52 protein-coding genes (2 of these 52 only partly in view) are annotated in these 57671 nt (G+C 67.2%); 20 read left to right on the top strand and 32 right to left on the bottom strand.

Annotation, left to right across the window (positions count from 1 at the left end):
* Both kduD and kduI read right to left on the bottom strand, forming a co-directional pair.
* On the bottom strand, positions 1–635 hold the 5' portion of the coding sequence (gene kduD, locus WS61_RS22765) for a 2-dehydro-3-deoxy-D-gluconate 5-dehydrogenase KduD (protein WP_059503676.1). The gene continues 172 nt to the left of window position 1, outside the view; 635 of the gene's 807 nt are visible here — the first part of the coding sequence; the start codon lies at positions 633–635; its stop codon lies beyond the left edge, outside the window.
* 4 nt (positions 636–639) lie between these two features.
* A complete protein-coding gene (gene kduI / locus WS61_RS22760; protein ID WP_059503674.1) occupies positions 640–1476 on the bottom strand; it encodes a 5-dehydro-4-deoxy-D-glucuronate isomerase in 837 nt (278 codons plus the stop codon).
* A gap of 280 nt (positions 1477–1756) precedes the next feature.
* Here kduI and kdgT point away from each other — a divergent pair, with 280 nt between their 5' ends.
* A complete protein-coding gene (kdgT, locus tag WS61_RS22755) occupies positions 1757–2776 on the top strand; it encodes a 2-keto-3-deoxygluconate transporter (RefSeq protein WP_059503672.1) in 1020 nt (339 codons plus the stop codon).
* A 176-nt stretch (positions 2777–2952) separates the two neighbouring features.
* Here kdgT and WS61_RS22750 read toward each other — a convergent pair whose 3' ends face one another.
* Positions 2953–3327, bottom strand: coding sequence for a nuclear transport factor 2 family protein (locus WS61_RS22750; RefSeq protein ID WP_059503670.1), 375 nt, complete (start codon positions 3325–3327; stop codon positions 2953–2955).
* 100 nt (positions 3328–3427) lie between these two features.
* On the opposite strand from WS61_RS22750, the gene WS61_RS22745 reads away from it, so the two are divergent.
* The 4 genes from WS61_RS22745 to WS61_RS22730 all read left to right on the top strand — a co-directional run bounded on the left by WS61_RS22745 (position 3428) and on the right by WS61_RS22730 (position 8771).
* Positions 3428–4411 (top strand): LysR family transcriptional regulator, encoded by a 984-nt coding sequence (locus tag WS61_RS22745; protein ID WP_257127332.1) that lies wholly within the window; start codon positions 3428–3430, stop codon positions 4409–4411.
* A gap of 185 nt (positions 4412–4596) precedes the next feature.
* Positions 4597–6975: a DNA polymerase II gene (locus WS61_RS22740; RefSeq protein WP_059503668.1), complete on the top strand. Its 2379-nt coding sequence runs from the start codon at positions 4597–4599 to the stop codon at positions 6973–6975.
* Between the two features lie 210 nt (positions 6976–7185).
* Complete coding sequence (locus tag WS61_RS22735) at positions 7186–7563, top strand: DUF4148 domain-containing protein (RefSeq protein ID WP_059503666.1); 378 nt, start codon at positions 7186–7188, stop codon at positions 7561–7563.
* An 86-nt stretch (positions 7564–7649) separates the two neighbouring features.
* A complete protein-coding gene (locus WS61_RS22730; RefSeq protein WP_059503664.1) occupies positions 7650–8771 on the top strand; it encodes a J domain-containing protein in 1122 nt (373 codons plus the stop codon).
* Between the two features lie 33 nt (positions 8772–8804).
* Here the strand turns inward: WS61_RS22730 and WS61_RS22725 are convergent, their stop codons facing one another.
* The 6 genes from WS61_RS22725 to WS61_RS22700 all read right to left on the bottom strand — a co-directional run bounded on the left by WS61_RS22725 (position 8805) and on the right by WS61_RS22700 (position 14381).
* On the bottom strand, positions 8805–9710 hold the full coding sequence (locus tag WS61_RS22725; RefSeq protein ID WP_059503662.1) for a LysR family transcriptional regulator: 906 nt from the start codon (positions 9708–9710) through the stop codon (positions 8805–8807).
* 61 nt (positions 9711–9771) lie between these two features.
* Complete coding sequence (locus WS61_RS22720; RefSeq protein WP_059503661.1) at positions 9772–11016, bottom strand: acyl-CoA dehydrogenase family protein; 1245 nt, start codon at positions 11014–11016, stop codon at positions 9772–9774.
* Between the two features lie 39 nt (positions 11017–11055).
* Positions 11056–11814, bottom strand: a complete 759-nt coding sequence (locus WS61_RS22715; RefSeq protein ID WP_059503659.1) for an SDR family NAD(P)-dependent oxidoreductase — start codon at positions 11812–11814, stop codon at positions 11056–11058.
* Between the two features lie 7 nt (positions 11815–11821).
* On the bottom strand, positions 11822–12586 hold the full coding sequence (locus WS61_RS22710; protein WP_059503657.1) for an SDR family oxidoreductase: 765 nt from the start codon (positions 12584–12586) through the stop codon (positions 11822–11824).
* Positions 12587–12655: 69 nt separating this feature from the next.
* Positions 12656–13687, bottom strand: a complete 1032-nt coding sequence (locus WS61_RS22705; protein WP_059503654.1) for a phosphotransferase — start codon at positions 13685–13687, stop codon at positions 12656–12658.
* Positions 13688–13706: 19 nt separating this feature from the next.
* Positions 13707–14381, bottom strand: a complete 675-nt coding sequence (locus WS61_RS22700) for a histidine phosphatase family protein (RefSeq protein ID WP_059503651.1) — start codon at positions 14379–14381, stop codon at positions 13707–13709.
* Positions 14382–14584: 203 nt separating this feature from the next.
* Between WS61_RS22700 and WS61_RS34030 the strand changes: the two genes are divergently transcribed.
* A complete protein-coding gene (locus tag WS61_RS34030; RefSeq protein WP_095211810.1) occupies positions 14585–14740 on the top strand; it encodes a DUF3309 family protein in 156 nt (51 codons plus the stop codon).
* Between the two features lie 132 nt (positions 14741–14872).
* Here the strand turns inward: WS61_RS34030 and WS61_RS22695 are convergent, their stop codons facing one another.
* From WS61_RS22695 to WS61_RS22605, 19 genes are all read right to left on the bottom strand, one after another.
* Positions 14873–16162, bottom strand: coding sequence for an acyl-CoA dehydrogenase family protein (locus tag WS61_RS22695; protein WP_059503649.1), 1290 nt, complete (start codon positions 16160–16162; stop codon positions 14873–14875).
* 170 nt (positions 16163–16332) lie between these two features.
* Positions 16333–17007: a TetR/AcrR family transcriptional regulator gene (locus tag WS61_RS22690; RefSeq protein ID WP_179949326.1), complete on the bottom strand. Its 675-nt coding sequence runs from the start codon at positions 17005–17007 to the stop codon at positions 16333–16335.
* Between the two features lie 167 nt (positions 17008–17174).
* Positions 17175–18659, bottom strand: a complete 1485-nt coding sequence (locus WS61_RS22685; protein ID WP_059503646.1) for an FAD-binding oxidoreductase — start codon at positions 18657–18659, stop codon at positions 17175–17177.
* 11 nt (positions 18660–18670) lie between these two features.
* A complete protein-coding gene (locus WS61_RS22680) occupies positions 18671–19912 on the bottom strand; it encodes a thiolase family protein (protein WP_059503644.1) in 1242 nt (413 codons plus the stop codon).
* Between the two features lie 25 nt (positions 19913–19937).
* On the bottom strand, positions 19938–21491 hold the full coding sequence (locus WS61_RS22675) for an AMP-binding protein (protein ID WP_059503642.1): 1554 nt from the start codon (positions 21489–21491) through the stop codon (positions 19938–19940).
* Between the two features lie 42 nt (positions 21492–21533).
* Complete coding sequence (locus WS61_RS22670) at positions 21534–22664, bottom strand: trans-acting enoyl reductase family protein (protein ID WP_053524264.1); 1131 nt, start codon at positions 22662–22664, stop codon at positions 21534–21536.
* Between the two features lie 173 nt (positions 22665–22837).
* A complete protein-coding gene (locus tag WS61_RS22665) occupies positions 22838–23509 on the bottom strand; it encodes a c-type cytochrome (RefSeq protein ID WP_059503640.1) in 672 nt (223 codons plus the stop codon).
* Positions 23510–24988 carry an FAD-dependent oxidoreductase gene (locus tag WS61_RS22660; protein ID WP_059503637.1) on the bottom strand — a complete coding sequence of 493 codons (1479 nt, stop codon included), beginning with the start codon at positions 24986–24988 and terminating at the stop codon, positions 23510–23512.
* A gap of 43 nt (positions 24989–25031) precedes the next feature.
* On the bottom strand, positions 25032–26000 hold the full coding sequence (locus WS61_RS22655; RefSeq protein ID WP_059503636.1) for a YCF48-related protein: 969 nt from the start codon (positions 25998–26000) through the stop codon (positions 25032–25034).
* A 31-nt stretch (positions 26001–26031) separates the two neighbouring features.
* Complete coding sequence (locus WS61_RS22650) at positions 26032–26316, bottom strand: hypothetical protein (RefSeq protein WP_059503633.1); 285 nt, start codon at positions 26314–26316, stop codon at positions 26032–26034.
* Positions 26317–26347: 31 nt separating this feature from the next.
* Positions 26348–28708, bottom strand: a complete 2361-nt coding sequence (locus WS61_RS22645) for an RND family transporter (RefSeq protein ID WP_059503632.1) — start codon at positions 28706–28708, stop codon at positions 26348–26350.
* Between the two features lie 61 nt (positions 28709–28769).
* Positions 28770–30614, bottom strand: coding sequence for a DUF1302 domain-containing protein (locus WS61_RS22640; protein WP_059503630.1), 1845 nt, complete (start codon positions 30612–30614; stop codon positions 28770–28772).
* Between the two features lie 78 nt (positions 30615–30692).
* The gene (locus WS61_RS22635; RefSeq protein WP_059503628.1) at positions 30693–32060 is read right to left on the bottom strand and encodes a DUF1329 domain-containing protein; all 1368 of its coding nucleotides are present in this window, start codon (positions 32058–32060) and stop codon (positions 30693–30695) included.
* Between the two features lie 214 nt (positions 32061–32274).
* Complete coding sequence (locus WS61_RS22630) at positions 32275–32688, bottom strand: RidA family protein (RefSeq protein WP_006480052.1); 414 nt, start codon at positions 32686–32688, stop codon at positions 32275–32277.
* Positions 32689–32705: 17 nt separating this feature from the next.
* Positions 32706–33539 (bottom strand): phytanoyl-CoA dioxygenase family protein, encoded by an 834-nt coding sequence (locus WS61_RS22625; protein WP_059503626.1) that lies wholly within the window; start codon positions 33537–33539, stop codon positions 32706–32708.
* A 243-nt stretch (positions 33540–33782) separates the two neighbouring features.
* Positions 33783–34403 (bottom strand): TetR/AcrR family transcriptional regulator, encoded by a 621-nt coding sequence (locus WS61_RS22620; protein WP_059503624.1) that lies wholly within the window; start codon positions 34401–34403, stop codon positions 33783–33785.
* A gap of 73 nt (positions 34404–34476) precedes the next feature.
* A complete protein-coding gene (locus tag WS61_RS22615; RefSeq protein ID WP_059503622.1) occupies positions 34477–35151 on the bottom strand; it encodes a hypothetical protein in 675 nt (224 codons plus the stop codon).
* Between the two features lie 35 nt (positions 35152–35186).
* A complete protein-coding gene (locus WS61_RS22610; RefSeq protein WP_059503620.1) occupies positions 35187–35846 on the bottom strand; it encodes a c-type cytochrome in 660 nt (219 codons plus the stop codon).
* Between the two features lie 10 nt (positions 35847–35856).
* Positions 35857–37341: an FAD-dependent oxidoreductase gene (locus WS61_RS22605; RefSeq protein WP_059503618.1), complete on the bottom strand. Its 1485-nt coding sequence runs from the start codon at positions 37339–37341 to the stop codon at positions 35857–35859.
* A 443-nt stretch (positions 37342–37784) separates the two neighbouring features.
* Between WS61_RS22605 and WS61_RS22600 the strand changes: the two genes are divergently transcribed.
* Together WS61_RS22600 and WS61_RS22595 are read left to right on the top strand one after the other, a co-directional pair.
* Entirely contained in the window at positions 37785–38522 is a 738-nt protein-coding gene (locus WS61_RS22600; protein ID WP_059503617.1) for a response regulator, read from the top strand.
* Positions 38519–39604 (top strand): ATP-binding protein, encoded by a 1086-nt coding sequence (locus WS61_RS22595; protein WP_059503615.1) that lies wholly within the window; start codon positions 38519–38521, stop codon positions 39602–39604. Before WS61_RS22600 ends, WS61_RS22595 begins: the two co-directional genes overlap by 4 nt.
* A 17-nt stretch (positions 39605–39621) precedes the next feature.
* On the opposite strand, the gene WS61_RS22590 is transcribed toward WS61_RS22595, so the two are convergent.
* Positions 39622–40308, bottom strand: coding sequence for a hypothetical protein (locus WS61_RS22590; RefSeq protein WP_059503613.1), 687 nt, complete (start codon positions 40306–40308; stop codon positions 39622–39624).
* 283 nt (positions 40309–40591) lie between these two features.
* On the opposite strand from WS61_RS22590, the gene WS61_RS22585 reads away from it, so the two are divergent.
* The 11 genes from WS61_RS22585 (at position 40592) to WS61_RS22540 (ending at position 51229) form a co-directional block, all read left to right on the top strand.
* A complete protein-coding gene (locus WS61_RS22585; RefSeq protein ID WP_373557132.1) occupies positions 40592–41857 on the top strand; it encodes a sugar ABC transporter substrate-binding protein in 1266 nt (421 codons plus the stop codon).
* A complete protein-coding gene (locus WS61_RS22580) occupies positions 41841–42800 on the top strand; it encodes a carbohydrate ABC transporter permease (protein ID WP_257127331.1) in 960 nt (319 codons plus the stop codon). The genes WS61_RS22585 and WS61_RS22580 overlap by 17 nt, the downstream gene beginning before the upstream one ends.
* The gene (locus tag WS61_RS22575; protein WP_059503609.1) at positions 42788–43630 is read left to right on the top strand and encodes a carbohydrate ABC transporter permease; all 843 of its coding nucleotides are present in this window, start codon (positions 42788–42790) and stop codon (positions 43628–43630) included. Before WS61_RS22580 ends, WS61_RS22575 begins: the two co-directional genes overlap by 13 nt.
* A gap of 10 nt (positions 43631–43640) precedes the next feature.
* Positions 43641–44675 carry an NAD(P)-dependent alcohol dehydrogenase gene (locus WS61_RS22570; protein ID WP_059503607.1) on the top strand — a complete coding sequence of 345 codons (1035 nt, stop codon included), beginning with the start codon at positions 43641–43643 and terminating at the stop codon, positions 44673–44675.
* Positions 44676–44678: 3 nt separating this feature from the next.
* Positions 44679–45872, top strand: a complete 1194-nt coding sequence (locus tag WS61_RS22565; protein WP_059503605.1) for an ABC transporter ATP-binding protein — start codon at positions 44679–44681, stop codon at positions 45870–45872.
* A gap of 29 nt (positions 45873–45901) precedes the next feature.
* Positions 45902–46837, top strand: coding sequence for an AraC family transcriptional regulator (locus WS61_RS22560; RefSeq protein WP_059503602.1), 936 nt, complete (start codon positions 45902–45904; stop codon positions 46835–46837).
* Entirely contained in the window at positions 46834–48300 is a 1467-nt protein-coding gene (gene xylB / locus WS61_RS22555) for a xylulokinase (protein ID WP_059503600.1), read from the top strand. Before WS61_RS22560 ends, xylB begins: the two co-directional genes overlap by 4 nt.
* 119 nt (positions 48301–48419) lie before the next feature.
* Positions 48420–49502: a MerR family transcriptional regulator gene (locus WS61_RS22550; protein WP_059503598.1), complete on the top strand. Its 1083-nt coding sequence runs from the start codon at positions 48420–48422 to the stop codon at positions 49500–49502.
* The gene (locus WS61_RS34990) at positions 49502–49738 is read left to right on the top strand and encodes a hypothetical protein (protein ID WP_156440563.1); all 237 of its coding nucleotides are present in this window, start codon (positions 49502–49504) and stop codon (positions 49736–49738) included. Before WS61_RS22550 ends, WS61_RS34990 begins: the two co-directional genes overlap by 1 nt.
* Before the next feature lie 57 nt (positions 49739–49795).
* Positions 49796–50749 carry a hypothetical protein gene (locus WS61_RS22545; protein WP_059503597.1) on the top strand — a complete coding sequence of 318 codons (954 nt, stop codon included), beginning with the start codon at positions 49796–49798 and terminating at the stop codon, positions 50747–50749.
* A gap of 42 nt (positions 50750–50791) precedes the next feature.
* On the top strand, positions 50792–51229 hold the full coding sequence (locus WS61_RS22540; RefSeq protein ID WP_059503595.1) for an N-acetyltransferase: 438 nt from the start codon (positions 50792–50794) through the stop codon (positions 51227–51229).
* Between the two features lie 25 nt (positions 51230–51254).
* Here WS61_RS22540 and WS61_RS22535 read toward each other — a convergent pair whose 3' ends face one another.
* The 3 genes from WS61_RS22535 to WS61_RS22525 all read right to left on the bottom strand — a co-directional run bounded on the left by WS61_RS22535 (position 51255) and on the right by WS61_RS22525 (position 56050).
* Entirely contained in the window at positions 51255–52085 is an 831-nt protein-coding gene (locus WS61_RS22535; RefSeq protein WP_059503593.1) for a peptidyl-prolyl cis-trans isomerase, read from the bottom strand.
* A 269-nt stretch (positions 52086–52354) separates the two neighbouring features.
* The gene (locus tag WS61_RS22530) at positions 52355–54289 is read right to left on the bottom strand and encodes an SMP-30/gluconolactonase/LRE family protein (RefSeq protein WP_059503591.1); all 1935 of its coding nucleotides are present in this window, start codon (positions 54287–54289) and stop codon (positions 52355–52357) included.
* Positions 54290–54742: 453 nt separating this feature from the next.
* Positions 54743–56050 carry a dicarboxylate/amino acid:cation symporter gene (locus tag WS61_RS22525; RefSeq protein ID WP_059503589.1) on the bottom strand — a complete coding sequence of 436 codons (1308 nt, stop codon included), beginning with the start codon at positions 56048–56050 and terminating at the stop codon, positions 54743–54745.
* A 577-nt stretch (positions 56051–56627) separates the two neighbouring features.
* Here WS61_RS22525 and WS61_RS22520 point away from each other — a divergent pair.
* Positions 56628–57671: the 5' portion of a glycosyltransferase gene (locus tag WS61_RS22520; protein ID WP_059503587.1), read on the top strand. 111 nt of this gene lie beyond the right edge of the window; 1044 of the gene's 1155 nt are visible here — the first part of the coding sequence; the start codon lies at positions 56628–56630; the stop codon falls past the right edge of the window.

The following is a 57671-nucleotide window of genomic DNA, read 5'->3' as shown; positions in this document are numbered from 1 at the left end:
GCGGTGTTGTCGGTCGCCATGTAGCCGGGCGCGATCGCGTTCACGTTGATCCCGCGCGCGGCCCATTCGTTCGCGAGCAGCCGCGTGAGGCCCAGCACGCCGCTCTTCGACGCCGTGTACGACGCCACGCGAATGCCGCCCTGGAACGACAGCATCGACGCGACGTTCACGATCTTGCCGCCACGCCCTTGCCGCACCATCTGCCGCGCGACCGCCTGCGACAGGAAAAATACGCTCTTCAGGTTCACGTCGATCACCGCGTCCCAGTCGGCCTCGGTGAACTCGAGCGCATCGCAGCGGCGGATCATGCCCGCGTTGTTGACGAGGATGTCGACGTGGCCGAACGCGTCGAGCGCGCCGCCGACGATCCGCTCGACCGGCTCGAGCGTCGACAGATCCGCGCGCACGTCGACGAAACGCCGCCCCGCGGCCGTCACGCGCGCCGACGTTGCATCGGACGACGAACGGTTCGCGCCGACGATGTCGCACCCGGCCGACGCGAGCGCGACGGCCATCGCCGCGCCCAGCCCCGTGTTGCAGCCGGTGACGATCGCGACCTTGCCGGTCAGGTCGAACAGGCCGGCGAGCGCGGCATGCGCATCGGCGGCGGGAAGATCGGTCGTATCGCGTTTCATGATGTCAGCGCAGGTCGGCAACGGCGATGTGGTCCATGTCCTTGAACACCTGGTTCTCGCCGACCATCCCCCAGATGAACGTGTACGCCTTCGTGCCGACGCCGGAATGAATCGACCAGCTCGGCGAGATCACGGCCTGCTCGTTGTGCACCACCACGTGACGCGTCTCCTGCGGCTCGCCGAGCATGTGGAACACGGCCGCGTCGGCGGCGAGGTTGAAGTAGAAATACACTTCCATCCGCCGCTCGTGCGTATGGCACGGCATCGTGTTCCACAGGCTGCCGGGCTCGAGTTTCGTCATCCCCATCGACAACTGGCAGGTCGGCAATACGTCGGGCACGATGAACTTGTAGATCGTGCGGCGGTTGCTCGTGGCCGCGTCGCCGAGCGTTTCGGGCGATGCCTGCGCGAGCGTGATCGTACGGGTCGGATAAGCCGTGTGCGCGGGCGCGCAGTTCAGGTAGAACTTCGCGGGCTGCGCGCGATCGTCGCTGCCGAACACGACGGCCTGCCCGCCTTGCCCGACGTAGATCGCCTCCTCCGTGCCCACCGCATGACGCTGCCCGTCGACCTCGACCCAGCCGGCCCCGCCGATGTTGATCGCCCCGAGTTCGCGCCGCTCCAGCAGATGGCTCACGCCCATCGCGGCGCCGAGCGACGCCGGCACTTCGACCGGCCGCGTGGCGGGCCACGCGCCGCCGACGATGATGCGGTCGATATGGCTGTAGGTGAGCGACAGCGCGTCCGGCGCGAACACGTTCTCCACCAGGAAATGCCGGCGCAAGCCGGCGGTGTCGAGCGCCTTCGCGTGCTCGCTGTGAATGCCCTGCCGCACTTCCATGCCGGTTCTCCATGGGAAACGGACACGCCGCCGGCATCGTCGCCGCCGATCGCCTTGATGAAGATTGAAGCACACATTTCTTGAATTCGGAACGTCGATCCGGATTTTCGATCTCGCTTGGCAGGTCGATAAATTCCTTTCTTATCAATGCTGTTACGTATTACGGGTATACGACTACCGCCTAAATTCACAAAAACGGACCATCGTTCCGAATCATGTCCTATAGTCAGTCGGCAGACATCATTCGACAACGGGACGCATCGACGTCCACGGAGGAGACGTGAAGCTGAAACAGGCCATCGACCGCATTCCGGGCGGGCTCATGCTGGTCCCGATGCTGCTGGGCGCGTGCGTGCACACGTTCGCACCGAATGCCGGGAAATACTTCGGCTCGTTCACCAACGGCCTGATCGCGGGCACGGTGCCGATCCTCGCCGTCTGGTTCTTCTGCATGGGCGCGACGATCAACCTGCGCGCGACGGGCGTCGTGCTGCGCAAATCGGGCACGCTGCTCGCGACGAAGATCGTGGTCGCCTGGCTCGCGACGCTGATCGCCGCGCAGTTCATCCCCGACGACGGCATCCGCACGGGCCTCTTCGCGGGACTGTCGCTGCTCGCGATCACGACGTCGATGGACATGACCAACGGCGGCCTTTATGCGGCCGTGATGCAGCAGTACGGCAGCAAGGAAGAGGCCGGCGCGTTCGTGCTGATGTCGATCGAATCGGGGCCGCTCGTCAGCATGCTGATTCTCGGCGCGGCCGGCGTCGCGGTGTTCGAGACGCGGCTGTTCGTCGGCGCGGTGCTGCCGTTCCTGATCGGCTTCACGCTCGGCAACCTCGATGTGGAGCTGCGCGAATTGTTCGGACGCTGCGTGCATCCGCTGATTCCGTTCTTCGGGTTCGCACTCGGCAACGGCATCGATCTGAACGTGATCGCGAAGAGCGGGCTGCCGGGCATCGCGCTCGGGCTCGCGGTGATCGTCGTGACGGGCGTGCCGTTGATGCTCGCCGACAAGTTTCTGGGCGGCGGCAACGGGACGGCCGGGCTTGCCGCGTCGTCGACGGCGGGCGCCGCGGTCGCGAACCCGGCGATCATCGGCGAGATGATTCCGAAGTTCAAGCCGATGGTGCCGGCGGCGACCGCGATCGTCGCGACCGCGTGCCTCGTGACGGCGATACTCGTGCCGATTCTGACGGCGATGTGGGCGAAGCGGGCGGCGCGGGCTTCAGGGGCGCCGGTGAGGGTCGCGGCGCGGGTCGGGAATGGTGGGGCGATCGAGCATGAGGGGCATGTTTGAAGGGTGCCGATTCGAGTCGAGTCTCAGGCACCCGCCTCAAGTCGGTCAATGTTCAACGGCGTAAAAACCCCGGGAAATCGATGAATTTCCCGGGGTTTTTATTCGTCGGTATCAGCGCGCACCTTGTCGCGCGCTTGCGAAAACCGGACACCGATGCGCATCTGCCGCGCCGCGCTTCAGTCGAACGTACGCACGATGGCGGACGCCTTGGTCGCGATCAACCAGCGGCCCTCCACCTTGTGCATGACGAAGTGATCGTTGAACAGCCTGTTGCCTATCCGCACTCGCACCGTCGCCGTCGAAAGACCGTCCGAGACATGCTGCATCGCGAGGATCGCCTCGTCTCGGGGCGCGCCGGCCGATCGCGGACTGGGCCTCCCGTTGATGAGCGCCGCGTACTCCGACGACGACAGCGTGCGCAACCGGCCTTCATCCAGCCACTGAACGAAGCCGTTCGGATGGAAAATCTTGTCGAAGTCACGGCTCTTCGGCTCATAAGCGAGGTTGAAATAATCGTCGATCAAGGCGACGACGGCTTGGGTCTGGGTCATTGTCGGCTTTCCTCGGTAGTGAACGGCTCGTATAGTGAGCGATCCTTCCCGCTCTCTGCTACGGCGACCCGGTTATCGCTGCCATTACAGGAACACATGGATGATGGAAGACCTCGATGGAGGGCTGGTCAGCGGCTTGCTCGTCCTGGCAGCCCTGGCCGAATCCGGCAGCTTCAGCCGTGCAGCATCTCGTCTGGGCAAGACTCAGCCGGCGGTCAGTCGCGCCATCCAGCGACTGGAGGATCGCCTGCGCGCGAAGCTCGTGCATCGCACCAGCCGGCACGTCGAAGTGACGGACGCCGGCCATGCGTTGTTGTCGAAAGTGCTGCCGTTACTCCACGGAATCGAAGAGGCGGCCGTCGACGCCTCCGACCAGACCTCGGTCGTCAACGGAACGCTCCGTGTCGCGTGCGATGCCGTGTTCGCGCGCCTCGTGCTGGCACCGGAGCTGACCCGGTTCATGAAGGATCACCCCGCGCTTCACCTGAAGCTGGAAACCCGGAGCGATCTCTCGGACCTGGTCAGCGAGGGATTCGATCTCGCCATCCGATTTGGACCGCCTTCTATTTCGACCTTGGTCTGCCGCAGGCTATACAGTCCTCGGGTACTGACTCTGGCCGCGCCGTCCTACCTGGAGCAGCGCGGTCGGCCAAGGTCGCCGCAGGATCTGGTCGACGGCGGCCATGAATGCATCCTCGCGATCGACCCGGCCACCGGCAGGCCCTTCGACTGGGAGTTCTGGCGTGACGACGAGAAAGTGAAAGTGGCCGTCAGCGGCTCCCTGACCGTCACGGATGCGGGAACCAAGATCGGCGCCTGCCTCGCCGGCTTCGGGATCGCCCAGGTGATCGACCTCGGAATCGACACGCACCTGCGCGCGGGCACGCTGGAGCCGGTTTTGACGGACTGGTGCGGCGAGACGTTTCCTCTTTACGTCTACTATCCCAGTCGAAACCACGTCCCGGCCAAGGTCAGGGCGTTCATCGACTTCGTGGTCGGCATGATGCCCAGGCTACAGTCGAACGGGTATGGCGCCGGCCAGCGGTCGCCCTCAACCGTGCTCGAAGCGCTGCGTCGCGAATAGCGTCCGTTGCCCATCGTGCGCGTGACCGTCCGCTTCCGCCGTCAGCGACATGCCGTCGCTTCCATTGCGCTGCAAGCGCATCGCCCGACGACTTCCTGCCGCCTGGTGCCAAACGCCCGCCGGCGGCACGACTGCCATTCAAGCGCTAAAATCCGCCGCCTGGGCATCCACGACGAGCAAGCGTTTTGACGGCGTTCGAGCAGGGTTTCATCCTTACCCGCCACTGGCGGGACACCGCATCCGGTATCGAGATCGAGTTCTGGCTGGCAACCGAACGCGGTCCGCGCCGCGTGCGGTTGCGCCCGCAGGAAGCCGTCGCGTTCATTCCGGCCGAACAGCAGGCGCTCGCCGAACGCACGCTGGCCGGCGAACGCGAGGCGGAACTGCGCCCGCTCGCGCTGCGCGATTTCAGCCGACGCCCGGTCGTCGGCCTCTATTGCCGGCGCTATCGCCACCTGTCCGGGCTCCAGAAGCGCCTCGCGGCGGCCGGCGTCGACGTCTACGAAACCGACGTGCAGCCGCCCGATCGCTATGCGATGGAGCGCTTCATCACCGCATGCGTCGAGTTTCGCGGCCAGCCCGGCCGCGACGGCACGCTGACCGGCGGCGAGCTGAAGCCCGCGACCGGCTACCGCCCGGCGCTGCGCTGCGTGTCGCTCGACATCGAAACCAGCGTCCACGGCGAGCTGTATTCGATCGCGCTCGAAGGCTGCGGGCAACGGCAGGTCTACATGCTCGGACCGCCGAACGGCGATGCCGGCGCGAGCGCCGTCGACTTCCGCCTCGACTACTGCGACACCCGGGCCGCGATGCTCGCGCGCCTGAACGACTGGTTCGACGAACACGATCCCGATGCGGTGATCGGCTGGAACCTCGTGCAATTCGACCTGCGCATCCTGCATGCGCACGCGGAGCAATACGGCGTGCCGCTCAAGCTCGGGCGCGGTGGCAGCGTGCTCGACTGGCGCGCGCACGGCCAGCAGCCCGACCACTTCTTCGCGGGCGCGGCCGGCCGGCTGATCCTCGACGGCATCGACATGCTGAAATCGGCGACGTGGACGTTCCCGTCGTTCAGCCTCGAATACGTGTCGCAAGCGCTGCTCGGCGAAGGCAAGTCGATCGACAATCCGTACCAGCGGATGGACGAGATCCAGCGCCGCTTCGATCACGACAAGCCCGCGCTCGCGCGCTACAACCTGAAGGACTGCGAGCTCGTCACGCGCATCTTCGACAAGGCCGACCTGCTGTCCTTCGCGCTGGAACGCGCGAGCGTCACGGGGCTCGCGGCCGACCGCACCGGCGGGTCGGTCGCGGCCTTCACGCACCTGTACCTGCCGCGCATGCACCGGCTCGGCTATGTCGCGCCGAATCTCGGCGACGTGACGGGGCAGAACAGCCCCGGCGGCTTCGTGATGGATTCGCGCCCCGGGCTGTACGATTCGGTGCTCGTGTTCGACTACAAGAGCCTCTATCCGTCGATCATCCGCACGTTCCTGATCGATCCCGTCGGCCTGATCGAAGGGCTCGCGAACCCCGGCGACGACGCATCGGTGCCCGGCTTTCTCGGCGCGCGCTTCTCGCGCACCGCGCACTGCCTGCCCGATATCGTGCGCCGCGTATGGGAAGGCCGCGACGACGCGAAGCGGCAGCGCAACGCGCCGCTGTCGCAGGCGCTGAAGATCATCATGAATTCGTTTTACGGCGTGCTCGGCTCGACGGGCTGCCGCTTCTTCGACCCGCGCCTCGCGTCGTCGATCACGATGCGCGGCCACGAGATCATGCATCGCACGCGCAAGCTGATCGAATCTCAGGGATACGAAGTGATTTACGGCGATACCGATTCGACCTTCGTGTGGCTTGGCCGCGCGCACGACGACGACGAAGCCGGCGCCAAGGGCCGCGCGCTCGTCGAGCACGTGAACCGCTGGTGGCGCGCGCACCTGCGCGACCACTTCGGGCTCGAAAGCGCGCTCGAGCTGCAGTACGAGCGGCATTACCGCCGGTTCCTGATGCCGACCGTGCGCGGCGCGGAAGAAGGCAGCAAGAAGCGCTACGCGGGCCTCGCGGCGACGGCCGACGGCGGCGAGGATCTCGTGTTCAAGGGGCTCGAAACGGTGCGCACCGACTGGACGCCGCTCGCGCAGCAGTTCCAGCGCGAGCTGTACCGGCGCGTGTTCAGGCGCGAGCCGTACCGGGATTTCATTCGCGACTACGTGCAGCGCACGCTCGCCGGCGAATTCGACGAGCAGCTCGTCTACCGCAAGCGCGTGCGCCGGCCGCTGCGCGAGTACGAACGCAACGTGCCGCCGCACGTGCGCGCGGCGCGGATCGCCGACGAGTTCAACCTCGCGCAGGGCCGGCCGCTGCAGTATCAGCGCGGCGGCTGGATCAGCTACGTGATGACGACGGCCGGCCCCGAGCCGCTCGAGACGATGCGTTCGCCGATCGACTATGCGTTCTATCTGAGCCGTCAGCTTCAGCCTGTCGCCGATGCGATCCTGCCGTTCCTGCGGGACGATTTCGAGCGCGTGATCTCCGGACAAGGGCAGTTGTTCGGCGACTGACGGAACACTGACGCGCCGGAACACGCGTCAGCGCAGTCGTCGCATCGCGCTTTCACATGACGTCGATCACCATCGCATTCCGTCAGCATCGCGCACTCTCACTCATTCTGGAACACAGTTCGCCTGGAATCGCCATTTATCAGGCCGATCAAGGTTCCTAAACTTTCCTCGTCGGTTCAGCAAACCGCAACGAAATCGTCCGAGGAAACCGTGAAATCCATCATCGCCGCCATCGCCACTGTCGCCGCTACCGCCCTTCTCGCCGCACCGGCCGCGTCGTACGCACAGTCATCGCACTCGACGCTCACGCGCGCGCAAGTGCGCCAGGAGCTGCTCGACCTCGAGTCGGTCGGCTACGAGTCGGTCGGCTACGAGTCGGTCGGCTACGAGTCGGTCGGCTACGAGTCGGTCGGCTACGAGCCGGTCGCCGGCGACGGCGACAACTATCCGGGCGACATCGTCGCCGCGCAGGAACGCCTCGCCACGAGGCGCCTCGCAGAACGCAAGAACGCGGAAGCCGCCTATGGGGCGAACGGCGCACCGGGCATGGATTCGGGCGCGCCGGCGGCTGCGACGACGAAGCGGTAACACGCGGCCGGTCGTTTCGGGCGCGTTCCCATCCGGCTAAAATACCGGCCTGCCGCGCCTCCCGCCGCGGCCGGAGGACATCGATCATGACCGCACGTCGCGGTGCCGCGGTCGCCATCGCGCCCAGCCACGAGACAGCCAGCCTGTCGATAGCCCAGAAGACGTTCAATACGCTCGTCGAGCAAATCGAAAAGCGGCGCGAACGTCTTGGTGCGTGGGAAGCCGTGATGCCGGCGTTCCAGAAGAAGTTCGTCGACGCTCTGTTGCCGCTCGAACGGCAATCGACCGCGCTGCGGATCAAACTGATCCATCTGCTCGACGACGCGTTCCTGAAGAAGGGCTTGAGCAAGGCTGAGCAACGCGCGCTGTCGGACCTGATCGTCGACATGGCGAGCGATTTGCTGCGCACCAGCGACGACGCGGCGTTGAAGGTGATTTACCACCGGCATGCCGGATCCGACCACGTCGGCAACGCAACGGCCGCTCCCGAGCCGACGAAACCGAAACGGAAACCCGAGCCCGAACCGCCGGAAGATCTCGACTCGCTGTCCCCGGACGAACTTGCTGAGCGCATGCAGGCCGAACTCGACGCCCAGTTCGAGCGCGACATGGCCGCTCACGCGGCCCGCGAGGCGCAGCGCGCGAAGCGCAGGAAAGCACCGAAGCAATCGGCCGCGCAGGCCCGGATCGAGGCGGACCGGGCCGAATCGAGCAAGTCGATCCGCGAGATCTATCGCAAGCTCGCAAGCGCCTTGCATCCCGACCGCGAAACCGATCCGCAGGAGCAGCAACGCAAAACCGTGCTGATGCAGCGGGTCAACCGCGCCTACGAGAAGGGCAACCTGCTGCAATTGCTGGAGCTGCAGCTGGAAATCGAACAGATCGACCGGCGTGCGATCGACGGCCTCGGCGAAGCGCGGCTCACGCGCTACAACGGCATCCTGGAGGAACAGTTGCGCGAGCTCGATCGGGAGATCGTGCACGTCGAGAACGATTTCAGGGGCACGTATGGCATCGCGCCGTCCACCAAGGTTGCGCCCGATACCGTGCTGCGCATGCTGACGCGCGACATCGCCGGCATGCAGCGCAGCAACCAGGACCTGGCCGTCGCGCTGCGCGAATTCGAGGATCCGGACAACGTCAGGCGCTGGCTGAAGGACACGAAGCGCCGGCCGGCGTCGTCGCGCTTCGACGACGAGCCGTTCTGACGAAACGACGACACGCACCTGCACGGCGCTCCCTCACCGCCCCTCCTCCATCCCGCCCATCAGCGCCATCAACTGCCCGCGCAGCCACTGGCTGCCCTGATCCTGGTCGGCACTGCGATGCCAGTAGCAGAAGTAGTCGAGCCCCGGCATCTCGAACGGCAGTTCGAGAATCCGCGCCGGATAGCGCCGCAGCAGCCGCAGCGGCGCCGTCAGCGCGAGATCGCCGCGCATCGCGATCAGCGGCGCGACCATGTAGTGCTGCACGCGCATCTGGATGTTGCGGCGCAGCCCGAGCCGCGTCAGTTCCGCGTCGACGTGCCCGCTGCCCTTGCGGCGGCTCGATACGTGGATGTGGCCCATCGACAGGTAGTCGTCCATGGTCAGCGTGTCGCCCTTGAACGGGTGATCGTCGCGGATCATGCACGCGTAGCGGTCCTGCACGAGCAGCGCCTGGTGCAGATGCGGATCGCCGATCAGCGGCGCGTCGATCGCGAGATCGACCGACCCGTTCGCGAGCGCGGTCGCGACTTCGCGTCGATCCATCGTGTAGCTGCGCACGTGCATGCCGGGCGCATGCGTCTGCAGCAACTCGCCGAGCGCCGGCAGCAGCAGCGCTTCGGTCAGGTCGCTCATGCTGAGCCGGAATACGCGCTCGGACGAAGCCGGATCGAACACGTCGCCTTCGTGCGCGCTCGAATCGAGCAGTTGCAGCGCCTCGCGCACGCGGCCGACGATGTTCTCGGCCATCGGCGTCGGCATCATCCCGGCCGGCGTGCTGACGAACAGCGGATCGTTCAGCGTCTTGCGCAGCCGCGCCAGCGCGTTGCTGACGGCCGGCTGCGTGAGGTTCAGCACCTCGGCCGCGCGCGTCAGGTTGCGCTTGTTGTAGATCGCCTCGAATACGACGAACAGGTTCAGATCAATCTTCGAAAGGCGCATCGCCGGATCTCCTTGCCGAGATCTTACGGCGGGCGCCATTCGTTCGTCCACGTCGCCCCGCTCAGCCGCGCGGCGGCGGCGTCAGGTACGGCGCCGTCGCACCGGGCTCGCCGTCCTTGATCTCCATCCGCGCGATCGCCTGCAGGTGCACCTCGTCCGGGCCGTCGGCGAAGCGCAGCGCGCGGCCCCAGGTCCACAGGTCGGCCAGCGGCGTATCCGGGCTCAAGCCCGCTGCGCCGAATACCTGCATCGCGCGGTCGCACACGTCCGTATAAACGGTCGGCACGAGCGCCTTGATCATCGAGATTTCCTTGCGCGCGGCCTTGGCACCGACCTTGTCGATCATCCACGCGGCCTTCAGCACCAGCAGGCGCGCCTGGTCGATCTCGATGCGCGAGCGCGCGATCCATTCACCGACGGTGCCGTGCCGGTTCAGCGGCTTGCCGAACGCGACGCGCGACTGCGCGCGGTCGATCATCAGCTCCAGCGCCAGCTCGGCCGCGCCGATCGAACGCATGCAGTGGTGGATGCGGCCCGGCCCGAGGCGCGCCTGCGCGAGCGCGAAGCCGCTGCCCTCCTCGCCGAGCAGGTTGCGCGCCGGTACGCGCACGTTGTCGAACGTGATCTCGCAGTGTCCTTCCGGCGCGTGGTGATTGACCACTGTGATGTTGCGCACGACCGTCACGCCCGGCGTGTCGCGCGGCACGAGGATCATGCTTTGCTGCTGGTGCGATTCGGCATCGGGATCGGTCTTGCCCATCACGATGAAGATCTTGCAGTTCGGATGCGCGGCGTTCGTGATGAACCATTTGCGGCCATTGATCACGTACTCGTCGCCCACGCGCTCGATACGCGTCGTGATGTTGGTCGCATCCGACGACGCGACGTCGGGCTCCGTCATCGCGAACGCCGAGCGGATCTCGCCGCGCAGCAGCGGCAGCAGCCACTGTTCGCGCTGCTCGGGCGTCGCGAACATGTGCAGCAGCTCCATGTTGCCGGTGTCCGGCGCGTTGCAGTTGAATACTTCCGACGCCCAGCTCACGCGCCCCATGATCTCGGCGAGCGGCGCGTATTCGAGGTTCGTCAGGCCCGTGCCCGGCTCGTCGTCCTTCAGGTGCGGCAGGAACAGGTTCCACAGCCCTTCCGCTTTCGCGCGCTCCTTCAGCTCCTCCATGAACGACACCGGATACCGGCCCGCGTGCACTTCGTCGTTCCACTGGCGGATGCGCGGCACGATGTGCGCGTCCATGAACGCGCGCACACGTTCGCGCAGCGCTTCCACTTTCGGGGTGTAGCCAAAGTCCATGATCGACTCCTCGAGATTGTCGTGATCCGTTCGTCCGGTTCAGAAGGCCGAGACGCCGCCGTCGACGGCGACGGCCTGCCCGGTCAGATAGGTGTTTTCCTTCGCGCACAGCATCAGCATCGCCGCGACGACTTCGTCGGGCCGGCCGAGCCGCTTCATCGGCGAGCCTTTTGCGAGAAAATCCTGGCGATCGCCGATATCGCCGTCGGTGACCATCGGCGTCGTGCTGTAGAACGGGCACACCGCATTCACGCGGATGCCATGGCGCGCGTATTCGAGCGCGGCCGTCTTCGTGAGCCCGACCACCGCATGCTTCGACGCCGCATACGCGGCCAGCTTCGGCGCACCGCCGAGCCCGGCCATCGACGCGACGTTCAGGATCACGCCTTCGCGCTGCGCAAGCATCTGGCGGATCTGATGCTTCATCCCGAAGAACACGCCTTTCGCGTTCACCGCGAAGCTCAGATCGAGATCGGCTTCGTCGGTGTCGATCAGCGCCTTCATCGGCGGTGCGATGCCCGCGTTGTTGATGCCGACGTCGAGCCGCCCGAAACGCGCGACGGCGTCATGCACCAGCGCAGCGACGTCCGTTTCGACACGCACATCGCAGCGCTGCGCGAGCACGTCGGCGCCGGCCGCGCGCAGCGGTGCGGCCACGCGTTCGAGCGCCTCACCGTTCAGGTCGCCGAGCGCGAGCCGCGCGCCCATCGCGGCGAGTTCGCTCGCGAGCAGCGCGCCGAAGCCGCTCGCGGCGCCGGTGATCATCACGGTCTGGCCGGCATAGCTGTCGAGTTTCATCGCGTGCTCAGATCGTCAGGCCACCGTCGACGACGATGCATTCGCCGTTCGTGTAGCTCGCCGCGTCCGACACCAGATACAGCACGGTGCCGGCCATTTCGCGTGGCTCCGCGTGGCGGCGCAGCGGGATCTTCGTCATCCACGCTTCGTAGATGTCCTTGTCGGCGAACAGCGCACCCGCGAACTTGGTCTTCGTGAGCCCCGGCAGCAGCGCGTTCACGCGGATGCCGAGCGGGCCGCATTCCTTCGCGAACGCCTTCGTCATGTTGACGACGGCCGCCTTCGTGATCGAGTAGATGCCTTGCCGGTCGCCCGGCTGCAGCGCGTTCACCGACGCCGTGTTGACGATCGCGCCGCCGCCGTGCGTCTTCATCAGCTTGCCGGCCTCGACCGACATGAAGAAGTAGCCGCGGATGTTCACGTCGACGGTCTTCTCGTACGCGGCGAGATCGGTATCGAGGATGTGCCCGAAATACGGGTTCGCGGCCGCATTGTTCACGAGGATGTCGAGACGGCCGTGCTTGCCGCGGATGTGCTCGAACGTCGCGGCGATGTCCTCCAGACGCCCGACGTGGCACGCCAGCGCCTCGGCGCGGCCGCCCGCGGCGACGATCGCATCGGCCACGGCCCGGCAGTCGTCGAGCTTGCGGCTGGATACGATCACGTGCGCGCCCTGCTGCGCGAGCAGCTTCGCGATTTCCTCGCCGATGCCGCGGCTCGCGCCCGTCACCAGCGCGATCTTGCCCGTCAGGTCGAACAGGTTCGTTGCCATGTTGCTGTGCTCCTCCATTGATTGGGATGTCGTGCCGCCGCGCGGCGATCGTGGCGCTTCGCGGCGACGTCAGCGATGCGCGTCGATCACGCCGACGGCCATTTCGGCCAGCCGGCCGGCCATTTCGCCGACGCGCAGCGCCTGCTCGCTCGATGCATTGCCCTGCAGCGCGCGCGCCTTCACGCCCTGCGCGATCGCCGCGAGCCGGAAGAAACTGAACGCGAGGTAGAAGTGCCAGTCGCGGATCGGCGCGATGCCGCGCAGCTCGCAGTAGCGCGCGACGATCGCCGCTTCGTCCGGAATGCCGAGCGCCGCGCGATCCTGGCCCGCCAGCCCGCGCACCTGCCCGCCGGACGGCAGCCGCAGGCACATGCAGAAATACGCGAGGTCGGCGAGCGGGTTGCCGAGCGTCGACAGTTCCCAGTCGAGCACGGCCTGCACGCGATAGTCGTCACGCGCGAACATCAGGTTGTCGATCCGGAAATCGCCGTGCACCAGCGCCGGCCGGCCCGTGTCCTCGGGGCACGCTTTGGGCAGCCAGTCGATCAGCGTCTCCATCGCGTCGAGGCGCCCGGTTTCGGCCGCGCGATACTGCTTCGTCCACACGCCGATCTGGCGTTCGAAGTAGTTGCCCGGGCGGCCGTAGTCGGCGAGGCCCACCGCGTCGACATCGACGTCGTGCAGCGCGGCCATCGTCTGCAGCAGCGCGTCGTAGCAGGTCGCGCGCTCGGCCTTCGGCAGTTCCGGCAGCGCGGGATCCCAGAAAATCCGGCCATCCTCGAAACTCATCACGTAGAACAGGCTGCCGATCACGTCGCGGTCTTCGCAGAGGTGATACGGATGCGCGACCGGCACCGCGGTACCCGACAGCGCGCTCAGCACGCGGAATTCGCGGTCGACCGCGTGCGCGGATTTCAGCAGTTCACCCGGCGGCTGGCGGCGCAGCACGTAGCGGCCGCTCTTCGCCTTCAGCAGGAAAGTCGGATTCGACTGGCCGCCGGCAAACTTCTCCATGTCGACCGGGCCTTCGAAGCCCGGCACGTGCGTTTCCAGATAACGCGTGAGGCGGGCTACGTCGAGTTGCGGGGAAGGGTTCGTCATCGTCGCGATCGTTCGTGGGTCAGCCGTAGGTCCGCAGCGCATGTCGTTCGGGATCCTCCAGATGCGGGATGCCGTTGAACGACGCGAGGTGGAACGCGTCGGCGTTGAAGAAAAACTGCGAAAGACTGCTGTTGCGGATCTGCAGGTTCAGCGCGATCGCGCTCGACGGCGGCGCCGCGAGCACCTGCTGCACGGTGACCGCAATCGGGCCGCCGGAGCTCACCGCCAGCACGCGCTGGCCGCCGCCGTGGCGGATCGCGGCGCGCGCGTCGGCCACCCGCTGCTGGAAACTGGCCCAGGTTTCGGGGGCCGCATCGCCGAGCTTGTCTTCGGTCCACAGGTGCAGAACCTGCCGCAGCGCGCGGAAGTGTTCCTTCATCGAGCCGGCCGCGAGCCGCGCGATCTCCGGGTAGTCGCTGGCGGCTGCCGCGAACAGCCCGTGGAAATCGTATTCGTTCAGGCCCGGATGGCGGTCGACCGCAGCGCCTTCGCGGCCCATCCCGCGCAGGATCGCGGCGACCGTCTGCGCATGGCGGTTCATCGTGCCGCAGATCACGCGGTCGAACGTCAGGCCCTGCCGCGCGAAGTATTCGCCGAGCCAGACGCCCTGCTGGTCGCCCGCAGCGGAAAGCCGGTCGTAGTCGTCGGTGCCGAACGACGCCTGCCCGTGCCGTACCAGAAAGAGTTCAGCCATTGCGCTCGCCTGAGGAAAACCGAAGGCCCAGCATAGCGACCGGGCATACATTTTTGAAATTTATTTTCTGAATCGATCGGTATTCACCACATGAATTCGCGGAATTCGAACAATGCGCTTGCACCGACTTTCACCGGCACCCGCGTCGCGGCACGCGAATTGCGTCGGCGCATACCGTGTCGAATAAATCCAGGAGGGATGCGATGCTCGGTACGATCCTCATCATCGTTCTGATTCTGCTGCTCATCGGAGCATTTCCTTCATGGCCGCATAGCCGAAGCTGGGGTTATTGGCCATCGGGGACCGTCGGGCTGATCGTCATCATTGTCGTGATACTGGTGCTGCTCGGTCGCATCTGAGTACGGACGCGCGTGCCGCTGGATGGGCACGCGCGTTCCGATCCGGCGTGCCCATCCGGCCGCCGTGTCTTCTTTACACGCGAAAGTAAGCCGTAAAGGAAAGCCCGCCCACACCGCCCGTGTGACCCGCGCTTATTCGCGCGTCCACCCGTTCTCGTAAAGCTGGCCCGCCAGCACGCCGAGACGCGACGCGAGGATGTAGTTCTCGCCATCCTCGATCAAGGCCGAACGCACGTCGCGGAACAGCTTCTCGATCGGGAATTCGCGCGTGGTGCCGTTGCCGCCGAACAGCTGGAATGCCTCGTGCGTGATCTTCATCGCCTCCTCGGTCACGCTCACCTTTGCTTGCGCGGTCGCATACGGATGGCTTTGCGGCGACATCCGCGAGAACGCGAGGCTGCGGCGCGCGATCGCGCGCGCCATCTCGAGCCGGCGCAGCATCTCGCCGATGCGCAGGTGCGTCATCTGGTGATCCATCAGCAGCGCGCCGCCCTGCTTGCGCTCGTGGCAATACGCGAGCGCCAGTTCGAACGCGGCCCGCGCCGCCCCGACGAACACCTGGCACATGTGCGTGCCCGCATACGACCACGTCGATGCGAGGTTGCCGAGATAGTCGTCCTTCAGCGCGACCGCGAAGCGCTTCGGCACCTTCACGTTGTCGAAATAGATCTCGCCCTGCGGCAGCGCGCGCTGGCCGATCTTGTCGAGCGGCTTGCCGCGCGACACGCCGGGCAGATCGAGCGGCAGGATCATCGCGATGCCGTTCGTGAACGCGCTGCGCTCGCCTTCGCCATAGAAGCCGTCGCCGTAGTCGGCCGCCATGTACGCGAGCGCGACCTGCGCGACCGAGCCGTTCGAGATCCACGCCGAGCTTTGCCCGTTGATCACGATCTCGTCGGCGCCGACCTTCGCGGTCACGTTGCCGACCGGCTGCCGGCCATTCCCGGCAAGCTCCTGCCGATACAGGATCGCCGCATCCGACCCGCGATCGGGCTGCGTGTTCATCCAGCAGCCGACCTTGCCCGCGCACATCTCGATCAGTTCGGCGTTGCCGACCGTGTGCGCCATCATCAGCGGCATCGTGGCCGCGCCGATCGACACGGCGAGGCCCGAATCGCCCCAGCCAAGTTCCTCGCCGATCAACGACTCGATGCGCACGGCTGTCTCCGCCGGAAACTGCGCGATCAGTTGCGGATCGAGCCCGAGCTTCGCGCTCTCGACGATCGCGGCCCAGTACGGCGAGCCCGGAGCGATCACGTCCTCCGCCGTCATCCGGTCGAGCTCGCGACCGATCGGCCGCAGCACATCGCGCGCAAAACGATGAACCGTGTGCTGGATTGCGCTTTCCTCTTCGCTCAGCGGCGTCTCGAAGCCGGTCATGCCGACCGCGGGCAGCGCCGCGGACTTGTTCAGACGAATCATCTCCGTTCTCCTCCTGGACTCGAATCATGTCGGCCCGGCAGCGGATGCGCCCGGCCATCCAACATCTAGTAATACATACCAAACATAGGTCATCATGACAAACACGGGAAGCAAAAAAAAGACAGGGTATTCCCCTGTCCCGATTCGCTTGGCGCTGCAGGCTCGTGCAGTTATTTGCCGGCCGGACCCGTCAGCGTGCCGTAGGCGATCGCGCGCGACGTCGCGAGGAAATACGCTTCGAGCGCCTGCGTCTGCCGCCCGGTGCCGTACTGCATCGCGAGGCCGTCGGCAAGCGCGATCAGCATCGTGGCCGCATGCCGGCTGTCGGCCGCGCTGAACGCCGGATTGACGGCGCGCAGCAGTTGCGCGAGGTCGCGCGTCAGCGTCGTGTACCACTCGTCGTAGAGTTTGAAACATTCGGCATCGGTAGCCGCAAACGACAGCAAATGCCGGAACAGTGCGTTGTACTTGGCATCCTTCGCATCGGCGATCGAGCGCTGCATGATCTCTTCGAACACGTCGCGCGGGGACGCTTCGCTGCTCATCGCGCGCTTCATGTCGTCGAGATAGGTGTCGATGACCGGTTCGATGACGGCCCGCAACACGGCGATGCGGGTCGGGAAGTAGTACTGCAGATTGCTGACGCTGATGCCTGCGGCCGCGGCAACCGCGCGCTGCGAGAATTCCAGCGGGCCGCCGTCGAGCAGCAGCTTGCGTGCGACGCGAATGATCGTGTTGCGGGTGCGCAGGCCCTGCGCCCGCAAGCCGTCGGTGTTGCCGGCTGCGGCGGCGGGAGTCGAGGTGCGTCGCTTTTTCGTGCTGCGCGGCTCGTTGGACACTGTCATCGTGTTCGTCGTGAAGAGGGCGTTTCGGCTTCGTCGAATGGACGCTCCGTCCCTTACGGAGCGCCAACGACTATACCCGATGCGAGCTGCATTTTCCATCGAGCCGCCCTTCCGTCGGGTGGCCCGGCCGGATGCGCGTTTTCGCGTCGCGACGATCGCATGCGCCGCTACATCGTCCGCACCTTGCGATTCACGCGTTCGTCGAGCAGGTTCGCGACGCCGAGCATCGCGGTCATCGCACACCATCGCAGCGGCTCGGGCGGCACCGACGGCGTCTTGTGCGTCAACGCGTCGAGCAGCGGCGATCGCCCGTCGTGAATGCGCTCGGCCAGCACGCGGCCGATCAGCGATTGCGTGCCGACGCCATGCCCCGAGCACCCGGCCGTGTAGAACACGTTGCCGTGCGCGCCGGCCGCGCCGACCACCGGCAACGCATCGCCCGCGAACGAGATGTAGCCGCTCCAGCATGCGCGCACCGGCACGTCGCCGAGTTGCGGAAAGCGCGCGTGCAGCGTCTTCAGAAGCGCGCGATACGTGTCGCCGTCCGGCACGTTCGGCGTCTGCGAGCCGTAGACGTAATGCAGCCGCTTGGTCGTCAGCAACAGCGTGTTGCGCGCGGTCAGGCGATGGCTCTCCATCGTCAGATGCGGCGTGACGATGCCCTCGCGATTCGGCCAGCCGAGCGCCTCGAGCTGCGCGTCGGACAGCGGCTCGGTCTCGAGCGCCGATACGCGCAGCGGCATCACCTTGTCGCCGAGCAAGCCGAGTTGCGGCGTGTACGCATTGGTCGCGAGCACCAGCACCGGCGCACTCGCGCTGCCGCGTGCGGTGCGCACGCGCACCGTCTCGCCGGCGTCGAATTCGAGCAGCGCGGTGTTCTCGTAAAGTCTCACGCCGGCCGCGAGCGCAGCCCGCCGCAAGCCCGTCACGTACTTGCCGGGATCGAGCGTGCCGCCGCCCGGCACGTACGCGCCGAACAGGAACGCCGGCGGAATCCCGCGCTCGCGCATCGCCGCGCCATCGAGAAACTCCGCAGGCGAGCCAAGTTCGATCCCGGTGGCCATGCTCTCGCGCAGGCGCTTCTCCTGCGACGGATGCACGCCCGCGCGAATGATGCCCGACGCGCGGTAGTCGCAGTCGATCGCGTATTCGGCGAGCTTGCGTTCGACGTACGCGACGCCTTCGTCGTAGAAGCCGACGATCCGCTTCGCCTGTTCGTGGCCGACCCGCTTGAGAAACAGCTCGTATTCGAGCCCCTGGCCGCCGGCGAGATAGCCGGCGTTGCGCCCGCTCGCGCCGAAGCCCGCGAACTCGCGTTCGAGCACGACGACGCTCGCGCCGCGCGCGGCCAGTTCCAGCGCGGTCGACAGGCCGGCAAAGCCCGCGCCGACGACGATCGCGTCCGCCTGCACGTCGCCTTCGAGCGCCGGTTGCGCACGCTCGGGCGGCTCGATCCAGCCGCCGACGGGGCGATATTTCCGCAATGCGGCGTCGGCGCGAATGCCCTCGCCCCAGCGCGCGAGCGGCCCGCCCGCATCGGTGCCCGCCGCCTGCATCGCCGCTGCCGAACCGACCCCGCCCGACGCCGGTCGCATCGCCTGCCCTGCCTGCGCTACTTGCCCGAGCGCCATTGCGCCGTGTGCGTCGCCCATGTCCGTCTCCGTCAATCCCTGCTGAGAATGTGAATCGCCAGTGCCGCCTCTTCGACGCCCTGCAAGCCGCCGCCGTTTTCCTGGATCGCATGGCGCGCGCCGTCCACCTGCCGTGCGCCCGCTTCGCCGCGCAACTGCGTGACCAGTTCGTATAACTGACCGATGCCGGTCGCGCCGAGCGGATGCCCCTTCGATTCGAGGCCGCCGGACGTGTTGATCGGGATGCGCCCGCCGAGCGTGAACTCGCCGCGCTCGGCGGCCGGGCCGCCTTCGCCGAGCGGCACGAAGCCGAGGTTCTCGGCCTGGATGATTTCACCCATCGCCGACGCGTCGTGCACTTCGGCCACGTCCATGTCCTCCGGCCCCACGCCGGCCTGCTCGTACGCCTGGAATGCGGCGAGCCGGCCGATGTGCTTGTGCGGCTCGTCGATGCGCCGCCGCGTGAAGCTGCGGATCACGCTCGCGGCGATCCGGATGCAGCGGCTGCGGTCGGCGCCGATGCGTTCCAGCCCTTCTTCCGTACAGAGGATCGCGGCCGCCGCGCCATCCGACAGCGGTGCGCACATCGGCAGCGTGATCGGATACGTGATCGGTGCGGCCGCCAGCACCTCGTCGATCGTGAACGGCTGGCGGAACTGCGAGTACGGGTTGTGCACCGAATGCCCGTGGTTCTTCGCCGACACGGCGGCGATCTGCCGCTGCGTCGTGCCGTACGTGCGCATGTGATGCCGGCACAGCGCCGCGTAGATCTTCATGAAGCGGCTGTACGGGCGGTCGGATTCCGAGCCGGGCGGCGGCTCGATCCCTTCGCCGAGCCGTGCGAGCATCGCGAAATTCTCGTCGACGCGCGACACGTCCCAGCCGGCCTCGAACAGCGCGAACGATTTCGCCTTGTCCGCGACGTTCATCTTTTCCGCGCCGAGCGCGAGCGCGACGTCGCATGCGCCCGACTGCAACTGCCGCACGGCGAGGTGCACGGCCGTACTGCCCGACGCGCACGCATTCTCGACGTTGAATACCGGAATGCCTTCGAGGCCGATCTTGCTGAACACGACCTGGCCGGGAATCGACAGCTGCCCCTGCAGCGCGCCGTTGGTGATGCCCGCGTAGAACGCGGCGCGGATCGCATCGGCGTGGCAGCCGGCGTCCCGCAATGCGCGCTGCAGCGCCTCTCTCGCCAGATCGTCGAGGCTGCGCTCGAGATGCCGGCCGAACACGGTCATCGCGATGCCGGCGATGTAGATGTTGCTCATCGTATGGAATCCGTATGAATCAGGTTCAGATCCTGCGTTGCTGGCCTTGCCAGTACCGTTCGCGCAGGTCCTTCTTCAGCACCTTGCCGGCCGTGCTGCGCGGCAGCGCGGCGACGAAGTCCACGCTCTTCGGCGCCTTCACCGAGCCGAGCTTCTCCTTGCACAGCGCGACGAGTTCTTCGGCACTCACCTGCTGCCCGGCGTTGAGCTCCACCACGGCCTTCACCGCCTCGCCCCACTTGTCGTCGGGCACGCCGATCACCGCGCAGTCCTGCACGGCCGGATGCGCCCAGATCACCTGCTCGATCTCGCTCGGATAGACGTTGAAGCCGCCGCTGATGATCATGTCCTTCTTGCGGTCGGTAATGTGCAGATAGCCGTCGCGATCGAGATGGCCGATATCGCCGGTGTGCAGCCAGCCGTCGACGATCGTCTCGGCCGTCTTGTCCGGCGCGCGGTAGTAACCCTTCATCACGAGATCGCCGCGCACGCAGATCTCGCCGGTCTCGCCCTGCTTCAGCAACTCGCCGCGCTCGCCGACGATCTCGACGCGCACCAGCGGATTCGGGCGGCCGACCGACGCGAGTCGCGTGTCGGGCGCCAGCTTGCCGTCGACGAAATGCTCGGCCGGCGTCAGGTACGAAATCGACGCGGGCGCCTCGGTCTGCCCGTAGCCGCCCGTCATCACGGGGCCGAACACGTCGATCGCACGCTTGAGCTTCTCGACCGACATCGGCGCGGCGCCGTACAGGAAGTAGCGCAGCGACGAGAAATCGACCTGCTCGATGCCGGGGATATCGAGGAGCCGATAGATCACGGTCGGCGGCAGGAAGAACTCGGTCACGCGATGCTTGACGATCGCGCCGAGCAGCAACGCCGGGTCGGGCTTCGGCAGCACGACCACCGTGCCGCCGCGCGCGGTGCACGGCAGCGACATCATGCCGGCCGTATGCGTCATCGGCGCCGCGGCAAGATTCACGGGGCGCACATCGTCGTACGTCATCGCGATCATGAATTGGGCGAAGTACGTCTGCAGCGAACGATGCGTGTTCATCACGCCCTTCGGCGCACCCGTCGTGCCGCCCGTGGCCGACAGCGCGACGACGTCGTCCATCGCGTAATCGACGGCTGGCTGCGTCGCCGGCTGGCGCTCGCTCCACGCGGCCAGCGACGGCGCCCACGGCAGGTCGGCGTCGAGACACACCCACAGCCGGATCTTCGGCAGGCTCGGCCGCAGCGTATCGATCGCGTCCGCGAACGCGCGATGGAAAAACAGCACTTCGCAGTCGAACGCGTCGAGCACGTATTGGTTCTCGGCCACCGCGTTGCGGCCGTTCACCGGGATGTACGCGAGCCCGGCGCGCCACATCCCGAGCGCGCAGCTCCAGCCGATCACGTCGTTGTCGGCCCACACCGCCGCCTTCGCCTCCTTCGCGAAGCCGGCGGCGAGCAGCCCGTTGGCGATGCGGCACGAGAGCTCGCCGATCTCCTGGAACGTGTAGTTGCGCTCGTCCTGGATGTACGCGATGCCGTCGGGATTGAGCCGCCACCCGCGGTCGTAGAAATCGATAATGGCCATGTCACAAGTTCCGTTGGATCTGTACCGATGCGGCGGCGGCCGTCACAGTTGCGTGACCGTCGCGCGCGCGAGCCCGCGCTGTTCGAGGAAGCCGAGCAGGTAGCGATGGCCGAATGCCTTCGAGCCGGACGCGAAGCCCGTGCGCGCGGTATCGCCGTCGAGCAGCTTCAGCACGCCGGCCGCATGAATCGCGCCCGTCGAGATGTACGGCGTGACGCCGTGCACGGTCGCGCGCACCGCCGCGAGCTGGCCGCGGCCGATCGCGAAATCGACGCTGCGCTGGATCGTCGTGCGCTCGCGCGGCGGCATCGTCGGCGTGGTCGACGCGACGACCTGCTTCAGCACCTCGTCCTGCTGCTCGCGCGGCAGGTGCTTGTATTCGGCTTCCCACTTCTGCCCGAACTGGTGCACCAGCTTCATCACGTTGTTGTCGTAGAAGCCCACGCACGAGATGCAGCTGCGCACGCGCGCATCGTGCTCGAAATAGACGGGCAGCGACGTGCCGCCCCACGGCAGGCAGAACACCGGCTGCATCAGCTCAGGCGTCGCGACGGTGAACGACGCGTCCGCGGCGTGCGGCACGAGCGCCTTCTCCCACAGGTAGCAGGACTCGTGGCGGGCGCCGTCGAAGATCGTCGCGGTCGAGCCGATGCTCACGCCGGCCGCACCGCGCGGGCCGCGCGTCAGCGTGGCCGTCTCCAGCGCATCGATGCCCGGCGTTTCGAGCGCGAGCTCGGCGGCGATCTCGGCGAACGTGTACATGTAGGCGTTCGACGACGACACCAGCAGGCCGGCCTGGCGATACTGCTCGCCGAATTCGTCGCGCACCGCACGGATGTACGACTGCTCGCCGGTCGTATCGAGGTGGTGGCAGCCGGCCTTCAGCGCGGCCTCGACGCCGACGAGCCCGAAGCTCGAGAACGGTCCGACCGTGTTGCACACCACCTTCGCACCGCGGAAAGCCTTCACGAGCGCATCGACGTCGTGCTCCGCTTCGATGATTTCGTATTGCGCGGATTCGAGCCGCACGACGCGCTGCGCCATCATTTCCTTCGCGCGGCCCGCATTGCGCGCGACCGCCGTGAACGGGATGTTCTGGTCGATCAGCCAGTCCATGATCAACATGCCGGTGTAACCGCTTGCGCCATAAACGACGACGGGGTGCTTAGCCATGGTTGTCTCCTGAAACGTGAGTTGTCGAGAACCGGTTCGGTTCGAGGTCGGGTACTGCTGCTTCGTATCCGGCGCGTCCTTTTGTAGAACACATTACCAATCTTAGGTCACTATGACAAAGTAAAAGGCAAAGAAAAAGGTAGGGTATTCCCGGCCCCGACGCGTTTTGCGCATCATTTCGCCGCTCCGCCCGGCGACAGACCGGCCAGATAATGCGCAACGGCACGCGTGTCGTCGCCCGACAACGTCGCGGCCAACGCGTTCATCGCACCGGTCGGATCGTGTCGCTCGCCCGAGCGGAACGCCGCCAGTTGCGCTTCCAGGTAAAACTGCCCCTGGCCGGCGAGGCGCGGGGCCGGATCCTTACCCGTCAGCGCCGCGCCGTGACACGCGCGGCAGCTTCGCGCGTCGACCAGCGCCATCCCGCGCTTGTCGAGCGCCGCGTCGGCCGGCACGGGTTCGTTGCGCGCCGGTGCCTGTCGCGCGAAGTAGGTCGCCAGCGCGTCGATCTTCGCGTCGTCGAGTTCGCGCGAAAGCGGCCCCATGTACGCATTGCGGCGCCAGTCCGTGGCGAACGCGCGCAGTTGCGCGGCGATATACGGGGCCGGCTGGCCGGACAGCGACGGATACCACGCGTTCTGCGACTGTCCGTGCGCGCCGTGGCAGAAGAAGCACGTCTCCTGAGGCTGCGGCCACGCGCCGCCGTTGGCCTTGTCGGCTTCGCCGATCGCGGCCATCGCCTTCTGGTAACGCATGCCGTCGACGAGGTCCGGTCCGTACAGCACGCCGGCCGCCGCGCCGCCCGCCAACAGCAGCGCCGCGCCGATCATCCAGGTTCGTTTCACTCAGGCCTCCCCGCCGCGGCCGGCCAGCTTGCCGAGCGCCTGCAACGCCGCGCGATGCCCGGAGCGCACCGCGCCGTCCATCGCGCCGGCCCACAGGTCGGCTGTCTCGGTGCCCGACCAGATCAGCCGGCCTGCCTCCGGCCGCAGGAACTTGCCCCATTTCGTCCAGAAGCCGGGCGGCAGCGGGTGGATGCACTGCAGCGTCCACGGATCGACGCGGCCCCAGTCGTAGTCGTGGAACTGCGTCGGATGCAGCGCCTTGTCGCCGAGCGCGCGCGCAAAGATGGCCGACAGCGTTCGCTCGGCCGCCTTCGGTTCGGCCGGCAGCGCGCCCGGCGCGACGAACGCGGCGAGCACGCCGACCGAGCCGTCCGGCGGCGAGTTGTCGTACGCCATGAACACCGGTCCGCCGACCTCGAAGATCTGTCCGTTGTAGCCGTCGTCGCGCCAGAACGGCCGGTCGTACACGTGCACCGTCTTGCGCATCGGCGCATTCGCCGGCCAGTTCCGCTGCAACTGCGCGCGGCCCTCCGGCAGCGGCGGATCGAACACGATCTGCTGACACAGCGCCGGATTGAGCGCGACGATCACGCGCCGCGCGCGCAGCACGCCGCGATCGGTCTGCACGTCGACCACGTCGCGATCCCAGCCCGAAATCTTGCGCACCGGGCAGGACAGTCGCACCTTCGCGCCGAGTTCGCTCGCCATCCGGAGGCTCAACACCTGCGAGCCGCCGACGAAGCGCGTTTCCTGTGCGCCGCCCTTGGTCGATTCGAGCTTCGCGTAGTCGCAATCGGCGCTGTTGATCATCGACAGGTAGTGCAGCAACCCGAGCTGCGCCGGTGCGCCGCCGAGCGACAGCTTTGCCGCGAGGCCGAGGAAGTAGCCGTCGTCATAGGTCACGCCCTGCTTGAGCAGCCATTCGCCGTAGGTGAGCTTGTCGAACTCCGCCGCGCGCTGCGCGGTCCACGGTTCGCGCGACGGCACGCCGCGTGCGAGTGCGCCGAGCTTCGCGCCGATCGCGTCGTCGCCGCCCGAGCCGCCGTGGAAATCCTGGGCGACGCGCGTGTCGCCCGCCAGCACGACGGTCTTGCCCGCGTAATACGTCGGGAACGTGTCGACGCCGAGTTCGCGCGCGAGATCGGCGATCGCCGTCTGCCCCGGGCCGATCCACTGGCCGCCGGCTTCGGACACCACGCCACGGCCGAGGTCGTGGTTGTAGGTCCGTCCGCCGACGCGATCGCGCGCCTCGACCACGACGAACGATTCGCATCCGGCGCGCTTCAGGTCGCGCGCGGCGGTCAGCCCCGCGAGCCCTGCGCCGATGACGACGACATCGAACACGCCGCGATCGGCCGATGCCGACGCCGCGCCTTCGGCGAACGACACCTCGCCGGCCGCGAGCGACGCGGCGCCCGCGGCCGCAGCGCGCAATATCCGCCGCCGGGCCTGCATGTCCGGCTTGTGCTTGCGATTCATTTCAACGGCTCCATGCTTCCTCGTTTTTTTCGATCGATTCGACTCATGGCGCGGCCAGCACGCCATCCTGCGAAAACAGCACCGGCTTGCCGCGCGCGTCGATCAGCGCGGCGGTCAGCGTCGCGCGATCCGCGCGCTGCGCGACGTCGAACGGGCCGCCTGCCACGCGCTGCGTCAGCACGAGGCCGTCCAGCCCGACGCCGGTCAGGCCGCCACCGGTCGCGACGAGATCGGTGATCGAGCTGCGCGTGCCGGTGTGCTGCGCCGCCCACGTCGCGCCGCCGTCGCGGCTCTCGAACAGGCTGCCGAGCAGCCCGCCCACCACGATCCGCCCGTCCGGCATCGCGACGCCCGACCACAACGTGCCCTTGCCGCCCGTCGGCAGATAGGTCCAGTTCGCGCCGCCGTCGGCCGACTTGAGCACCATTCCCTGTTCGGAGACGATGTAGAGCGCCTGCGCGGCGTCGGCGAACACGTGATAGAGGTTGCGGTCGGCCTTGCCGCCGCCCGGCGGCTTCGGCAGCGTCGTGCGCGCCCACGTCTTGCCGCCGTCGTGCGTCTGCAGCATCAGCGACCACAGGCCGACGGCAATGCCGTCCCGCGCGTTCGTGAACAGCACGGAGAACAGCGGCTGATCGACCGACGTATCGAGCCGCTGCGTGACCCACGTGTCGCCGCCGTCGTCGGTCGCGAGAATCGCCCCCCACTGGCCGACGGCCCAGCCGTGCTTCGCGTCGGCGAACGACACGGCCGACAGCGTCGCCGATACCGGCACGCGTCGCGCCTGCCGCCAGGTCTTGCCGTCGTCGTCGGACAGCAGCACGATGCCGTGCTCGCCGACCGCGACGATCCGCGCGCCGGCGCGCGCCGCGTCCATCAGCATCCGGTGCGTCGGCGCGGCCCATGCATGCGCGGGCTTCGCGGCCCAGGCCGCCACCGTTCCGTCCTGCGGTTGCGCAAGGGCCGCGGCGGCCGCGCAGAGTGCGGTACAGGCAACGAGTGTCTTGATCATCGATGAACCTCCGTGGTGGTGTGCGCGGGCATCAGTGGCTGAACAGCGCCGACCAGCCGGCATGCGCGACGCCGAGCGCGACGACGGGGGGCTTGTCGGCACCCTGTTCGGCCGCCGTCTGACGTCCGGCGTCGCCGTCATTCGACGACGGAGCCGCAGCCGTTTCGTCACCCGTCGCGTGGCGCACACTGACGCGTTTCACGTCGGTCGAGAACGCGCGGGCCGGCGCAGGCTGCTGCGCGGCCATTTCATGAAAGCGTGCGAAGGCGGCCGCCGCGAGGCAAAGCGTGCCGCAAACAGCGAAGGTCTTGACCATGACCGGATCTCCGTCGGAATGTTCGTCGGCTTCAGTGGCTGAACAGGCCCGGCGCGCGAGCCGGCTTGCGGCGCGGGAACCAGCGCTCGAGCAGCGACGCGAGCGCGGGCAGCGCGGTCATCGCCATCACCAGGTTCACGATGAACATGAACGCGAGCAGCTTGCCCATGTCGGCCTGGAACTTGAGCGCCGAGAAGCTCCACGTCGCGACGCCGATCGCCAGCGTGATCGCAGTGAAGATCGTGGCCACGCCCACTTCGAGCATCGCGTGCTGCACGGCCTTCACGATGTCCTGCCCGCCTGCGAGATGCACCTGCAGCCGGTTGTAGATGTAGAACGCGTAATCGACGCCGATCCCCACCGCCAGCACCATCACCGGCAACGTCGCGACCGTCAGCCCGATCTGCAGTTCCTTCATGAACCAGTAGCCGATGAAGGTCGCGACCGACAGCGGTACGCAACAGGCGAGCATCGCGCGCCAGTCGCGATAGGCGAGGAACACGAGCACCAGGATCGCCGCATACACGTAGAGCATCATCGGCAGCTCGCTCTTCTCGACTTCGTCGTTCGTCGCGGCGAGCACGCCCGCGTTGCCCGCGGCCAGCCGCACCGTGATGCCCGGGAACGGATGCGATGCGCGGTATTGCTTCACGTCGTCGAGGATGCGGTTGATCGTCGTCGCCTTGTGGTCGGTCAGGAACAGGTGCACGGCCGTCATCCCGCAGTCGCGGCTCATGAAGCCCTTCACGCGCGACACGTCGACCGACACCGCGCCGTAGTTCTCGGGCGCGATCGGCACGACGTTCATCTTCGGGAAGTCCTCGTTGTAGCCCTGGTTGTACGCGCGCAGCATCGCCGAGTACGACTGCACCGACACGACGCCCGGCTCGGTCTTCATCGCCGCCGAAAAGTCGTCCTCGTACAGCCCGACCGCCGGGTTGTCGCACGCGTTGCCGGTCGATTCGATCGCCACCGTCAGCCAGTCGAGGCCCATGTCGTAGTTGCCGGCAATCGACGTCGCGTCGCGGTTGAAGCGCGCGTCCGCGCGCAGCTCCGGCGCGCCCGGCTGCAGCGTGCCGATCACGCGGTCGCGGCTCTGCCACGCGGCGAGCGCGAAGATCGCCACCGTCAGCGCGACGGCGACGCCCGCGACCTTCGGCTCCGCCACGCGGGCAAGCACGCGCAGCGGCTTCGCACGTTGCTGCGCGCGCTTCAGCGAAGCGTCCGCATAGGTTTTCGTGAAGTTGAAGCACGATGCCGCGACGGGCAGCAGGATCAGGTTCGTCACGATCTTGTACGCGACGCCGAGCGACGCGGTGATCGCCAGTTCGCGCACCATCGGGATCGGGATCAGCAGCAGCGTGATGAACGACACGAACGCGGTGATCAGCGCGAGCACGCCGGGGACCAGCAGGCCGCTGAAGCTGTGGCGCGCCGCATCGAACGAACTCCGCCCGTGCGCGATCTCGCGGACGATGAAGTTCACCTGTTGCACCCCATGCGACACGCCAATCGCGAACACGAGGAACGGCACGAGCACCGCGAGCGGATCGAGGCCGAAACCGAGCAGCTTCAACGTGCCGAACTGCCACACGAGCGACGTGAGCGAGCACGCGACCAGCAGCACCGTGAAGCGCACCGAATGGCAGTACCAGTACACCGCGAGCGTGGTCAGCAGCAGCGCGATCGCGCAGAAGCCGAGCACGGCCGTCGCGCCGTCGGCGATATCGCCGATCTGTTTCGCGAAGCCGATGATCTGGATCTCGTAGCCGGCATCCTCGAACGGCTTGCGGATCTTGTCTTCGAGCAGGCGATTGAACGCGACGTAGTCGAGCACCTTGCCGGCGCTGTCGCGCTCGTTCAGCTCGGCCGTGATCATCGCGCTGTCCTCGCCGTGCGACACGAGCGTGCCGACGTAGCCGCCGAGCGTCGTGGCGCGGCGCACGCGCGCCACGATGTCGGGCGTCAACTGGTCGGGCGTGATCGTGCCCGGGATAATCGGCTCCGCACGAAACCCCTCGTCGGTCACTTCGTTGACGAACGCGTTCGGCGTCCACAGCGATCGCACGCCGATCCGGTCGACGTTCGGCAGGTACGTGACGGCCTGCGTGACGTCGTACAGCCGCGTCAGCCCCTGCTTCGACCAGATCGAGCCGTGCTTCGCGCGCACGACCACCGTGATCCGGTTCGCGCCGAGCAAGTCGTTGCGGTATTGCTGGAACGTGCGGATGTACTCGTGCCCGATCGGCATCTGCTTGTCGAAGCCGGCATCCATGCGCAGTTGCACGGCGAACACGGCCATCGCGACGGTGAACAACGCGATCGCCGCGAGCACGATCGCGCGGTGACCGAAGAAAAGCCTTTCCAGGCGACTGACCAGACGATTGAGCACGACGTTACCCCTTCATGTATTCCGGTGGCGTACGCCACCTGCCGGTTGCCATCCGCCGTCGTCAGAAATTCCGCGTGACGAACAAGCCGACGAAATTGCGGTCCGCATAAGGCTGGCCCACCGTGTTGTGGCCGCCCCAGAACGCGGTGAAGTTGATGCCGGCCTGCCAGTTCGGCGGGTTCTGGTTGAACAGCACGTAGACGTTCAGCGACTTCGCGCCCTGCATGTAATTCGCGGTGAAGGTCGGCGTGTAGCCGTACAGGCCGGTCGAGAACGTCACGCCCGGCGTGACCTGCCAGCCGGGAATCAGCGAGCCGTCATAGGTCCAGTTGAAGTCGACCGTCGCGCCCACCGAGCTCGACGTACCCTGGCCCATCCCGATCGGATAGCCGGCCGCAGACCCGTTGTTCAGCCACGGCAGGTAGCCGGTCTGCGGCACCTGCGTGACGGTCTGCCCGCCGACCGTGCGGGTGACGCCGCTCGAACTCAGTCCCGGGTAGTAGATCCACGTCAGTTCCCACGTCAGTGCGGCCGAATCGGCGCCGAGCAGTTTCAGGAACGGGTACTCGCTGCGCGTAAGCGCGAGCAGGCCGTTGATGTCGTACTGGAACTTCTTCTTGTCGACCCATTGCGGGCAGTCCACGCCGGCCACGCCGTTCGTGTTCAGGTCGAGCGGGCCGCCCGCGCCATAGCAGCTCGACAGCGCGACCGCGTCGCGCGGACGGTACGACAATTCGGTGCCGATTGCCCACGGCCCGACGCCGAAGTTCGCGCTGACGCCGAACAACTGGCGCCGGCCGAGATACGACCATTGCTCGGTGCCGTTCGCGAGCGACGCGAGCACCGGCGACTTGTCGGTGTAGTTCAGGTAGTAGAACGCGAAGTTCGCGTCGAACGCGCGCGGCGAATAGTTGAACTTCACGCCGAACTGCGGGCGGTATTTGGCCGGCAGGGTCGTCGTGCTCGGCAGGCCGATATCGTTGAACGGCGGCCCGGCGTAGGTGCCGTTCACGAGCCCGTTCCTGATCGCGTTGAGCGTGTCCTGGTTGCCGGCCGCGCCCGATCCGCCGATCGCGTTGGCGATCGTGCCCGCGCTCGGGCCGGTCACGTTCAGGTTGTTCGTGTTGATCGTGAACGGTTCCGCGCCGCGGCCGAAGCCGTTCGTCACCGACCAGTACGACCCGACCGGCGGGTAGCGGTTGCCGTTCCACTGGAACTGGTAATACGCCTCGGTACTGAACCCGTGCGAGAGGTCGGCCGCGAAGCTCGCCATCGGCGCGGGCAGCAGCGCCTGCTTGAGCTGCGAGCCGGGAATCAGCAGTTTCTGCGCATCGATCGAGTTCGTCGCGTTGATGCCGCTTTGCGCGAACATGCTCTCGCCCCAGTTGATCACCTGGTTGCCGAGCCGCACGTGCGCGTTGCGCCCGCCGATCGTGAAATCCTTCTGCGCCCACAGGTCGAGCAGTTGCGCGTTGTAGACGACCTGCGCGGCCGCCGTGCTCGACAACGGCGTGCGGTTCGTGTTCCTGGCCATGAAGTCGTACATGCCCGTGCCGCGCACCATGAACTTCAGCCCTTCGCCCGGCATCTTCAGCAGCAGCTCGCTGGTCGCGCTGACGTAGGTGCTGAACGGCTGGCCCTTGCGATAGTTCAAGTCACCGTCGTCCGCGTAGCCCCATTGGTTCGTGTTCGCGCCCGCACCGCAGCCGAAGGCGTTCGGGTCGCCGGTGAGCGAGCAGCTCGGGTTTTTGGTCCGGATGCCGGCGCCCGCCGTCAGGTTCGTCACCCACGAGCCCTGCACGGCGCCGCCGCCCGCCGTGAAATCGTACGCATACGCGCTCGACGTCGCGGCGCCCGCCATCGCCAACGATACCGTAGTATTCCTGAACAATCGTGCCGGTTCCATGATACGCCTCCGCCCCTGTTCGATGCCGGCGCACGATCGTTGCGCGCGCCGGTCCTTGTATCCGTCAGCCGGTTTACGTCACCGCTCGCTGACCGAGCGCAGCGATTCCGCCGTATAGAAATCCTGCTTGAAGCGAGGATCGTCCGCGTGCTCGAGCCAGCGCACGTCCTTGCCCTGGCCGATCGACGACGCATCGAACACGTAACGGCCGTTGATCATGTCGTATTGCGCGAGCGGTTCGTTGTCGCAGGTGCCGCCGAGCTCCCACACCGGAATCGGGTAACTTTCCCGCACCTTCCACAGCTTGCCCTGCGCGTCGTAGTCCTCGCCCACCAGCGCGAGCCAGCTGTCCTCGTCGAGATAGAACACCTTCTTCGACGCGACGTGCCGTGCGCTCGGCTTCAACGCCGCCTCGACCACCCACACGCGATGCGTCTCGTAGCGCCGGCTCGCGGCGGCGAGGCCGTCGGGCGTCGCGACGTCATGCAGCTTGCTCTTGAACCGGTACAGGCCGAACGCGTTGTACGGAACGATCATTTCCTTCTTGCCGACCAGCTTCCAGTTGAAGCGGTCGAGCGAGCCGTTGATCATGTTCCCTTCGTCGATCAGGTACTGGTTCTCGAAGCCGATCAGCGGCGCGTCGTGCGTGTAGGCCGGCATGCGTCGCACGCGGCGCTGGCCCGGGAAGTAGTAGTACGTCTCCGACGGCTTGTTGAAGTACTGGCGCTGCACGAACGCCTGGCCGGCCAGCGCCGCCGGCGAATTCATCTGGAAGTAGACGGCCGTGCTGAGCTGGTCGACCTCCTGCGGCGACGTCTTGCCGAGCTTGCCGGACGGGAAGTAATACGTCTGCGGGCCGACTGCGTCGATCCATTCGCTGCTGCCCGGACGCGGTGAAATCGTCGTGGCGACCTGCGCCCAGTCGACGCCTTCGCCGCGATAGCGCATCTCGTAGTTCAGGATCGCTTCGATGCCGCTTTTCGGTTGCGGAAACGGCACGCCGGGCAACGCGGCCGCGGCGAGGTTCTCGCCGCTCGCATCCAGCTTCGCGGCGGTGAGGTTCGCCTTCGAGTTCTGCTCGACGGCATCCGGCAACTGGCATTCGCGATGGGACGGATAGACGTCCATCCGGTAGCCCTTCTTCTGCTTGATCAGCGCCACCTGGCCGGGCGACAGCTTGTCCGCATACTTGTCGACGTTCGCCGCGTCGATCGAGTAGAGCGGTTTCTCGTTGCGATGCTTCCAGAAATCGCCGCGCACCTTGCCCCACTCCCAGCCGGCGTCGGGCGACTGCTTGCCCGCGTACGCCGGCACCGCGCCGTCCTTGCTCGCCGAGCGGTCGGCGCCGGCCGGCGTCAGGTCGTCCGCCGCGACGGCGGTGCCGATCGCGACACATGCAGCGGCCGCGATCGCGGACGTGGTCCAGAAACGATGCTTCTTCATCATGGTTCTCCTTGCTGCTCCGCCTTCGCTCGCCCATTCCGGACGAAACCCGTTTGCTTCGATCGTCGCCGCCAGTCGACGGCGACGTCGCACCTTGTCGCGCCGGCCGGAGTTTCTCCGGCCGATCGTTTGCCGCTCGACTGCCATTCCAGTATTTTTCGTCAGGACTGCGATTCGACTGGAACGCAGAGTCGGCGAACAACCCTCGTGCCTTCCGTCAGCCCTTGCCGGACCCGGCCACCGCCACCGCGCGAATCTCGACACACAGCCCCGGCAGCGCCAGCTGCGTGACGCCGACCGCCGTCCACGACGGGTAACGGTCGGGGAAATACACGTCCTTGACCGCTGCGAAGCCTTCGGTCTCGCGCTGCAGATCCGTATGGAAGGTCGTGAGTTCGACGACATCGGCGAGGCTCGCGCCGGCTTCCTCGAGGATCGCCTTCAGGCACTCGAACGCGATCCGCGCCTGCGCCTGCACGCCGTCGGCCGGCTGCATCTGCGCGTCGAGGCCGACCTGGCCCGACACCCAGATCGTGTCGCCGACGCGCGTCGCCGGCGAGAAGTGATACGCGTCGTACCACGGCTGAAACGCTGCCGGCACGATCGATTGCCGCTTCGGAGTGGCTGTCATGATGAAAATCTCCCGGTTCAGACGAGTTGACGGAAACACGGCGCGCGGAACGGATCGCCGGCCTTCAGCGCGGCGAGTTCCTCGACGAACAGCACGCCGGCCGGCGTGAATCCCGAGCGGCTTTCGTCGGGCAGCGGACTGAACACCGCGTCGTCGCCGAAAAAGCGCAGCACGAGCGTGTGGCGATCGGGGAAAACGGCGTCGACCGCGCCGCCGCCGTGCAGCACGCCCGGATGAAGCAGCAGCACGTCGCCCGGTTTCGTTTCCCACGACAGGATGTCGTACGCATCCGGCGCCGCGCGGCGCTCGGCCTCGATGTTCGGCAAGCGCGGCCACACGTCGCCGCCGTGCAACGGGTCGGTCGGATCGTCGGCGTTCTGGAACGTCGTGCCGTCATACCGCACACCGTGATGCGAGCCGCGCACGATCTCAAGCGCATTGCGCTTCGGTACGTGCTCGAAGCTGATCCACGCGTTGCCGAAATGCATCCCCTGCCACGGCAGGTACGACGTGTCCTGGTGCCACGGCGAGCGTGCGCTCTTGCCGCCGGCCTTCATGAACAGCTCCTCGGCGAAGTACCACACGTGCTTCGAGCCCCACAGGTCGGCGAACAGTTGCCCGAACGGCAGCGTGCCGACCAGTGCGTCGAGCCGCGCCTTCGCGTACGGGTTCGCGTTGTCGTTGTGCGACTTGTGTTCGGTGCCGTCGAGCAGCGTCGTCGCCATCGGGCCCGGGTTCTCCATCCCCCAGTCGAACACCGCGCGGCATTGCGCGAGTTGTTCGTCGTTCAGCACGCCTTCGATGAGCACGGCTCCGTCCTCGAAGAACGCCTTGCGCGTCATTGCATCCATCGTCCATCTCCCGATTCGTTCAGCCACGACCGGCGGTTCGCCTTCATTGCCGGTCACCAGTAGAACACGATGACTATGTTAGGTCATCATGACAAAAATAATGAAAAGAAAAAGACGGGGTATTCCCTGTTTCGTCTGCATGATCGAACGTCCGTCGCCGTCCGCCGCCGGCCCGTCATGACAATCGGCTTTCGGCCTTCATACACGCACACGACAACGCACCGCCGCCGCTTCTTCGCGCGTTCATCCGCGCACGCGGTCGAACACCATGTGCGTGATGAAGCCGACCAACACCGCGTCGGCCAGCGCGTCGACCGTGCTCCGTGCATCGGCCGCGCCGTCCGACTGCATGCCGTCGCACAGCGCGGTCAGGCCGCGCGCCAGCACCGGCGCAGGCAACGGCAGCGACACGCCGGCCCGCGCCGCATACGCGTCGATGCACGCGACCGCGAGCGCCTGCCGTTCGCGCAGCAACGTGCCGAAGCGCGCGCGGAACCGCGTATCGCGCGCCGCCTGGAGCTGCGCGTCGAGCCACATCAGGCGCGATGCAGACCGGGTCGTGCCCCTTCGCCAGTACGCGAGCATCGCGCGCTGCGCGTCGTCGGCGGGGTCATGCGAACCGACGATCCGCTGCAATGCCGCGGCAGCCTCGCCCTGATCGCGTCGTAGCAACTCGAACAGTGCGTCGGCCTTGCCGCGGAAGTTCGAGTAGAACGCGCCGCGCGTATGCCCGGCCGTCGCGGCAATGTCTTCCACGCTCGCGGCCGCATACCCCTTCTCCGCGAAGATCGCGCGCGCGGCATCGATCAAGCGTTCGTGCGTCGCATTGCGCCGCTCGGCGCGGGTCAGGCGAACCCGGTCCATCCGCGCGCTCCGCGATCGCCGCAGCCGGACCCGCGACCGGCGCGCGCCGTGTCCGCTTCCTCGATGGCGCGACTCATTTCGGATACGACAGGACGCCCGCGTTCACCTTGCCGGGCCCGGCGTCGCGCTCCAGCGCGCAATACGCGTAATAGAGCGCGGCGGTCAGGTACGACCAAGTCAGCAACGCCAGTACGTAGAAATTGAACACGACGTTGGTTTCCTCGCCGGGAATCTTGTAGAAATCGTAGATGCACGCGATCGCCTGCGAAGCGACGAGCGCGAGCGTCGTCGTCAGCGCGTGGACCGCGTGGCCGGCACGCACGAGCCGCCACACGAAACCGGCGAGATAGATCGACATCAGCGTCCACATCGCCACGTAAAAGTAGGGCAGCGCATGCTGCAACGCGCCGGCCACGAGCGCGACCGTCCCGAGCGTCGCGAGCACGAACAGCGTCACGTCCTGCCGCATCGACGGCCGGTAGCCGTGCGTGACGGCCATCAGGCCCGCGACCGCGATCACCGGCATCCCGAACCCGCGCGAGAACGCGTCGAGGAAGTGCGACACGAAGTACGACACCGGCGATTCCGTCGCGAAGAAGATCACTGCGTTGGACGCGGAGATCGTCACGATCCACCATTCGAAGCCGAGCAGGAAGTTGCGCTTGCGCACGAACTTGAAGCCGTAGACGCCGGTCGTCATCGCGAGCGTCGCGCTGGCAAGACAAAGGACAAGTGATCTGTGATCCATGGTTCGAACTCCCGAAGTCGATTGCTGCCGTTGATTCACTGCCTGGCGGGGCCAAGGCTTGCAAGATAGGTCGCCACCGCCGCCCGATCGTCCGCCGACATCGCCTTCGCGACGCGCTGCATCGTGCCGGTCGCCTCGCTGCGCGAGCCCGTCGCGAACGCGTCGAGCTGCGCGAGCAGATAGTCGTAACCCTGGCCGGCCAGACGCGGGAACTGCGCCTGCCCCGTCAGCCGTGCGCCGTGGCAGGCCGCGCACGCGCCGCCCGTTACCAATTGCTCGCCTTTCGTGCGCAGTCGTGCATCCGGCTTGAAATAGCGGTTGTCCAGCGGCGCCTGCTTCGCGTAATAGCCGGCCACACGCGTGATCTCGGCCTCGCTCATCGTCATCGCGAGCGGGCCCATCGTCGGGTTCGTGCGTTGCCCGCCCGCAAACGCGCGAAGCTGCGCGGCCACGTACTGCGCCGGCTGGCCGGCGAGGCTCGGATAAGCCTGGCTGAGCGACGTGCCCTTCACGCCGTGGCAGCCCATGCACGCGTCGGTCACGCGCGGCCACGGGCCGCCGTCGGCGTCATCGGCTTGCGCAGCCGTATCGATATGGCTCTGCAGGCGATAGAAGCCGAGCAGCGTCGGGCCGTAGAGCGCCAGCAACGCACCGATCACCACGAGCGCCGCGACGAGCAGCATGCGTTTCTTCATTTTCGGTCTCCTAAGCACGACGCAGCGCATTGAGCGCCTGAAGCGCACTTTGGTGACCGGCGCGCACGGCGCCGTCCATGTAGCCGGCCCAGATGTTCGCGGTCTCGGTGCCCGACCAGATCAGGTTGCCGCACGGCGCGCGCAACGCGTCGCCGTGCGCGCTCCAGAAGCCGGGCGGGATCGCCGACACGCACGTGATCGTCCACGGGTCGGCCAGCCCCCAGTCGCGATCGTGGTACGACACCGGCGCACGCGCTTCGTCGCCCCACGCCTGCGCATAGAGATCCATGTGCATCTGCTGCGCGGCATGCGGACCCGACGGCATCAGCGCATTCCGGACGAATGCGTTGATCACGCCGATCTCGCCGCCCGGCGGCGAATTGTCGTAGGCCCAGAAGATCGGCCCGTCGGTCTGGAAGATGTGGCCGTTCAGTCCCTTGTCGCGCCAGAACGGGCGGCGATAGACCATCGCCGTCTTGCGCGCCGGCGAATGGGCCGGCCACGCGCGCTGCAGCGCGTGGCGCTTTTCAGGCAGCGGCGGATCGAATTGCACCTGGTGGCACAGCGCCGGGTGAAGCGCCATCACGACCTTTTTCGCGCGCACCGTGCCGCGATCGGTCTGCAACGTGACGACGTCGCGATCCCAGCCGACGATCCGCCGCACCGGCGACGACAGCCGCACCTTGTCGCCCAGTTGCTGCGCCATCCGGATGCTCAGGCGCTGCGAGCCGCCGACGAACCGCGTTTCCTGTGCGCTATGCTTGATCGAGTCGAGCTGCGCGTAATCGCAATCGGCGGAGTTGATCATCGACAGGAAGTGCAGCAGCCCCATCTTCGCCGGCGCGACGCCTCCCGACAGCGAGATCGATGCGTTCCAGCCCATCCGGTCTTCCGCCTTGATACCCTGTGTCGAGAGCCAGTCGCCGACCGACAGCCGGTCGAGCTCGCCGACCTTCGGCGACGTCCACGGCGCACCGGACGGCACGTCGCGCGACAACCTGCCGAGCTTCGCCGCGACGGCCTCGTCGGTGCCGAAGGTGCCCTCCAGGTCGATCTCGGCGCGCCCGTCGCCGCCCAGGATCACCGTCTTGCCCGCGTAGTAGCTCGGAAACGTGCCGACTTCCAGCTCGCGGGCGAGATCGGCGATCGCCGTCTGGCCCGGGCCGATCCACTGGCCGCCGACTTCGGTCACGAAGCCGCCGCCGACGTCGTAGTTCAGCGTGCGGCCGCCCACGCGGTCGCGCGCCTCCAGCACGACGAAGGATTCGCAACCCGCGTAGCGCAGGTCGCGCGCGGCCGTCAGGCCGGCCAGCCCCGCGCCGACGATCGCGACATCGAGGACGTCGCCGCCCTGGCCGGCGGCTGACGCCGAATCGGCCTTCGCCCGCGCGGCGCCGAGTGCAAGACCGCTCGCCGCGACCGACGCGCCCGCGACCTTGAGCCACTGCCTGCGCTGCAGGTCGGGCGACCCGCTGATGGATGACTTCCTGGACATGATCGGTAAATGACGCCTGCAATGGGCGCGAACGCCGGCCGCCCTGCCGGGAGACAGCCATCGTTCGCGCGGAGTCTGACGACGGGATGCGATCCCGATCCGCTTCACCTGCCGCCGGCCCACCCGCCCCTCTGACGGGGCGCGCGAATCCGGTTCGCATTCCTGCCTGAACACGCGCCGGACTGCCCGTACCGATATGGATTTTCCGGCGTCGCCAATTAGTACATGTTGCAAAAGTTAGGTCATGATACATAAAACAGGATCGAAAAAAAAAGACAGGGTATTCCCCTGTCGGGCAATGCATCGCAGCGCTTCCGAAAGGTCGCGGAAAGCCCGCGCACGCGACGGCGATCGGCGCGGCTTCGCCCGTCTCCGTTCGGTTGCGCGGGCCGTGCGGTAGTATGGCGATTCGATGGAACCCCGATAGATCCGAACGAGTGGCCATGCCCGAATTTTCTTCATCTCCCGGCGCCGGCCAGCGCGCACAGGCGCTCGTCCTCATCGCCGAGGACGAGCCCGAGATCGCCGAGATCCTGATCGCCTATTTCGCGCGCAACGGCCTGCGTACCGTGCACGCCGCCGACGGCCGCCGCGCGCTCGAACTCCACCTGTCGCTGAAGCCCGATCTCGTGCTGCTCGACGTGCAGATGCCGCACGTCGACGGCTGGAAGGTGCTCGCCGAGATCCGCCATCGCGGCGATACGCCGGTCATCATGCTGACCGCGCTCGACCAGGACATCGACAAGCTGACCGGGCTGCGCATCGGCGCCGACGACTACGTGGTCAAGCCGTTCAACCCGGCCGAAGTCGTCGCGCGCGCCCAGGCGGTGCTGCGCCGGTCGATGGGCGGCTCGCGCCAGGAAGAGCAGCGCGTGCTGCGCGCCGCGCCGTTCGAGATCGATCTCGAGCACCACGAAGCGACGGTCGAAGTCGACGGCGCGCGCCACACGCTCGTGCTGACGCTCACCGAATTCAAGCTGCTCGCGCAGCTCGCGCGCGCGCCGCGCCGCGTGTTCAGCCGCGCCGAGCTGATGGCCACCTGCCTGCCGGAAGGCGACGCGCTGGAGCGCACGGTCGACAGCCACGTCAGCAAGCTGCGCAAGAAACTCGACGATCTCGGCGTCGCGGGCGTGCCGGCCAGCGTGCGCGGCGTCGGCTACAAACTGTGGAGCGGCGAGTGAGACTCGATGGCCTGAGCCGCCAGATCGCGCTGACGATGGGCGCGATCGCCTTCGGCGTCACGGTGCTGATCGTCGTGACGGCCTATGCGTTCTACTACCTGCTGTACCAGTACTCGCCGGAGTCGTTCCAGCCGCAGAGCTGGCTCCCGAGCGGGCCGGAGTGGGTATGGATCATCTCGACCACGCTGGTCGGCCTGCTGATTGCAGTCATCGTCGCGATCAACCTGTCGCGCCGCATCCTCGTGCCGCTGAATTCGGTGACGGACAGCATTCGCCGGGTCGCGCGCGGCGATCTCGGCGCACGCGCGGTTGCCGGCGACCGTTCGTTGAAGGAAGCGGCGCTGCTCGCCGACAACTTCAACGCGCTCGCGAGCGAACTGCAGCGCGTGACCGACGAGCAAACCTTCTGGAACGCGGCGATCGCGCACGAACTGCGCACGCCCGTGACCGTGCTGCGCGGCCGGCTGCAGGGGCTCGCCGAAGGCGTGTTCACGCCGAGCGAGGCGCTGTACCGCAGCCTGCTCGCGCAGGTCGAAGGGCTGACGCGGCTGATCGAGGATCTGCGCGTGGTCAGCCTCGCCGACAGCGGCCACCTGAGCATCGAGATCCGCGACATCGATCTCGCCGCCGAAGTGCGCGCCGTGGTCGACGTGTTCGCGCACGCGCTGCAGGCCGCCGGCCAGCATCCGGAACTCGACCTCGACCCGCGTCGCATGCGCTGCGACCCGGTCCGCATGCGCCAGGCGTTGCTCGCGCTGCTGGAGAACGCACGCCGCCATGCGGTGCCCGGCGCGATCCGGATCCAGACGCGCATCGAGAACGGAATGTGCCGGCTGCGCGTCGAGGACGACGGCCCGGGCATTCCCGCCGAGTTCGCGCCGCACGTGTTCCAGGCGTTCCGGCGCGTCGACGAGTCGCAACCCGGCGGCACCGGCCTCGGGCTCGCCGTCGTCGCGGCGATCGCGCATGCGCATCGCGGCGAAGCGCTGTGCGTGCCGACCGGCGCGGGCGGCACGCGGTTCGACGTGCAGTGGCCCGACGACCTCGTGCCGGCGCCCGACGGCGAGCGCTTCCCGGCGTAACGCGCGGGCTCCGGCGCTCAAGCGCGCGGCTCGCGCCCGACCTGTTCGAGCGGCGGCCGGAACCCGAGCACCGTGTACTCCATCACCGATACCGTCCCTTTGCCGGCCGCGCCCTGCACGATCACCGCGCGTACGGCGCCGGCGCGGTCGAATGTCAGCCGCGTGCCGACGGTCGCGTGACGCAACGCCTCCAGCTCCTCGATCCGCGCGATCGCCAGCTTGCGTACCGCGCCCGACACGTACACGGGCAGGAACGCCAGCGCGATGAAGATCGACACCGCGTCCTTCGACACGCTGTCCAGTACCGGCTGGCCCGACATCACGAGCGACAGCGACGTCGCGGCGACGAAGATCGCGAGCACGGTGGCACCGACGCCGAGCGACGCGAGCCGCTCGGCCGCCTTCTTCATGAGCGCCTTCACGAGTGCGCGCGCGGTCTCGGACGTCATCAGCCATTCGCGCTGCGCACCGTAGAAGCCGGCGATGCCGAGAAATAGCGTCGCGACCGCGCTGATCGCGATGCTGGTGTACAGCGCGCCGGCCATCACGCAGACGAATTCCAGCACGAACACGATCGCGAGCGGGCACAGCAGCAGGCGGAACGAATAGCCGTCGCGGCCGTGCCCGCGGATCCACCATCTCACCGGCGCGAGCTGCCAGAAGCGGCTCTCCGGGCGCAGCGAAAGTTCGTCGTTGTCGGTCAATTTCCCACCTGTCGAATCTCGCACCGTGTCGGCGACGGCCGGCACGCAGGCCGTGAATCCGCACGGCCGCAGCCGCATTCTCCCAGATGCACGACCCGGCGCGAAAGGGCGCTCCACCGCCCCGACCACCACATTTTGTGCATCGCACGACCGACCCTGAGCAAAAAGTATCGGTTCGCGAACTTTTTTGATGTGGTGATCGCATCGCCCGCGTCACACCATTGTCCCTGCCGTCATCGGCGGCATTCGAACAAGCAGAATCAAGGAGACACGGGTGAACAAGATGCGAATCGTCGCAGCCGGCGTGCTGCTCGGCGCCTGTCTGCCGGGCGTCGCGACCGCGCAGGTCTGCAAGGTGCCGACCCTTCGGGTGCTCGCGCAGAAGAGCCTCGGCTTGTCGGTGATGGAGAAATCGCTGGCCGACTACGAGAAGAAGAGCGGCACGAAGGTCGAGATCAGCTATTTCGGCGAGAACGACCGCCGCGCGAAATCGCGGCTCGACGCGTCGACCGGCGCGGGTTCGTACCAGATCTACTACGTCGACGAGGCGAACGTCGCCGAATTCGCGTCGGCCAACTGGATCGTGCCGCTCCTCAAGTACTACCCGAAGGAATACGACTACGACGACTTCCTGCCCGGCCGCCGCGCGGTCGCGAGCTACAACGGCGTCGCGTACTTCGCGCCGCTGATCGGCGGCGGCGACTTCCTGTTCTACCGCCGCGACCTGCTCGACGCCGCGCACATCCCCGTGCCGAAGACGCTCGACCAGCTCGTCGCCGCGATCAAGAAGCTCAACGCGCCGCCGAAGCTGTACGGCTGGGTCGCGCGCGGCCAGCGCGGCTCGGGGATGAACGTGTGGCGCTGGTCGCCGTTCATGCTCGGCATGGGCGGCGCGTGGACCGACAAGAGCGGCCAGCCCGCGTTCAATTCGCCGGCCGCCGTGAAGGCCACGCAGCTCTACGGCGACCTGTTCAAGTACGCGCCGCCGGGCGCTGCCACCTACGACTGGAGCAACGCGCTCGAAGCGTTCCGCTCCGGCAAGGTCGCGTTCATGATCGAATCGACGCCGTTCGCGGACTGGATGGAAGATGCGAGCAAGTCGAGCGTGGCCGGCAAGGTCGGCTACACGCGGCCGCCCGCGCCGCTGCCGTCGGCCGCGTACGGCCACGGCTTCGCGATCTCGGCCGTCGGCGCGAAGGACGACTGCACGCGCATGGCCGCCGGCCGCTTCATCGCGTGGGCGACCAGCAAGGACCAGGAGCAGGCACGGCTGCGCAACGGCGTATTCAGCGACTACAACCGCACGAGCACGATCGGCAGTCCGTACTTCAAGCAGCACGTCGCGCCGCAGATTCAGGCCGGGCTGAACGACACCAACCCCGTCACGCAGGTAACGATCTGGCGTACGCCGCAGTGGCCGGATATCGGCGACAACCTCGGCATCGCGCTCGAACAGGTGTTCACCGGCACGCAGACGGATATCCGCGGCACGCTCGACGACGCGGACCAGTACGCGAAGGACGCGCTCGAACATGTCGCTCGCAAATGACGGCGCCGGCGGACGCGCGCTCGGCGTCCGCCCGGCCCCTTCCCCGTCTTCGGCCCGGCGCGGCCGCGAGCGCCGCGACCGCACGAGCCTGCCGTGGGTGTTCCTCGCGCCGACGCTCGCGCTGCTCGCGGTCCTGAGCCTCGTCCCGACGATCGCCGCGATCAACCTCGCGTTGCGCAACCGCGTGCTGCGCTACCCGGACAGCGAATACGTGGGCCTGCGCAACTTCGTCCGGCTCGCGTCGGACCGGCGCTTCCTGAACGCGATCGAGGTGTCGGTGCTGTGGGAAGTCGTCACGGTCGCCGGCGCGGTGCTGGTCGGCATCGCGCTCGCGGTGTTCCTGTTCGAGCGCGTGCACGGTCGCTGGCGCCGCTTCGCGTCGCTGGTGCTGATCATGCCGGTGCTGCTGCCGCGCGTGTCGGCCGCGTTCATCTGGAAGTTCATGTACGCGCCGCTCACCGGGATCCTGAGCTGGCTGCTCGGCATGCTCGGCGTCGAGCACACCGCGTTTCTCGCCGATCCGCATCTCGCGCTGTATGCGGTCGCGCTCGTCGACGTGTGGCAGTGGGGGCTGTTCTTCGCGGTCGTGATCCTGAAGCTGCTGGAGACGCTGCCGCCCGAGCCGCTCGAAGCCGCGCGGCTCGACTACGCGACGACGTGGCAGGTGCATGCGTACATCGCGCTGCCGATGCTGAAGGCGCCGCTCGTGAGCCTCGTGTTCATCAAGATGGTCGAATCGCTGCGCTCGTTCGACCTGATCTACGTGATGACCAAGGGCGGCCCCGGCATCGCGACCGAAACGCTCGATCTCTACGCGTACCAGCAGGGCATCGGCCTCGCCGGCAAGGTGTCGTATGCGTCGGGCATGGCCGTGCTGATGATGGTCGCGACCACGCTCGTCTTCACGCTCATCTGGAAGAGGGTCAACAAATGGGACGACTGACGGCTCGCCGAATGGTTCGCCGCGGCTCCGCCGCCACCGTGTCCACCGTCGCGATCGCCGGCGCGATCCTGATCGTCGCCGCGTTCCCGCTGTTCTGGGCCGTGCTCAATTCGCTCAAGCACCTGCTCGACATCGTCACGCCGACGCCGCGCTTCTTCTTCACGCCGACGCTCGCGAACTACGAACAGGTGCTGTCGAGCCCCGAAGTATTGATCGGGCTCGGCAACAGCATCGCGATCGTCGGCGCGGCCGTGCTGATCGGCGCGGTGCTCGGCGTGCCGGCCGCGTACGCGATCGCGCGCTACCCGGTGCGCGGCAAGCGCGACATCCAGTTCTTCCTGCTGTCGCTGCGCTTTTTGCCGCCCGTCGCGGTCGCGCTGCCGCTGATCGCGATCTGGGTCGATCTCGGGCTGTACGACACGAAGCTGTCGATGATCGTCACGTATCTGCTGGTCACGCTGTCGACCATCACGTGGCTGTCGATTCCCGTATTTCGCCGGCTGCCGCGCGAGATCGAGGAAGCCGCCGCGCTCGACGGCTACGGCCCGTACGCGGTGTTCTGGCACATCGCGCTGCCGGTGTGCGCGAGCACGCTGCTCGGCGGGATCGTGTTCAGCTTCGTGCTGGTGTGGAACGAACTGATGATCGCGCTCGCGCTCACGTCGTCGCGCAGCGCGACGCTGCCGGTGGTCGCGTCCGCGTTCACGTCGCTCGGCCAGGAAGTGCCGTGGGGCGTGATCAACGCGTCGACGGTGCTGCTCGCGCTGCCGCCGCTCGTATTCGTCGGCATGCTGAGCCGGCTGCTCAATTCGATCGTCAAGGGAAAATGAGGAGAACACGTTGAAAGCGCTCGTACTCGAACGCACGCGCGAGCTCGCGCTGCGCGACATCGACCTGCCGCAAGAGGTCGGCCCCGGCGACGTCCGGATCAAGGTTCATACGGTCGGCGTCTGCGGCAGCGACGTGCATTACTACGTTCACGGCGGAATCGGCCCGTTCCGCGTCGATGCGCCGATGGTGCTCGGTCACGAAGCGTCCGGCACCGTCGTCGAGACCGGTGCCGGCGTCACGCACCTGCGCGTCGGCGACCGCGTGTGCATGGAGCCCGGCGTGCCGCGCCTCGATTCGCCCGCGACGCTGCGCGGGCTGTACAACCTCGATCCCGACGTGCGCTTCTGGGCGACGCCGCCGATCCACGGCTGCCTGACGCCGTTCGTCGTGCATCCGGCCGCGTTCACGTACCGGCTGCCCGACAACGTGTCGTTCGCCGAAGGCGCGATCGTCGAGCCGCTGTCGATCGGCCTGCAGGCCGCGAAGAAGGCGGCGATGAAGCCGGGCGACCTCGCGGTCGTGATCGGCGCCGGCACGATCGGCGCGATGACGGCGCTCGCCGCACTTGCCGGCGGCGCCGCGCGCGTGATCCTCGCCGACGTCGTGCCGGACAAGCTCGCGCTGTTCGCCGGCAACCCGGCCGTCACGACCGTCGACGTGCGCACGCAGCCGCTCGCCGACGCGGTGGCCGGCGCATCGGGCGGCTGGGGCGCGGACGTCGTGTTCGAGGCAAGCGGCAGTGCTAACGCGTATGCGGGCCTCGTCGATCTGATGTGCCCGGGCGGCTGCGCGGTGCTGATCGGGATGCCCGTCGCGCCGGTGCCGCTCGACGTGGTCGCGCTGCAGGCGAAGGAAGGCCGCATCGAATCGGTGTTCCGCTACGCGAACATCTTCCCGCGCGCACTCGCGCTGATCGCGTCCGGCGCGATCGACGTGAAGCCGTTCATCTCGCGCACGTTCCCGTTTTCCGAAGGCGTGCGCGCGTTCGAGGAAGCGGCGAGCGGGCACCCGCGCGACGTCAAGATTCAGATCGAAATGGATTGAGCCATGGCCCAGATCACCTGCAAGGCTTTGTCGAAGCACTACGACGGTGGCCCCGCCGTGCTGCATCCGCTCGACCTCGAGATCGCCGACGGCGAATTCATCGTGCTGCTCGGCCCGTCCGGCTGCGGCAAGTCGACGATGTTGCGGATGATCGCGGGCCTCGAGGCGATCACCGGCGGCGAGCTCGCGATCGGCGACGCAGTCGTCAACGACCTGCCGCCGCGCGAGCGCAATGTCGCGATGGTGTTCCAGAACTACGCGCTGTATCCGCACATGACGGTGTACGACAACATCGCGTTCGGCCTGCGGCGCCTGAAGGTGCCGGCCGACGAGATCGACCGCCGCGTGCGCGAGGTCGCGCGCATCCTGAGCCTCGACGCGCTGCTCGAGCGCCGTCCGCGCGCGATGTCGGGCGGCCAGCAGCAGCGCGCGGCGATCGCGCGCGCGATGATCAAGACGCCCGACGTGTTCCTGTTCGACGAGCCGTTGTCGAATCTCGACGCGAAGCTGCGCACGCAGTTGCGCGGCGACATCAAGCGGCTGCACCGGCAGTTGAGGACGACCACGCTGTACGTCACGCACGACCAGCTCGAAGCGATGACGCTCGCCGACCGCGTCGTGCTGATGCGCGGCGGCCGCATCGAGCAGATCGGCACGCCGGCCGAGCTGTACGGCCAGCCGCACACCGTGTTCGCGGCCGGGTTCGTCGGCACGCCCGCGATGAACTTCGCGGACGGCACGATCGCCCGCGTCGGCACGAACGTGCTGCTCGACTGCAACGGCACGCGCTGGCCGCTCGTGTCCTCGCGCTTCGCGCGGCTGCAGGACGGCCAGCAGGTGAAGGCCGCGATTCGCCCGAACCATCTGCGGCTCGCCGCCGAAGGCGATCCGACCCCGGGCGCGCTCACGCTGACCGGCACGGTCGAACTCGTCGAGCTGCTCGGCGCCGAGGCGCTCGTCACGCTGGACTGGCACGGCCAGCCGTGTGCGACCCTCGTGCCGGCCCCGATGGCTCCGGCGCCGGGCGCCGTGGTAGCGTTGCGCTTCGACGAAGAAGCCCTGCATCTGTTCGACGCCGGCACCGAGCGCAACGTCGCGCTGCCGGAGGCGAACCCGATCGCGCACGCGGCGGCGCCGGCGGCCGCGACGCGCGCCACGCCGCCTGCCGCGACGGGCTGGTCGATGTCCCGTTCGTAGCACGCCGGCATGCCCCGACGGAGCACACGATGAACCCGGATCTCGAGATCGTTCCCACCCACCGCGACGAATCGTTCCGCGCGTGGGTCCACGACTATCCGCATTCGGTCGCGAAGTGGCACTTTCATCCCGAGTACGAGATTCACCTGATCCAGGCGTCGCGCGGCAAGGTATTCGTCGGCGACCACATCGGCGATTTCGGCCCCGGCAACCTGATCGTCACCGGGCCGAATCTGCCGCACAACTGGGTCAGCGAGCTCGCCGACGGCGAACGCGTACCGTCGCGCGACGTCGTGCTGCAGTTCTCGCGCGATGCGATCGAGAAGATGGTCGGCGCGTTCAGCGAATTGCAGCCGGTGATCGACCTGATCGACGACGCGGCGCGCGGCGTGCAGTTTCCCGACCGCGTGGGCATCGAGGTCGCGCCGCTGATGCTCGAACTCGCGAACGCGCACGGCTGCCGCCGCGTCGAGATCCTGATGTCGCTGTTCGACCGGCTGTCGTCGTGCCGCGAGCGGCGCGTGCTCGCGGGGCCCGGCTACCGCAGCGACGCGCAGCACTACATGTCGTCGACCATCAACCAGGTGCTGTCGTACCTGCAGCAGAACCTGCCCGGCATGCTGCGCGAAACCGACGTCGCCGCGTTCGCCGGCATGAGCGTCAGCACTTTCACGCGGTTTTTCCGGCGTCACACCGGCTCGTCGTTCGTGCGCTACCTGAACCGGCTGCGCATCAACGAGGCCTGCGAGCTGCTGATGTTTTCCGACCTGACGGTGACCGACATCTGCTACCGGGTGGGCTTCAACAACCTGTCGAACTTCAACCGTCAGTTTCTCGCGATGAAGCAGGTGCCGCCGTCGAAGTTCCGCGCGCTGCACCGGCTCAACGAACCGCACGGCCGCGACGACGCGCCGCCCCCGCGACGCGCGCCGCCGCGCGCCCCAGACAGGACGCTTCATCCGTGACATATCTCGGCATCGATCTCGGCACGTCCGAGGTCAAGGTTCTCCTCACCGATTCCCGATCGGTCCCCCTCGCGACCGGCTCGGCCACGCTGTCGATCAGCCGGCCGCATCCGCACTGGTCCGAACAAAGCCCGCAAGCGTGGTGGCACGCGATGCTCGACGCGATCGCGTCGGTGCGCGCCGCGCACCCGGCCGGCTTCGCCGCGCTGCGCGGCATCGCGCTGTCCGGCCAGATGCACGGCGCGACGCTGATCGACCGCGCGGACCAGGTGCTGCGCCCCGCGATCCTGTGGAACGACACGCGCGCCGGCACCGAATGCGTCGAGCTCGAGGCGCTGGTGCCGGAATCGCGCGCGATCACCGGCAACATGGCGATGCCCGGCTTCACCGCGCCGAAGCTGCTCTGGCTCGCGAAATACGAGCCGGCCGTGTTTCGCGCGGTGCACAAGGTGCTGCTGCCGAAGGACTACCTGATCTGGCGCCTGTCCGGCGAATTCGTGTCCGACCTGTCCGACGCGTCGGGCACGCTGTGGCTCGACTGTGCGCGCCGCGACTGGTCCGACCGGATGCTCGCCGCGACCGACCTGTCGCGCGCGCAGATGCCGCGCCTCGTCGAAGGCAACGCGGCCGCCGCGCAGTTGCGCGACGCCTTGCGGCGCGATTGGGGCATCGCCGGACCCGTGACGATCGCCGGCGGCGCCGGCGACAACGCGGCGTCCGCGATCGGCATGGGCGTCACGGGCGCCGGCAGCGGCTTCCTGTCGCTCGGCACGTCGGGCGTGCTGTTCGCCGGCAACGACCGCTTCGCGCCGAACCCGGACGCCGCCGTGCACGCGTTCTGTCACTGCGTCGACGGGCGCTGGCACCAGATGAGCGTGATCCTGTCGGCCGCCGCGAGCCTCGACTGGCTCGCGCGCGCGCAGGGCACGACCGCCGGCGCGCTGGCGGCGCGCGCCGAACGCGCCGATCCGGCTCGCGCGCCGCTGTTCCTGCCGTATCTCGGCGGGGAGCGCACGCCGCACAACGACGCGCATGCGCGCGGCGTGTTCTTCGGGCTGTCGAACGAACACGATGCCGACGATCTCGCGTATGCGGTGATGGAAGGCGTCGCGTTCGCGATGGCCGACGGCTACGACGTGCTGCGCGCGGCCGGCACGACGCTCGACGCGGTGTCGTTCATCGGCGGCGGCTCGAAGAGCGCGTTCTGGGCGCGGCTGTGCGCGAATGCGACCGGGCTCGCGATGCAGCGCCATGCGGACGGTGCGGTCGGTGCGGCGCTCGGCGCGGCGCGGCTTGCGCGTCTCGCGGCGACGGGCGACACGCTGGAGGACGTCTGTGTCGCGCCGCCCGTCGCGGAGACGGTCGTGCCCGATGCCGCATCGGCCGATCTGCTGACGGGGCGACTCGCGCGCTATCGGCGGTTGTATCGCGCGCTGCGGGACGAGTTCAAGGACGCCGACTGAACGCTCGGGCGACGTACCGCTTCGCCGTTCGGAGCGTTTTATCGGTCAGGCGCGCTTGACCCGGCCCTTGGGATCGCCTTTATGCTGAGCGCAACGAATCGACGGCAAGGAGGTGACGGATGGGTACGGACACACCCCGTTTGAACGCATCGGCCGCCGCCGCGCGGCTCGGCGTCTCGATCAAGGCGCTGCGGCTGTACGAGCGGCAGGGCCTCGTCACGCCGGCACGCACGCCGGCCGGATACCGCACGTACGGCCCGGAAGACCTCGCGCGTGCCGCCGACATCGCGGCGCTGCGCAAGCTCGGCCTCGGGCTCGCGCAAGTGGCGAGCGTCCTCGACGGCGACGCGCGCCATCTCGATGCCGCGCTGGCTGCTCACGAAGCGGCGCTCGATCACGGGATTCGGGCGCTCGTGAGCAAGCTCGACGGCGTGCGCGCGATGCGCGTCGGCCTCACGCGCGGCCGGATGCCGGCCGATGGCGACCTGACGCGGCTGCTCGGCGAAACGGACGCGGGGGTCGCGTTCAGCCTGCCGTGGCCGTGGGGCGGCGAACGGTTCGAGTGTCGCGATATCCGGCCGTTGAACTACATCATCGGTTCGCTGGGGAGCGGCAAGACGCGGCTCGCGCTTCGGCTGGCCGATGTGTTGCCCGGCGCCGTGTTCGTCGGCCTCGATCGGCTGGACGACGATTGCGCCGCGGCATCCGACGCATTGCGCGCCGATCCGGAACTGAAGTCGCGCGTCGACCGCACGTCGGCAGTGCTCGCCGGCAACGGCGCGACGCCGTCGGCGGCGCTGACCGCACTGCTCGTCAGCCTCGAAGCGGAAAGCCCGCGCGTGCGGATCGTCGACATGATCGAACAAGGCCTCGACCGCGCCACGCAACTGGCATTGATCGGGCATCTGCGCGAATGCGCAGCCGCCGGCATGCGGCCGCTGTTCCTGCTGACCCGCTCGACGGCGATCCTGGATCTCGCGGCGGTCGGCCCCGACGAAACCATCCTGTTGTGCCCGGCCAATCACAGCCCGCCTGCGCGCGTGGCGCCTTACCCGGGCGCGCCGGGGTATGAAGCCGTGGCCACGTGCCTCGCGACGCCGGAGGTGCGGGAGCGGATTGCGCGGCGGCCGGAAGCGCGCGCCGTCATGCTTCGTCCGGAGCAGGAAATGAATACTTCGCGACCCGCCTGTCGGAGAACGTGATGGCGCGCGACGAAAGGGTAGAAATCGAACTCGGCGATATCGAATCGACCGAACAGTTTCTACGTGCGCAACGCTTCAAACCGATTCATGGTCGAAGTAACCCGACATGGATTCGCATCCGGATCGACACCATCGGACGAGTTCGTTGCTTGCCGGCCGCTGTCGGGACACGTCGACAAGTCGTCTTGTCCGGATGGCCAAAATCGCGCGCAAACGGTCATTCGCGTTCAACATGAAGGACATCCGAAAGCGTTCGTTTCGGATATCGTCCACCTTTCCTGCCAGCACGCCACATGACCGCAAATGGAAACAGTACCGGCCCGGCCGATATCGGCCCCTGCGACGCGATGAGCCGATTTCGCGTCACCTACGACGGGCCCGCGCTCGAATCGTCCGAGATGGACGTGCGCGAACTCGCGCCCGCGCTGCTCGCCTTCGGCGATTTGCTCGATGCGTCGACGCGCGCGCTGTGCGGCGATCAGGTCCGGCCGCAGGTGAACGTGCGCGGCAGCTTCAAGACCGGCAGCTTCGGCATCGACTTCACGCTCGCGACCTCCTTGCTCGGCCGCATGCGCGACCTGCTGAGCGGCAACGAAGGCACGGCGCTCGCCAATGCGGTCACGATCCTGACCGCGCTCGGCATCGCCGCGCCAAGAGCGAGGAGCGGGCTTTTCGCGGTCCTCAAATGGCTGCGCGGGCGAGAGATCACCCAAGTGCGAATGCAGGACCACACCGCGGTGCTGCACGTCGACGGCGACGCCCTCGAAATCGATCTGCCCGTGCTCACGCTGCTGCGCGACGTCCGCGTTCGCCATGCAACCGCGCAAGTGCTTGCGCCGCTCGCGCGCGACGGCATCGAGATGTTCGCGGCCGGCACCGACACGGAGGTGTACGAGACGGTCACCCGCGACGAGATGGCATGGTTTCACGCGCCCGAGCCAACCGCTGCGCTCCTGCTCGACGAGCATCGCAAGATGGCGTTCTCGATCGTGTCGCTTGCGTTCAAGGACGACAACAAATGGCGACTGTACGACGGCACGTCGACGATTCACGCGACGATCACGGATGCCGGCTTCCTGTCGCGCGTGAACAACAGCCAGATCAGTTTCAGCAAGGGGGACGTGCTCCTGTGCAATGTCCGTATGCAGCAGTGGCAAACTTCGGACGGGGCAAAAACCGAGTATGAGGTCACGGATGTCCTCGAACATCGCCCGGCCGGCCTGCAGATTCCGTTGCCGGGCCTGTGATCCACGTCGAAGCCTCGCGCGCGACGCAACCGCCCACCACTCATGAAACCGGCGATCCATCTGCGTACTGCCTCCCGGGAAGACCTCCCGTTCCTGCTGATGCTCCGTCGGCTCACGATGACCGAGCACCTGCAGCGCGTCGGCGCGCCGACCGACGATGAAGCGCACGACCGGCGCATCCGCGCGAACTTCGACGACGCGATGATCGTCTGCGAAGGCGCCGACGCCATCGGCCTGCTGAAGGTAACGCGCGCCGCCGGCGAATGGCACGTCCATCAGATCCAGATCCATCCCGCGCGCCAGCGGCAGGGAATCGGCGAAGCCGTCCTGCACGCGCTGCTGACCGACGCCACGCATGCGCGCGTGCCGGTATCGCTCAGCGTGCTGCACGGCAACCCGGCACGGCGGCTCTACGAGCGACTCGGCTTTCGCGTCGCATCGGAAACCGACACGAGCGCGAACATGATCTGGCGCGCGTGACGCCCCGTGCTTCGACGCCGTCGCATTATTGCGTGATCTTCGCGTCCTTCAGCAGATTGCCGATCATCTGCGCACTCGCCTTCTCGGCCGCGATCGCCTGCAACTGCTGCCGAAGCGTCGGCTTCACGGTTTCGAAACCCGGCACCTGCGTCGGCCGCTTCGCATCCAGCTTCACGATCGCCCGCACGCCATCGACCGGAATCGAATCCTTCGTCACCGCGCCGACCGTCAGTTTCTCGAGCGCCTGCGCGACCGGCAGCGGCAACCCGGCCGTCCTGCCTTCCGCCGCCGGCGTGTTGAAGCTCACCCACGGCAGCTCGCCGCCGGTATCCCGGCTCGGTGCCATGCTGTACTGGCGCGCCAGCCCGTCGAACGACTTGCCCGCTTTCAGCTCGCTCAGCACGGTCGCCGCCGCGACCGGATCCTTGACGACAATCACGCGCGGCTTGTATTCGTTCTTGCCGAGCGCGGCGACGAGCTCGTCGTAGCGGGCCTTGACCTGCTCGTCGGTCACCGGTTCCGGCTTCACGTTGTCGCGCAGGTACAGTTGCACCTCGGCCATCACCTTCGCCTGCTGCATCGCCGCCTTGACCTCGGGCTTGTCCGCGTAGTTCGCCTTCTCGGCCGCCTGCTGAACCAGCACGCGCGTGATCAACTGGTTCTTGATCGCCTGACGGATCTGCGGCGAATCGGGCTGCCCGGACGCGCGCAGCAGCGTATCGACGTCGGTCTGCGTGATCGGCGTGCCGTTGACGGTCGCGACGGTCGCCGCCGTCTGTGCATGAGCAGGGCCGCCCAGTGCGCCGGCCAGCGCGACGATCGTCAACAGGCGGTACGGTGTCGTTTTCATTTTCATCGGGTTGTCGCTTCGAGCATAAGAAACGCGGCAGGCAGCCGCCGCGCCCGTTCATCGGACACGCCCGCGCAGCATCCGCGGGTGCCGCCGTCATTGTGCACGGAACCGCATTGGTGCGTCGGGAGGTTGAGCCGGCCGACGCGGCGCGGCGCGCATCGCGCGCACCGTCGATTGCATGCGCATTGCGCAACAATCCCGCGAGAAAGTCGATCTATTCGCGACTTCGCGCGTGTACGGCCGCCGCTCGACGCGGCCGCACGTTCAGCCCGTCACGGCGTCCACCGATACACGGTGATGCTGTTCCCCTTCACGTTGTTCTTCATCACCACGTACTCGCCGTTGGACCGACGGTATGCCCGGATGCTGTACATCGCATCGATCGCGCTGCTGGTGTCGACGGTCGCGGGGCTCGTGTTGACCAGCGTCGTATCGAGATTGCCGGTGGTCAGATTGAACGCGTCGACGTTCGGCCACAGCGGCCCGCTGCTGCTGAACCAGTAGCCGACGAACAGGTGGTTGCCCGCCGCGTCGATCGACTTCGCGCCGCTGTGCGGCAGCGTGATCACCGGGTCCGGCTTCGTCGTATTGCCCGCGCGCCAGCCGTGATACACCTCGATGCGCGTGCCGATCGACGTCCAGTCGTTGCTGCCGAGCGCGCCCTGCGCGAGCACCATCGTGTCGCTGTCCGCGAGATAGACGATGCGCGTGAGCGGCTGGATGCTGGCCGGAATGCGGGTCGCGACGCCCGGCCCCCACGACGGCTTGCCGTTCGCGTCGAAGCCGGTCAGCGGGTAATGCGTGATCGCGCCGGTCTTGTCGAGGCCGGCCCATACGCCGCCCTGGCTGTCGAGGCTGAAGCCGCCCGTCACGCGCTGCGTCGTGTTGAACGCCGGGCCCGGAATCGAGCCGTCCGGAATCGCGATGTAACCGTTCGCCGCGTCGAGGTGATAGAAGTAGAAGATCGGCGGGTTCTGGCCGGCCGCGACGAGGATCCGGTTCGCGCCGACCGACGTGAGCAACCCGAAGTGTTCGTCGCGCTGCGTATCGCTCATGTTGATGCGCGGGTCCGACGGATACGTGAACGGATCGACGGTGTTCGCGACGAACTTGCCGCCCGCGCTGCCGCTGTATACGTGCGTGCTGCCGTAGAACAGCGCGCCGTCCGTGACCGGGTCCGGCGCGGCGATGCCTTCGAAGTTCAGCGACTGCAGCGTCCAGCGCAGATTGCCGCCGCTGCCGTACGCATGAATGTCGGTCGCGCCGTTGCGGCCGAGATCCCAGCTGCCGCCCCATGGGTTGTTGAGCACATAGAGGTTGCCGCCGCTGTCCTTGCCGATCCCGACGATGCGCGTGAAGCGTTGCGGGCCGACCTGCCCCTTGGTGCCCGTCGTCGTGTCGAGATAGCCGCCGCGTACGCCGAACGTGCCGGCCAGCGCGGGCCGGCCCGAGATCGAATAACGCTTGATGTTCTGGTCGGGGCCTTCGTCGCCCACCAGCAGTTGCCCGGCCGCCGCATCGACATACAGCGCCGACGGGTGCGAGCCGGCCGGCATCCGGATCGTATTCAGCAACGCGCCGGCCGGGCTGAAGCCGACGATCGAGCCCGCATTCTTCTGCGCGACCCACACGTTGCCTGCGCCGTCCACCGCGAGCGCACCCGGCGCCGACACGCCGATGTCCCGCTGCCACACGCCATCGGTGGTGAACACGCGCACGCGATTGCCGTAGAAGTCGCTCGCATAGAGCAGCGAGCCGGCCGTCGCGAGCCCGGTGACGACATCGATACGCGGCTGGTTGGTCGCCGCGCTGATCTGGATCACGCGGTCGCGATACTTCGTCGCACGGTTGTAGCGCCCCACCGCGCCGCTGCCGTATGTCTTGCCGGGCTGCAGCGCGACGAACAGCGACGTCGCGTTGCCGGTGATCGCGCTGCCCTGGAATTCCGAATGCGCGCCGATCGAGCCGATGCTCTTGCCGTTCTGGTAGATCGCGACGCCGCCTTCATCCTCGTCCCACATCGACGCCGTGTAGATCACGCCTTCGGGCGCGACCCACATCGAACGTGCGACGTTGCCGACGTGGGCGGCGAGCGTGCCGTAGGTATTGGCGATCCAGTCGGTGGTATTGCCCGCGTATCCGGCCGGCGCGATCGTGGCAATCGCGGCGGCGAGCAGCGCGGCCTGAATCGGTTTTCGGGCGACCATGGCGGATGCTCTCCTGAATGGTGGCGTCATGCACATGAAGGGACGGCCGGATGGCTTGAAAACCGGTCACGCGTAAATACTCCCGCTGAATCATCCGGCCCGGTCGGTATTACATCGGGGCGCGCATTCGCTACTCGGCCACGCCGAGCATAACTTCATATAAATCGAAAAAAATTGCGGACCGCCCGAACAGGCGTGTGTCGCCGATGCAGTGAATGTTCACTTACCGGCACGATTCGAGATCGGGAAAATCCGGTTTTTGCCCACAGGAATAACGCCGCCGAGTCGGGTGCGACGTATCGATACGGCAAAGGCGGATAGAACGGGGGTTGATTCGGCGAATCGGGTAAATCGCCGGATGCGGTCGAGGGAATGACCGGCGGAGCGTGTCGCGCGCCGGCCGGAATCCATGTCGAATCCCGGCCGGCTCACATCAGTTACCAGGCGAGGACATCATGCGGACGTCGCCGTCTCCCGCACTTGCGCCTGCTCGAGCCCGGCGTCGCCATCCGAATCCGCGTCGTCGCGCGGCTCGCCAAGCTGCCCTTCCCACTTCGCGACCACCGCCGCCGCGATCGAATTGCCGACGGCGTTGGTGGCCGAGCGCCCCATGTCGAGGAACATGTCGACGCCCATGATCAGCAGCAATCCGGCTTCGGGCAGGTTGAACTGGTTGAGCGTCGCCGCGATCACGACCAGCGACGCGCGCGGCACGCCCGCCATCCCCTTCGACGTCACCATCAGCATCAGCAGCATCGTGATCTGCGTGCCGAGCGGCAGATGGATGCCGTACACCTGCGCGATGAACAGCACCGCGAACGTGCAGTACATCATCGAGCCGTCGAGGTTGAACGAATAGCCGATCGGCAGCACGAAGCTCGAGATCTTGCGGTTCACGCCGAAGCGATCGAGCGCGTCCAGCAGCTTCGGATACGCGGCCTCGGAGCTGGCCGTCGCGAACGACAGCAGGAACGGCTCGCGGATCAGCCGCAGCAGCGTGAACGCACGCTTGCCGAGGAACGTCACGCCGGCCAGCGTCAGCACGGCCCACAGCAGCGCGAGCGCCAGATAGAAGCTCGCCATGAACTTCGCGAACGTGAGCAGGATGCCGAGCCCTTCGGTCGTGATCGTCGACGCCAGCGCCGCGAACACCGCGACCGGCGCGAACCCCATCACCGCACCCGTCACCTTCAGCATCACCTGCGCGAGATCGTCGATCACGGCGGTCAGGCGCTTGCCCGCTTCGCCGAGCGCGGACAGCGCGGTGCCGAAGAAGATCGAGAACACGACGATCTGCAGGATTTCGTTGTTCGCCATCGCTTCGGCGATCGACTTCGGCACCAGGTGCACCACGAAATCCTTCAGCGTGAACGCGCCCGTCTTCAGGTTGAGCGCCGCATCGGACGGCGGCAGCGGCAGGCTCAGGTGGCTGCCCGGCTGCAGAAGCGTCGCGGTCAGCAGGCCGAGCAGCAGCGACGTGAACGACGCGATGAAGAACCAGCCGAACGCCTTGACGCCTACGCGGCCCACCGCGCTGCCGTCGCCCATCTGCGCGATGCCGACGGTCAGCGTCGCGAATACCAGCGGCGCGATGATCATCTTGATCAGGCGCAGAAACACATCGGACAGCAACGACACGTAACCGGCGACCTCCTTCGCCATCTTCGGGTCGGGAAACGCGCTATGGCAAGCGTAACCCACGGCGATACCAAGAATCATCGCGACAACGATGTACTTGGTAATGTTGTGCTTCTTTTTCATTAGTGATCCAAATTACAAAGCATGTGTTGCCAACGGCTGGCCAATCATTCGCGTCCGGCTGCGAATCGAAACCCGTGTCGCCATGCGGGCGACCTGTCCGCTTCGGGCGGTCGCCAGGGCGAACAGGGGGGGCATTCTAACGCAAATGGTGCGCCGGCTTTCAAATCTGAAAGCGACATCGGTTGATTTGCGTCCTGGTGTCGCCGTGAAAGGGCTTGTGTCGCGGTCCGGCCCGCTTTCCGCGCGGCCGGATGCCGGCAATTTCACGTTGCGGGGAAGGGCCGGTCGGGATCATCGTGCCGGTCGCGATCGCGAGAGATCGTCACGTACCAGGCGACACGATCCAGCGATCGCGACACATTCGCACAAAGATGCGCAGACCTCGACACTACGCCACGTAAACGATATGTAATATTTGGAAATGATTCGCGTTGCCGCCATGTCTTGACGTCGACACGCAATCTCGAGCCGGAGACGCGGCATCGCGTTCGCGTCATTGCTTCCGTTCCATCAGGTCGAGTCCTTCATTTCATCAGGAATCCTTTTAAATGAAGGGCGGAGAAAAAGCCGCATCGTGATGAACATTCTGTACACCAACTTCCACGGCGATTATGGCGGCGGCCAGGACACCTACGTTCGCGATCTCGCCGTCGCGATGAGCCGCCATCACCGCGTGACCGTGGCGTCGCCGCAAGGCAGCCGCCTGTCGAGACTGCTGAAGGACAGCCCCGACGTGCGCATCTTCGACATGGAATTCAAGCCGCGCTGGAACCGGCTGTGCCGGGAGATCCTGCGGCTGCATCGATTGATCGTCGCGGAGCGCTTTGACGTGATCCACGTGAACGGGTCCGCCGATCACCGGCAGGTGATGCTGGCGCTGCTCGCGTGCAGGTATCGGCCCGCGGTCGTGCTGACCAAGCACAACACCTATCGCGCCGACAGCTTCGGCAATCACTTGCGCGCGCGGCTGGCGACCGACCATACGATCGCGGTCAGCGACTACGTCGCGAGCATGCTCGCGCTGCGCTCGCCGTACGGCAACGTCACGGTCGTCAAGCACGGCGTACGCCGGCCGGCCGCCGAACGACTCGCGGCCGACGAGATCCGCCGCCGCAAGATCGCGCTGTTCGGCGCGGCCGGCGCGGATGCGATCGTGCTGGGCAGCAGCGCCGGCACCGCACCCGAAAAAGGCTGGATGGACCTGATCGCCGCGCTCGGCCGCCTGCCCGAAACCGAGCGCGAGCGGTTTCGCGTGCTGCTGGTCGGCGCGGAGCCGTCCGGCGAGCAGCGCGAGCAACTCGCGCGGCACGGCATGGCGTCGCGCACCGCGTTCACCGGACGGCTCGACGATGTGCGGGTGCCGTTCTCGATCATCGACGTGTCGTTCGTGCTGTCGTACCACGAGAGCCTGTCGTATGCGTGCCGCGAAGCGATGTCGCTCGGCTGTCCCGCAATCGTGACGCGCGTGGGCGGGCTGCCCGAGAACGTCGAACCGGGCGTGGACGGCTGGGTCGTCCCGCCGCGCGAGCCCGCGGCGATCGAAGCGATCCTGCGCGCGATCGTGCAGGAACCCGGCTGCGTGCGTGCGATGGGGCGCAGCGCGCGGCTGAAAGGCAAGCGC

Source organism: Burkholderia sp. ABCPW 11 (assembly GCF_001523445.1).
GTDB lineage: Bacteria > Pseudomonadota > Gammaproteobacteria > Burkholderiales > Burkholderiaceae > Burkholderia.
This window is presented reverse-complemented; position numbering and strand designations above follow the sequence as displayed.

Excerpts from the sequence above, each read along its gene's own strand:
- WS61_RS22675 (WP_059503642.1), bottom strand. The coding sequence starts at position 21,491 with ATGGCCATTATCGATTTCTACGACCGCGGGTGGCGGCTCAATCCCGAC.
- WS61_RS22615 (WP_059503622.1), bottom strand. The coding sequence starts at position 35,151 with ATGGATCACAGATCACTTGTCCTTTGTCTTGCCAGCGCGACGCTCGCG.
- WS61_RS22700 (WP_059503651.1), bottom strand. The coding sequence starts at position 14,381 with ATGGCTGAACTCTTTCTGGTACGGCACGGGCAGGCGTCGTTCGGCACC.
- WS61_RS22610 (WP_059503620.1), bottom strand. The coding sequence starts at position 35,846 with ATGAAGAAACGCATGCTGCTCGTCGCGGCGCTCGTGGTGATCGGTGCG.
- WS61_RS22750 (WP_059503670.1), bottom strand. The coding sequence starts at position 3,327 with ATGACCCAGACCCAAGCCGTCGTCGCCTTGATCGACGATTATTTCAAC.
- WS61_RS22585 (WP_373557132.1), top strand. The coding sequence starts at position 40,592 with ATGCGAATCGTCGCAGCCGGCGTGCTGCTCGGCGCCTGTCTGCCGGGC.
- WS61_RS22710 (WP_059503657.1), bottom strand. The coding sequence starts at position 12,586 with ATGGCAACGAACCTGTTCGACCTGACGGGCAAGATCGCGCTGGTGACG.
- WS61_RS22730 (WP_059503664.1), top strand. The coding sequence starts at position 7,650 with ATGACCGCACGTCGCGGTGCCGCGGTCGCCATCGCGCCCAGCCACGAG.
- WS61_RS22525 (WP_059503589.1), bottom strand. The coding sequence starts at position 56,050 with ATGAAAAAGAAGCACAACATTACCAAGTACATCGTTGTCGCGATGATT.
- WS61_RS22695 (WP_059503649.1), bottom strand. The coding sequence starts at position 16,162 with ATGATTCGTCTGAACAAGTCCGCGGCGCTGCCCGCGGTCGGCATGACC.
- WS61_RS22690 (WP_179949326.1), bottom strand. The coding sequence starts at position 17,007 with ATGACAGTGTCCAACGAGCCGCGCAGCACGAAAAAGCGACGCACCTCG.
- WS61_RS22720 (WP_059503661.1), bottom strand. The coding sequence starts at position 11,016 with ATGGACTTTGGCTACACCCCGAAAGTGGAAGCGCTGCGCGAACGTGTG.
- WS61_RS22660 (WP_059503637.1), bottom strand. The coding sequence starts at position 24,988 with ATGAATCGCAAGCACAAGCCGGACATGCAGGCCCGGCGGCGGATATTG.
- WS61_RS22600 (WP_059503617.1), top strand. The coding sequence starts at position 37,785 with ATGCCCGAATTTTCTTCATCTCCCGGCGCCGGCCAGCGCGCACAGGCG.
- WS61_RS22540 (WP_059503595.1), top strand. The coding sequence starts at position 50,792 with ATGAAACCGGCGATCCATCTGCGTACTGCCTCCCGGGAAGACCTCCCG.
- WS61_RS22715 (WP_059503659.1), bottom strand. The coding sequence starts at position 11,814 with ATGAAACTCGACAGCTATGCCGGCCAGACCGTGATGATCACCGGCGCC.
- WS61_RS22550 (WP_059503598.1), top strand. The coding sequence starts at position 48,420 with ATGGGTACGGACACACCCCGTTTGAACGCATCGGCCGCCGCCGCGCGG.
- WS61_RS22545 (WP_059503597.1), top strand. The coding sequence starts at position 49,796 with ATGACCGCAAATGGAAACAGTACCGGCCCGGCCGATATCGGCCCCTGC.
- WS61_RS22630 (WP_006480052.1), bottom strand. The coding sequence starts at position 32,688 with ATGACAGCCACTCCGAAGCGGCAATCGATCGTGCCGGCAGCGTTTCAG.
- kduI (WP_059503674.1), bottom strand. The coding sequence starts at position 1,476 with ATGGAAGTGCGGCAGGGCATTCACAGCGAGCACGCGAAGGCGCTCGAC.
- WS61_RS22625 (WP_059503626.1), bottom strand. The coding sequence starts at position 33,539 with ATGGATGCAATGACGCGCAAGGCGTTCTTCGAGGACGGAGCCGTGCTC.
- WS61_RS22535 (WP_059503593.1), bottom strand. The coding sequence starts at position 52,085 with ATGAAAATGAAAACGACACCGTACCGCCTGTTGACGATCGTCGCGCTG.
- WS61_RS22635 (WP_059503628.1), bottom strand. The coding sequence starts at position 32,060 with ATGATGAAGAAGCATCGTTTCTGGACCACGTCCGCGATCGCGGCCGCT.
- WS61_RS22605 (WP_059503618.1), bottom strand. The coding sequence starts at position 37,341 with ATGTCCAGGAAGTCATCCATCAGCGGGTCGCCCGACCTGCAGCGCAGG.
- WS61_RS22650 (WP_059503633.1), bottom strand. The coding sequence starts at position 26,316 with ATGGTCAAGACCTTCGCTGTTTGCGGCACGCTTTGCCTCGCGGCGGCC.
- WS61_RS22680 (WP_059503644.1), bottom strand. The coding sequence starts at position 19,912 with ATGAGCAACATCTACATCGCCGGCATCGCGATGACCGTGTTCGGCCGG.
- WS61_RS22565 (WP_059503605.1), top strand. The coding sequence starts at position 44,679 with ATGGCCCAGATCACCTGCAAGGCTTTGTCGAAGCACTACGACGGTGGC.
- WS61_RS22620 (WP_059503624.1), bottom strand. The coding sequence starts at position 34,403 with ATGGACCGGGTTCGCCTGACCCGCGCCGAGCGGCGCAATGCGACGCAC.
- WS61_RS22640 (WP_059503630.1), bottom strand. The coding sequence starts at position 30,614 with ATGGAACCGGCACGATTGTTCAGGAATACTACGGTATCGTTGGCGATG.
- WS61_RS34990 (WP_156440563.1), top strand. The coding sequence starts at position 49,502 with ATGGCGCGCGACGAAAGGGTAGAAATCGAACTCGGCGATATCGAATCG.
- WS61_RS22745 (WP_257127332.1), top strand. The coding sequence starts at position 3,428 with ATGATGGAAGACCTCGATGGAGGGCTGGTCAGCGGCTTGCTCGTCCTG.
- WS61_RS22575 (WP_059503609.1), top strand. The coding sequence starts at position 42,788 with ATGGGACGACTGACGGCTCGCCGAATGGTTCGCCGCGGCTCCGCCGCC.
- WS61_RS22560 (WP_059503602.1), top strand. The coding sequence starts at position 45,902 with ATGAACCCGGATCTCGAGATCGTTCCCACCCACCGCGACGAATCGTTC.
- WS61_RS22670 (WP_053524264.1), bottom strand. The coding sequence starts at position 22,664 with ATGGCTAAGCACCCCGTCGTCGTTTATGGCGCAAGCGGTTACACCGGC.
- WS61_RS22580 (WP_257127331.1), top strand. The coding sequence starts at position 41,841 with ATGTCGCTCGCAAATGACGGCGCCGGCGGACGCGCGCTCGGCGTCCGC.
- WS61_RS22725 (WP_059503662.1), bottom strand. The coding sequence starts at position 9,710 with ATGCGCCTTTCGAAGATTGATCTGAACCTGTTCGTCGTATTCGAGGCG.
- WS61_RS22655 (WP_059503636.1), bottom strand. The coding sequence starts at position 26,000 with ATGATCAAGACACTCGTTGCCTGTACCGCACTCTGCGCGGCCGCCGCG.
- WS61_RS22530 (WP_059503591.1), bottom strand. The coding sequence starts at position 54,289 with ATGGTCGCCCGAAAACCGATTCAGGCCGCGCTGCTCGCCGCCGCGATT.
- WS61_RS22685 (WP_059503646.1), bottom strand. The coding sequence starts at position 18,659 with ATGGGCGACGCACACGGCGCAATGGCGCTCGGGCAAGTAGCGCAGGCA.
- WS61_RS22705 (WP_059503654.1), bottom strand. The coding sequence starts at position 13,687 with ATGACGAACCCTTCCCCGCAACTCGACGTAGCCCGCCTCACGCGTTAT.
- WS61_RS34030 (WP_095211810.1), top strand. The coding sequence starts at position 14,585 with ATGCTCGGTACGATCCTCATCATCGTTCTGATTCTGCTGCTCATCGGA.